Source organism: Streptomyces sp. a15 (assembly GCF_059026085.1).
In genome coordinates this window covers 169727-226175 of sequence record NZ_JBWLKM010000001.1, presented here as the reverse complement: position 1 = coordinate 226175, position 56449 = coordinate 169727, and the positions used below count along the sequence as shown (strand labels likewise).

Below are 56449 nucleotides of genomic sequence, written 5' to 3'. Positions count from 1 at the left end.
CCTCCAGGTTCACGTACCAGTTCTTGAACCGCCAGCCCGGATCCCAGAAAAGCCAGACCGACCAGGGTTCACCGGGTCGCGCCAGCTTCAGCACACCCGTCCCGAACCACCGGTCGCGCTGCACGGTCCGCGGTTTGGTGTAGCGGCTCTCCAACGGCTCGACGTGCACCGGCGTACCGTCCGCGAGCACCGGCTTCACACACTCGGTGCCGGGCGCCATCCACACGGCGAGCACCTCGCTGTCGTCCCGTACGACGGTGACGGGACGCGCGATGTGGAAGCGCGCGCCGCCGTTCTCCCGGTAACGCCACAGGATCTGACTCCCGGGCGCCCAGAACACCGCCGACCCGCCCGCGTCCGCTTCGGCTCTCACCGCTCCACCGTCTGCCATGCACAGATATTAGGTGCCACAGGCATACGACGCTGCGGCGCGCGTCACGGTTCACGCGCGGGGCGCGAGGCGTGCCCGATCGGTTACGGACGCGTCATCCGCAGGACATCCAACGCCTCGTCCAGCTGCTGTTCGGTGAGGTTCCCGCGCTCCACGTACCCGCCCTCGACGACGACCTGACGGATGGTCTTCTGCTCCGCCAGCGCCTTCTTGGCGACCTTCGCGGCCTCCTCGTACCCGATGTACTTGTTGAGCGGAGTCACCATGGACGGCGACGACTCGGCGTACTCCCGCGCCCGCTCCCGGTGGGCGACGATCCCGTCGACGGTCCGGTCGGCGAGCAGCCGCGAGACGTTGGCGAGCAGCCGGACGGACTCCAACACGTTCTTCGCGATGACCGGCAGCATCACGTTGAGCTCGAAGTTGCCGGCGGCACCGGCGGTGGCGACGGTCACGTCATTGCCGATGACCTGGGCGGAGACCATGAGCACGGCCTCCGGGATCACCGGGTTGACCTTGCCGGGCATGATCGACGACCCCGGCTGGAGATCGGGCAGCGAGATCTCCGCCAGCCCGGTGCGCGGCCCGGAGGCCATCCACCGCAGGTCATTGGCGATCTTCGTGAGCGACACGGCGACGGTCCGCAGCTGCCCGCTCGTCTCGACGATCCCGTCCCGGGCCCCCTGCGCCTCGAAGTGGTCGCGGGCCTCGGTGAGCGGCAGCCCGGTGGTGCGGGCGACTTCCTCGATGACGGCGGCGGAGAACCCGGGGGGTGTGTTGATCCCGGTCCCGACGGCGGTCCCCCCGAGGGGCAGCTCGGCAAGTCGCGGGAGGGAGGCCTGGAGCCGCTCGACGCCGTACCGCACCTGCGCCGCGTACCCCCCGAACTCCTGCCCCAGCGTCACCGGCGTGGCGTCCATGAGATGCGTCCGCCCCGACTTCACGACGTCGGCGAACTCCTCGGACTTACGGGCGAGGGAGTCGGCGAGGTGCTCCAGCGCCGGGACGAGATCCCGGGTGACGGCGGCGGTGGCGGCGATGTGAATGGACGACGGGAACACGTCGTTGGACGACTGGGACGCGTTGACGTGGTCGTTGGGATGTACGTCCCGCCCGAGCCGCTCGGTCGCGAGCGTGGCGATGACCTCGTTGGTGTTCATGTTGGACGACGTACCGGAGCCGGTCTGGAACACGTCCACCGGGAAGTGCGCGTCCCAGCGCCCTTCGGCGACCTCGTCCGCCGCCTCCTGGATCGCCGTGGCGACGTCCTTCTCGAGCACCCCCAACTCCGCGTTCACCTTGGCTGCGGCCGCCTTGATCCGGGCGAGGGCCTCGATATGGGCGCGTTCCAGATGCTGCCCGGAGATCGGGAAATTCTCCACGGCGCGCTGTGTCTGGGCCCGCCACTTGGCGTCCGCGGGGACGTGGACCTCGCCCATGGAGTCGTGCTCGATGCGGTAGTCGCTCATGCCGGATACAGCGATCGGAAGGCCACGGATGTTCCGGAGCCCCCAAGGTTCCACCATTCCGCCGCGCCCCCACCGACACCCGGTCACGCGTCGAACACACACCGCGAGAGACGGAGCATCCGACGACACCCTCGCCCTACGGACCGCGGGGGAGGCCGAAGGGGCCGCGGGGGACAGCTGCCTCAGGGGGTGCGGAGGTGGAGCCCCAGGGCGGGGTGCGGAGGTAGCGCTCCAGGGCGGGGTGTTGAGGCGGCAGCCGCAGGGGTGTGGCGGCGGAGTGCGGGGCGCTGCCCCAGGGGGAGGAGCTGCAGCCCCACGGGAGTGCGGGTCGTTGCCTCGGCGGGTTGCGGGGCTTCAGGGCGGGGTGTTGAGGCGGCAGCCGCAGGGGAGTGTGGCGGAGTCCGGCGGAGTGCGGGGCGCTGCCCCAGCGGGAGGATGCGCAGCCCTACGGGAGGCGGGTCGTTGCCAGGTTGTGGGGCCCCGGGCGGTGTTGAGGCGGCAGCCGCAAGGGAGTGCGGAGGCGGAGCCCCAGCGGTCTGCCGGACGTGAAGGCCGAGCCCCCGGCGGGGTGCAGGGGACGCAGTCCCCGTCGGGGTTGAAGGGGCGGAGCCCCTGGAGGATGGGACGGGTAGGGGCGGCGGGGGCGAAACCCGTTCCCGGCCGCCGCCCCGCAGGCACTACGCGAGCCCGGGCCCCCGCACCGGAATCGACGTGAACGTCGGCGCGGGCGCCGGGTCCTGGAAGAAGTCGTTGCCCTTGTCGTCCACGACGACGAACGCCGGGAAGTCCTCGACCTCGATCTTCCAGACGGCCTCCATGCCGAGCTCCTCGTACTCGACGACCTCGACCTTCTTGATGCAGTCCTGGGCGAGGCGGGCGGCGGGGCCGCCGATGGAACCGAGGTAGAAGCCGCCGTGCGCGTCGCACGCCTTGGTGACCTGTGCCGACCGGTTGCCCTTCGCCAGCATCACCTTCGAGCCGCCCGCCGCCTGGAACTGCTCGACGTAGGAGTCCATGCGGCCGGCCGTCGTCGGGCCGAAGGAACCGGACGCGTAGCCCTCCGGGGTCTTGGCGGGGCCCGCGTAGTACACCGGGTGGTCCTTCAGGTACTGCGGCATCTCCTCGCCCGCGTCCAGCCGCTCCTTGATCTTGGCGTGCGCGATGTCACGGGCGACGACCAGCGGCCCGGTCAGCGAAAGCCGCGTCTTGACCGGGTACTTGGTCAGCTCCGCCAGGATGTCGTCCATCGGCTGGTTCAGGTCGATCCTGACGACGTCGCCCGCCTCGTCCAGGTGCTCGTCCGTCGTCTCCGGCAGGAACCGCGCCGGGTCGGTCTCCAACTGCTCCAGGAAAACACCCTCGGCGGTGATCTTCGCGACGGCCTGACGGTCGGCGGAGCAGGACACGGCGATGGCGACCGGGCAGGAGGCCCCGTGCCGCGGCAGCCGCACGACACGCACGTCGTGACAGAAGTACTTGCCGCCGAACTGCGCGCCGATGCCGATCCTCTGCGTCAGCTCGAAGACCTTCTCCTCCAGCTCCTTGTCCCGGAAGCCGTGGCCCAGCTCCGAGCCCTCGGCCGGAATCTCGTCCAGGTAGTGCGCGGAGGCGTACTTCGCGGTCTTCAGCGCGTATTCGGCCGACGTACCGCCGACGACGATCGCCAGGTGGTACGGCGGGCAGGCGGCCGTACCGAGCGAACGGATCTTCTCCTCCAGGAACTTCATCATGGAGGCCTCGTTCAGGACGGCCTTCGTCTCCTGGTAGAGGAAGGACTTGTTGGCGGAGCCGCCGCCCTTCGCCATGAAGAGGAACTTGTAGGCGCCGCCGTCGGTGGCGTACAGCTCGATCTGCGCCGGCAGGTTCGAGCCGGTGTTCTTCTCCTCCCACATGGTGAGAGGGGCCATCTGCGAGTAGCGCAGGTTCAGGTTCAGGTACGCGTCGTAGATGCCGCGCGAAAGGGCTGCCTCGTCGCCGCCCTCCGTGAGCACGTTCTGCCCGCGCTTGCCCATGACGATCGCCGTACCGGTGTCCTGGCACATCGGCAGCACGCCCGCGGCCGCGATGTTCGCGTTCTTCAGCAGGTCGAGGGCCACGAACTTGTCGTTGCTCGACGCCTCGGGGTCGTCGATGATCCGGCGCAGCTGGGCCAGGTGGGCCGGGCGCAGGTAGTGCTGGATGTCATGGATGGCCTCCTCGGCGAGCTTGCGCAGCGCCTGGGGCTCGACCTTGAGGAACGTCCGCCCGTCGGCCTCGAAAGTGGAGACACCCTCGGAGGTCACCAGCCGGTACGGGGTGGTGTCCTCTCCCACAGGGAGCAGATCGGTGTACGCGAACTCAGGCATCTCGCCCATTCCTCACTCGACAGACGGCCGCTGGCCTCCATTGGCAGCGCCCACCAGCGTAGAACCTGCCACCGACAGCACTCTTGTGAGGTAATCCTCAGTTGGCCGGATCAAGCGGGATCAAGCCGGATCGAGCCCGGTCAAGGTTGTCCACAGCCCTAGTCGCGATCTATCGCGTTTGGGTACGCTGCTGCCGTGGACCTTCAGAAGCACACCGAACCGCAGGCGCAGTCCCCCGCCGGACTGCGCGCCTCGGACGCCGACCGCGACCGGATCGCCGACATACTGCGCGAGGCCCTCGCCGAGGGCCGCCTCACCGCCGACGAGCACGCGGAGCGCGTCGAGGGGGTGCTGAGCGCCAAGACGGTGGGCGAGCTGGAGGTCTTCATACGGGACCTGCCGGCCGCCCACGAGCGCCGGGCCGCCCCTGTCTACAACCCGGCCCCCAACCGCCCCACCGACGCCATCCCGCACGACCCGGACGACAACGTGGTCGCGGTCTTCAGCAGCGCCGTCCGCAAGGGCCGCTGGCGAGCGGGCCGCCGTATCCACGCGTACGCCGTCTTCGGCAGCGTGGAGATCGATCTCAGCGAGGCGATCTTCGAGTACCGACAGGTCGTCATCAAGGCGATCTCCGTCTTCGGCAACGTCGAGGTCCGTGTCCCGGAGAACGTGTCGCTGCGCGGCACCGGCGGCGGCGTCCTCGGCAACTTCGAGGTGGACACGCTCGATTCGGCCGACCCCGAGGCCCCCGTGGTCTACGTGGACGGCTGGGCCGTGCTCGGCAACATCGAGGGCAGGCCCAAGCGCGGCAAGCTCGTCGCGGACATCCTCGACCGCGTGCACCGCAAGGTCGACAAGAGTTTGCGCAAGCACCTGGATCATTGACGGTTGTGAATTCGGCCGGGATGTGAAGCGGAAGGGATCATCGCCTGTCGCGCCCGAAGCGCGCACATCCCCACGGAATCCAGCGGTTCGGAACTCAGTGCATAGGCGCGCGCACAGCGGGTAGGCCTTGCTGCATCGTCGCTCGCTCGCGAAGCCGTCGTCAGGAGTAGACCGTGCTGCAACCGCCGCATTCGTCCCTGCAGGTAGCTGCCGTTCCGGCCCAGCGGGTGCCAGTGCGGGACAGGGACCAAGACGCACCCTGGCACACCGAGGCGGTGTGCCGGCGCGACGAGGCCGGCCTGTTCTTCGCACCGTCCAAAGAGCCCACCGCCGCCCGGCTCTCCCGCGAGCAGGCCGCGAAACGCGTCTGTTCGGGCTGCCCGGTCATGGTCGAGTGCCGCGAGCACGCGCTCCTGCAACCGGAACCGTACGGCGTCTGGGGCGGACTGACCGCCGCCGAACGCCGAGTGGTCCTGGCGAGGCGCCGCCGCCGCGACCTGGAGCTGAAAAAGGCCGCGAGGCCGGCGGAGCGCATAGCCGCAGCGGGCTGACCGGCCCGCCCGACATACGCCGATGGGGCGCCCCCACCGCACCGGGGGCGCCCCACCGACGCTGGTCGGACGTGCTTGCTTCGCCCGGACGTGCTTGCTTCGCCCGGACGTGCCTACTTGGCCCGGTCGAAGTCGATCGCGCTGTAGGCCCGCAGCTTGCTCAGCCGGTGCTCCGAGTCGATCCGACGCACCGTCCCGGACTTCGACCGCATCACGATCGAGTCGGTGGTCGCGGTCTCCGACCGGTACCGCACGCCCCGCAGCAGCTCGCCGTCGGTGATGCCCGTCGCCACGAAGAAGACGTTCTCGCCGGACACCAGGTCGTCGGTCGTCAGCACCCGGTCCAGATCGTGCCCCGCGTCGATGGCCCGCTGCCGCTCCTCGTCGTCCTTCGGCCACAGCTTGCCCTGGATCGTGCCGCCCAGACACTTCACGGCACAGGCCGAGATGATGCCCTCCGGTGTGCCGCCGACGCCGAGCAGCAGGTCGACGCCGGTGCCTTCGCGCAGCGCCAGGATCGAGCCGGCCACGTCGCCGTCGGAGATCAGCCTGATGCGCGCGCCGGTCTCGCGGACCTCGTCGATGAGGCCCGCGTGCCGCGGCCGGTCCAGGATGACGACGGTGACGTCCTCGGGAGTGGACCGCTTGGCCTTGGCGACCCGGCGGATGTTCACGGACACGGGCGCGTTGATGTCGACGAAGTCGGCGGCCTCGGGCCCGGTGACCAGCTTGTCCATGTAGAAGACGGCGGACGGGTCGAACATCGACCCGCGGTCGGCGGCGGCCAGCACCGCGATCGCGTTCGTCATGCCCTTCGCGGTCAGCGTGGTGCCGTCGATCGGGTCGACGGCGATGTCGCACTCGGGCCCGGTCCCGTCGCCGACGCGCTCCCCGTTGAAGAGCATCGGGGCTTCGTCCTTCTCGCCCTCCCCGATGACGACGACGCCGTTCATCGAGACGGTGGACACGAGGGTCCGCATGGCCCGAACCGCGGCACCGTCGGCGCCGTTCTTGTCGCCGCGCCCGACCCAGCGGCCCGCGGCCATCGCCGCGGCTTCGGTCACCCGTACGAGTTCCAGGGCGAGGTTGCGGTCGGGAGCCTCGGAGGGAACCTCGAGCTCGGACGGCAGATGATGATGCTCGGTCATCGGAGCGCACCTTTCTGATACGGCGACGGCCGGATGAGGGTATGGGCCCGACTCTATCGTCAGGCAGACAAAATGAGCAGGGGGCCCCACGGATGAGCGGACCAGGGCACCTGCGACGATAGGGACGTGGCAGGTTCGAACGGTAAGCAGAAGACGGTCCGGGACATGATCCTCTCCTTGGGGCTGATCGGGCTCATGGCGGGTGTCATCTACCTCTTCATCCCGCACGACGACTCCGCTCCGGAGATCAAGACGGTCGACTACCGCGTCGAGCTGCTCACGGCGCGCCGCGCGGCCTCCTACCCGGTGGCCGCGCCCGAGGGCCTCTCCTCGGACTGGAAGGCCACCTCCGTCCGCTTCCAGGGCGACAACTTCGACGCCTGGCACCTGGGCTTCCACGCGCCCGACGGGGAGTACGTCCAGGTCGAGCAGTCGACTCAGAAGCCGTCGACGTTCATCGACGAGGCCAGCCAGGGCGCCGAGGCGACGAAGACCACCCAGGAGATCGACGGCCGCACCTGGACGCGCTACACGGGCGGCCGGTACGACGCGCTCGTGCACCAGGGCGACGGCGTGACGACGGTGGTGGCGGGCACCGGCACGATCGGCCGGCTGGCGGAGATGGCCGGGGCCCTGAAGATGGCGTGAGCCCCCAGGACGCGAAGAAGGCCCCCGGCGTCGCAGCCGGGGGCCTTCTTCTATCCGAACCGCTCAGACGGTGGTGATGACCTCGTCGTACGCGAGACGCGGGGAGCGCGGGAACCAGGCGTCCTCGCCCGGGGTGCCGATGTTGACGACCATCAGCGGGGTGTGGTCGTCGTCCAGGAACTCCTTGCGGACACCCTCGAAGTCCAGACCGGTCATCGGACCGGCGGCGAGGCCCGCGGCGCGGACGCCGATGATGAAGTACGCGGCCTGCAGGGCGGCGTTCAGCGTGGCGGCACCCTCACGGGCGGAGCGCTCGGCGAAGAAGACGTCCTTGGCCTGCGGGAAGTGCGGGAAGAGCTCCGGCAGCTCCTCGTGGAACTCGTTGTCCGCGGCGAGGATCGCGACCAGCGGGGCGGTGGCGGTCTTCGGCTGGTTGCCCTCGGCCATGTGCTGGACCAGGCGCTCACGGGCCTCGGCGGAGCGGACCAGGGTGACGCGCAGCGGGGACTGGTTGAAAGCGGTCGGACCGTACTTGACCAGGTCGTAGATCGCCTGTACCTGCTCGTCGGTCACCGGCTCGTCGGTGAAGGTGTTCGCGGTGCGGGCCTCACGGAACAGGAGGTCCTGGGCGGCGGGGTCAAGGACGAGTGACATGCGTGAACCTTCTCGGGGACGTACGTCGGATCCGGAGAAACCGGACCGGCTGACGTCATCGACCGTACGCCAGTGAAGTTCAACCTTCAACAAAAACCGGACCGTGGTGATCCGCCTCACAGGTTCGTCTCACAGGTTCGTCTCGCAGGCTCGGATGCCCGGCGCTACTCGGCCGCCTCGGCCTCTCCCCGGTCCGCCTGCTCTTCCTCCTCCGCAAGGGCCGCGTTCAGCCGCGCCCGCGCCCCCTCCAGCCAGCGCCGGCACACCTTCGCCAGTTCCTCGCCCCGCTCCCAGAGCGCCAGGGACTCCTCCAGCGTCGTACCGCCCGCCTCCAGCCGCCGTACGACGTCGATCAACTCGTCCCGCGCCTGCTCGTACCCGAGTGCCTCATCCGTCTTGCTGCTCATTCGCTCACCCTATGCATCGACTCGAACCACGAACTCACCCTCGGCGACCCGCGCGCGCAGGACCTCGTCCCCCGTGACCTCGTCCGGGTCCCGGACGACGTGCCCGTCGGTCTTCTGCAGCACGGCGTACCCCCGCTTGAGGGTGGCGGCGGGGGAGAGGCCCACCACGCGTGCGTGCGTGTGCGTCAGCTCGGAGTCGGCGCGGTCGAGGTGATGGCCGAGGGTGCGCCGGCCGCGGTCGAGCAGGGACGCGACCTGGTCGGCCCGTTCGTAGATCATCCGGTGCGGATCCTCTATCACCGGCCGGGCGAGCGCCTGGGCGAGCCCGCGTTCCTCCCGGTCCACGAACGCCTGCACACACCGCCGGGCCCGGTCCCGCAGCAGCCGTACCCGCTCGTACTCCTCGCCGACGTCCGGTACGACCTTCTTCGCGGCGTCGGTCGGGGTGGAGGCGCGCAGGTCGGCGACATAGTCGAGGAGCGGCGTGTCGGGTTCGTGCCCGATGGCGGACACGACGGGGGTGCGGCATTCCGCGACGGTCCTGATGAGCTGCTCGTCGGAGAAGGGCAGCAGGTCCTCCACGCTGCCGCCCCCGCGCGCGACGACGATCACGTCCACCTCGTCGTTCTCGTCGAGCTCCTTCACGGCCTGGACGACCTGCGGTACGGCGTGCACGCCCTGCACGGCCACGTTGCGCACCTCGAAGCGGACGGCCGGCCAGCGGTGCCGGGCGTTCTCCAGCACGTCCCGCTCCGCGGCGGAGGCCCGCCCGCAGACCAGCCCGACGAGCTGGGGCAGGAAGGGCAGCGGCTTCTTGCGCCCGGGTGCGAACAGTCCCTCGGCGGTGAGGGCCTTCTTCAACTGCTCGAGCCGCGCGAGCAGCTCGCCGACGCCGACGGGCCTGATCTCGGCGGCCCGCAACGACAGTTGCCCCCGTGGGGCGTACCACTCGGGCTTCGCGAGGACGACGACCCGCGCGCCCTCGCTGACGACATCGGCGACGGAGTCGAACACCTGGCGATAACAGGTGACGCCGACGGAGATGTCGTACGACGGATCACGCAACGTCAGAAAAACGACCCCCGCGCCCGGTCGCCGCGACAACTGGGTGATCTGCCCCTCCACCCACACGGCCCCGAGCCGGTCGATCCACCCCCCGATGAGCCGCGAGACCTCACCGACGGGCAGGGGCGTCTCGGGCGACGTGTTGACAGCCATGCCGCGAGGGTAACGGCCCGGTACGACAACGCCCCGTCACTGGGGGCAGAGCCCCCTGGTACGGGGTCGAAGGGGCAGCGCCCCTGGGGATGGGACGGGTAGGGGCGGCGGGGGCGAAACCGCCCGGGTTCACCACCCGTCTCGCCACCAACCCGACACACACGCGATCTTTGACCCGCCGTACGCGGCCTTACGATGGGGGGCATGACTGCTTCGCCTGGCCGCCGTGTCCTGCTCGCCGCCCCCCGTGGCTACTGCGCGGGTGTGGACCGCGCCGTGATCGCCGTCGAGAAAGCCCTGGAGCAGTACGGCGCTCCGGTCTACGTCCGGCACGAGATCGTCCACAACAAGTACGTCGTGCAGACCTTGGAGAAGAAGGGCGCCATCTTCGTCGAACAGACGGAAGAGGTGCCTCCGGGCAACATCGTCATGTTCTCCGCGCACGGCGTCGCACCGACCGTCCACGACGAGGCCAAGCAGGGCCGGCTCGCCACCATCGACGCGACCTGCCCGCTGGTCACCAAGGTCCACAAGGAGGCCGTCCGCTTCGCGGGCGAGGACTACGACATCCTCCTGATCGGGCACGAGGGTCACGAGGAGGTCATCGGCACCTCCGGCGAGGCCCCCGAGCACATCCAGCTCGTCGACGGCCCCGAGGACGTCGCCAAGGTCGAGGTCCGTGACGAGTCGAAGGTCGTCTGGCTGTCCCAGACCACCCTCTCCGTCGACGAGACCATGGAGACCGTCGACGCCCTGAAGGAGAAGTTCCCGCAGCTCATCTCCCCGCCCAGCGACGACATCTGCTACGCCACGCAGAACCGTCAGCTCGCGGTGAAGCAGATGGGCGCCGAGGCCGAGCTGGTGATCGTCGTCGGCTCCCGCAACTCCTCCAACTCCAAGCGGCTCGTCGAGGTCGCCAAGCTCGCCGGCTCGCGCGAGGCCTACCTCGTGGACTTCGCCGACGAGATCGAGGAGGCGTGGCTGGAGGGCGTGTCCACGGTCGGCGTCACCTCCGGCGCCTCCGTGCCGGAGATCCTGGTCGAGCAGGTCCTGGAGTGGCTGTCGCAGCGCGGGTTCGAGGACGTCGAGCTGGTCAGGGCGGCGGAGGAGTCCATCACCTTCTCGCTGCCGAAGGAGCTGCGCCGCGATCTGCGCGAGGAGGCGGCGGCGCTGATGAAGCAGCGTGCCGCAGCCGGTGGCGAAGGTGTGTGAGAGCTGGGTGAGAGCGGCTCGGCCGCGGTGTGAACGCACCTCGGCGGAGTGACTGTCAGTCGTCCGTCGTAACGTAGGGCCATGCAGATCTTCGGCGTGGACATCGGTGGATCCGGGATCAAGGGCGCCCCTGTGGACCTGGACAGGGGCGACCTGGCGGATGAGCGTTACAAGGTGCTGACTCCGCACCCGGCGACCCCGGAAGGAGTGGCCGACGGCGTCAAGCAGGTCGTCGACCACTTCGGCTGGACCGGGCCGGTCGGGCTCACCTTCCCGGGCGTGGTCACCGGCGGCGCCACGATCCGTACGGCGGCGAACGTCGACAAGAGCTGGATCGACAAGGACGCGGGCGCGCTGTTCAGCGGCCGCCTGGGCGGCCTGCCGGTGACGGTGGTCAACGACGCGGACGCGGCGGGCGTCGCGGAGATGAACTTCGGCGCCGGCCAGGGCCGCAAGGGCACCGTCGTCCTCCTCACCTTCGGCACCGGCATCGGCAGCGCCCTCTTCGTCGACGGCGTCCTCGTCCCCAACACCGAGCTCGGTCACCTGGAGCTGCACGGCCACGACGCGGAGAAGCGCGCCTCCAGCAAGGCCAAGGAGGACGAGGAACTGACGTGGGAGCACTGGGCCCACCGCGTCCAGAGGTACCTCGCCCACGTCGAGATGCTGTTTTCGCCGGAACTGTTCATCATCGGCGGCGGCGTCAGCCGTAAGTCACAGAAGTTCCTGCACTACATCGAGGACATCAAGGCGGAGATCGTCCCGGCGCAGCTGCAGAACAACGCGGGGATCGTGGGGGCGGCGATGCACGCGGTGAAGGGAAGCTAGACCTCTTCGAGGCCGGGCCGGGCCGGGTCAGACGGGCGGACGGTTTCTGGTGGACCGGCGGTTCATCAGGCGAATCTTCCGCACCGTCGCGATCGAGCCGGCGACCAGCGTGCCCCCGTACAGCCACCCGGCCTGGGTGGCGAGTGCGGTGAAGAGGCCCATCAGGCGACCGCTGACGCCCTGCCCGCTCTCGGCCACGGGGAGGAGCCCCACGGCGAAGGCGATCGGTACGACGATGGGCGCGGTCAGCAGATCGCCCCGCCGGATCCAGACGGCGGTCACGACGCACACCGGCAGGAACAGCACGCCGTACACCGTGAGCGACGCCCCGAACAGCAGCTGGTCGAGGCAACCGAGCGCGAACATCAGAGCCCCGCAGAACAGCCCGCCGCCGAGCCCGGTGAGCCGGGGGTTGGGCATCCGCCGCACGGCCCGGACGATCGGCGGCGGCCCGGTCGGCCGTACCGCCGCCACCGGCCGCCGCGGCGCCCCGCCTGCCCGCGCCGCCGACGACGAACCGGTTCTGCCGGCCCCGCCGCCGCCCCGAGCCGCCTGCGGAGGCAGGGGTGGCGGCACACCGCGTCGCGTTCCGTCGTGCGGGGTTCGTGTCCTGTGTTGCTCCACTGGACCAACTTAGGTCGGTTTATGTGCCGAATCGGCCCTCAGACACGCCGTCGACCGGACCTTGGCCAAGCGTTCGATACGTCGCCGGGGCGGGGGCGGGCACGCCGTAGACTGGTGGATCGGCCCCCTGGGCCCTGTCGTCACATTCCCGCCTGCCCCGCGGCGCCATTGCACGCACTCTCGCCGCACCGGGCGCAGACCCGCGTACCACCAGTACGAGGGCCCGCGCCCGGCACACCGAGACCACGCTCCCACAGCCACATCAGCCGCTACCGCGGCGGGCGCGGGGCCCGCCCTCCGGGCGGACGACGGGCATGTGACGACAGGGCCCAGGGCCCGCCGCCGGGGGCACGCCTCCGGTCCTCACGCCAGCCCTCTCACTCCGGGAAGTCGCACCGTGTCGCTCACGATCGGAATCGTCGGACTGCCGAATGTCGGCAAGTCGACCCTGTTCAACGCCCTGACCAAGAACGACGTGCTGGCGGCCAACTACCCGTTCGCCACGATCGAGCCGAACGTCGGTGTGGTCGGCGTCCCCGACACCCGTCTGGGCAAGCTGGCGGAGATCTTCGGCTCCCAGCGCATCCTCCCGGCGACGGTCGACTTCGTCGACATCGCGGGCATCGTGAAGGGCGCCTCCGAGGGCGAGGGCCTGGGCAACAAGTTCCTCGCGAACATCCGTGAGTCCGACGCGATCTGCCAGGTCATCCGCGCCTTCAAGGACGAGAACGTCGTCCACGTGGACGGCAAGGTCTCGCCCAAGGACGACATCGAGACGATCAACACCGAACTGATCCTCGCGGACCTCCAGACGATCGAGAAGGTCCTGCCGCGTCTCCAGAAGGAGTCGCGCATCAAGAAGGACGTCGCTCCGAAGGTCGCGGCGGTCGAGGAGGCGAAGGAAATCCTGGAGAGGGGCGACACCCTCTTCTCGCAGGGCATCGTTCAGGGCTCCGGCAACGAGGAGCTGCTGCACGACCTGCACCTCCTCACCACCAAGCCCTTCCTCTACGTCTTCAACGTCGACGAGGACGAACTGGTCGACGACGACTTCAAGGCCGAGCAGCGCGCCCTGGTCGCCCCCGCCGAGGCGATCTTCCTCAACGCCAAGCTGGAGGCGGACCTCGCCGAGCTCGACGAGGAGGACGCCATGGAGCTCCTCCAGTCCGTCGGCACCGAGGAGCCCGGCCTCACCACCCTCGCCCGCGTCGGCTTCAACACCCTCGGCCTCCAGACCTACCTGACGGCCGGCCCCAAGGAATCCCGCGCCTGGACCATCAAGAAGGGCGCCACCGCCCCCGAGGCCGCCGGAGTCATCCACACCGACTTCCAGAAGGGCTTCATCAAGGCGGAGGTCATCTCCTTCCACGACCTGGTGGAGACCGGTTCGGTGGCGGAGGCCCGCGCGAAGGGCAAGGCACGGATGGAGGGCAAGGACTACGTCATGCAGGACGGGGATGTCGTGGAGTTCCGGTTCAACGTGTGACAGGCGGCGCGCAGCCCAGAAAAGGGGCCGGACTCCTGTGAGTCCGGCTCCTTTCAGTTGCCTCAGTTGTTTCAGGTGTTTCGGGGCGGAGTCAGCTTCTCCAGGTCGAGAGTGATCTCGAAGGGCACCGGGCGGCGGAGCGAGCCCCGGAAGATGCCGGCGGGGGCGTAGGTGCGCGTCGGCTCGTCGAGTTCGTAGACGTGGACGACCGGGGCGCCTGCCTCGTCCTCGATGCACCAGTAGTGCGGGATGCCTGCCTCTGCGTACTTGCGGAGCTTGACCGTGCGGTCCCGGTGGGCGGACTCGGGGGAGACGACCTCGATGACGAGGCGTACTTCGTCCGGGGCGAACCACGTGCGGTCGGGATCGTAGGGGGCGGTCGTCAGGAGAAGATCCGGCTCGGGGCGGTTGCGCGAGTCGAGCCGGATCGTCATCTCCCGCTCGGCCTCGAAGCCTGCCGGTGCCTGAGCCGCGAGCGTGGTGGTGAGGGCGGTGACGAGGCGGCCATGCCAGGACCGTTGTGGCGACATCATGAAGACGAGAGCTCCGTCGATCAGCTCGGTGTGGCGAGGCGCCTCGGGGAGGCGGTCCAGGTCCTCCGCGAACCAGCCTTCCTCGCGCGGCGGGCGCATCCAGTCGGGCAGGGCGGTCATGGCACTACCGTAGCGAGTCGCGACAACCCGGGCCGCGAGATCGTCGACGGGACGACCACCCTGCACGGCGCTCGTCCCGGCCGAGGCCTACGCGGCGCTGCGCGGGGGTTCGGATCTCCTGCGCTCGCCTGCGAACGTGCGGCGGCCGCTCACGGTCCGGCGAGCATTCCGCAGGACCCGCAGCGTGCTCAGCAGCGGAGGGCTCGCGGAGCCGTGCAGGAGCGCCGCTCCGCGGGCCAGTGCCGCGTCGGCGGTCAGCAGCTCGATCTCGACGAATGCGTTCAGCAGGGACAGGCCGGAGGCCGGGACCTGGGTGGCAAGCTCTTGGGCCGCCTCGCGGGCTTCCTCCAGGGCGGCCCGGGCCGCGCCGACCTCGTGCTCCACCAACAGGCGCAGGCCCGGCGACTCGTGCCCCGCCGCGAGGTCCGCCGGCGTGACCGAGAAACGCGCCAGGGTCTGAGCCGGGATGCCCGGCCGCCCTTCCGTGACGTCCTCGGCGAGATCATTGACGAAGTCCAGTCGCTGGCTGCCGTCGATGAGTGTCCGGCACATCGCCCGGTACCGTCCGTCATCGTCCTCAGGGCCCAGCAGTACCGCAACCAGCATGAAGGCGGGCAGTGAGTAGGCGTCCACGTAGGCCTGGTAGTCGGCCTCGGAGTCGAAGCCGGTGAACTCCAACTCGGCGCCGGCGGTGGACAGGTACTCCTCCACCACCCCCCGAAGCCGTGGATACGCGGCGACGGTGTGCAGCAACGTGCGGATCAGCGGGTCGTCGGCCATCCCCGTTTCCAGCGCCTCGCGCACCCGACGCTCCCAGGACGCCCACGCGGCGATCCGCTGCGGCTTCGGGCCGGTGTCCAGCAGGTTGTCCCCGTGGTGCATCACGGCCGTCGCGGCCACCACGTGCGGCAGCACCGACGGCGGCAGCAGCAGACGGGCCGCCAGGTAGGAACTACGGCGGAACCGCGCCACCAGCCGACGCCCGTCGTCGTAGTCGCTGCGCAGCTCCGGTTCCCGGACACCGGCCGCGGTCAGGCTCCGCTTCCATGTGATCATCTTCGTCACCATCCCGGGCATTCGTAGCGCCCTCGCTCCAGCGGACTGCACTCCGCCATGCCGGTGACGGTGAACTCGTACACCTGCTTGGGGTGTTCCGCGATGCCGTGCACCGCGAAGTGCTTGCCGTTGTTCGTGATGTCCTGGGTGTGGGTTCCGTCCGAGTCGACGTAGGTGACCTCGAAGGCCTTCCAGGTGCAGTCCTTGGTCCCGGACGTGACCTGGATGCGCAGGCCTCCAGGCGTGGCGCCGTTGCCGAGGTCGATCTTCTTGTGCGCGAAGTACGGCTCGCCGTAGTGCTCTTCGTCGCTCCCGGTGATCAGGGGGATGCTGGTGGAGCGCGTCACGTCGAAGAGCATTCCGCTGTAGCTGCCCTCGCCCTCACCGTGGGTGATGATCACCGTGTTGGCCTTGGCCGGGGTGCACCGGACGCCCTTCATCCGCATGCCGTTGATCACGAGGGCGGCCTGCCGGTCGCTGATGAGGTCCGCCAGCCAGGCTTCGGAGTAGCCCCACCACTCCGAACGTGTCGAGGCGTTCCAGACGTCGGAGTAGAAGACGCTGCGGGCGTCGTGCGCCTTGTCGAACGGGCCCAGGTCCGGGCGCGGGCCGAGGATCTGCCGCTTCTCCTGATCGGAGAACGGGGCGTTGTAGAGCGAGGCCTCGGGGTATTCGGTGTCCTGCCGGACACTGGCGGAGAACGCGGGCCCCTCCCGGTCGACCTTGTCGTCGGCCTCGCTCGTCACCCTCGCGTCGTGCTCCGAGGTCAGCCAGTCGATGCTCTTCGTCAGCAGGAACAGCACGAGCGAGCTGACGACCACCCAGCCCACGCTGATGAGGACCTTCCGGTTCCGCCGGCGCCGGTCCGTGTCGGCCGCGTCGGGAAGGACACTCTCGATCACGTCGTCCGCGAATGACGAGGACGCGTCGTCATTCGCGGAGCCGGCGTCCGCCGTGTTTCTGTCTTGCATGCGAGCAGCCCTGGGGAGTAAGTGGCCAACTGAAAGGGGAGGTTGATGTTATGTCACGCCCCTGTGGCCGCCCGGGGCAAGCGACCAGTGGGGCGTTGCCGGCTTCGTTCGTGCAGGGCCCTTGTGCAATTCCTTCGCAAGCCCCAATCTTTCGGCTGACGCACAAGTGCGGCACGGGGATTGACATGTTCCTGTCGCCCGGCGTCGGGCTCTGTTGCGCGTGCACCACCATCCCCACCACCGCACCATCCCCACCAGCGCACCACCAATTGAGGAGGACCCCTCACATGGCAGTGATGCGTCAAACCCGGCGAAGACTGGCCACGATCAGCGCCATGGCCACCGCGGTACTCGTCGCGGGCCTCGTCTCCGCTCTCCCCGCAGGTGCCGCTCCCGGCGCTTCCGAGGGCCGTATCCAGTACGAGGGCGCCGCGAACGCGGTCGCCGACAGCTACATCGTGACCTTCAAGGCGGACAAGGCGCGTGCCGGTACCGCCGAGGGGCGGACCCTGGCCGAGAAGTACGGTGCCGACATCGAGCGGACGTACACCAAGGCTCTGAACGGCTACGCGGTCGAGGCCTCCGAGGCCGAGGCGAAGCAGCTGGCCGCGGACCCGGCCGTCGCCTCCGTCGTGCAGAACCGCACCTTCCACATCGCGGCGACCCAGCCCAGCCCGCCCTCCTGGGGCCTGGACCGGATCGACCAGCGCAACCTGCCGCTGAACAGCTCGTACACCTACCCGGACTCCGCCGGGCAGGGCGTGACCGCGTACATCGTCGACACCGGCGTCCGCATCACGCACGGCGACTTCGGCGGCCGCGCCTCCTACGGCTACGACGCGATCGACAACGACAACACCGCCCAGGACGGCAACGGCCACGGCACCCACGTCGCCGGCACGGTCGCCGGCAACGCCTACGGGGTGGCCAAGAAGGCGAAGATCGTCGGCGTGCGGGTGCTGAACAACTCCGGTTCCGGTACGACCGCCCAGGTCGTCGCCGGCATCGACTGGGTCGCCCGGAACGCGGTCAAGCCGGCCGTCGCCAACATGTCCCTCGGCGGCACCGTGGACACCGCCCTCGACACGGCCGTACGCAACGCCGTCGCCTCCGGCGTCACCTTCGCCGTCGCGGCCGGCAACGAGAACGTCAACGCCTCCACCAGGTCGCCCGCCCGCGTCACCGAGGCGATCACCGTCGGCGCCACCACCTCCGGCGACGCCCGCGCCAGTTACTCCAACTACGGCTCGGTCCTGGACCTGTTCGCGCCCGGCTCGTCCATCACCTCCGCCTGGAACACGAGCGACTCGGCCACCAACACCATCTCCGGTACGTCCATGGCGACCCCGCACGTCGCCGGAGCCGCCGCCCTCTATCTGGCCGACAACCCGGCCGCCACCCCCGCCCAGGTCTCCGCCGCGCTGACGGCCGCCGCCACCACCGGCGTCGTCACCAGCCCCGGCACCGGTTCACCCAACCGGCTCCTGTACGTCGGCGGCGGTACGACCACCCCGCCCGGCCCCCGCTTCGAGAACACCGGGGACTACGCGATCAGCGACAACTCCACCGTCGAGTCCCCGGTGACCGTCTCCGGAGTCACCGGCAACGCGCCCTCGGCCCTGGCCGTCGAGGTCCACATCGTCCACACCTACATCGGTGACCTCCAGGTCCAGCTGGTCGCCCCCGACGGCACGGCGTACACCCTCAAGGCGTACGGCGCCGGCGGCAGTTCGGACAACATCAACACCACGTACTCCGTGAACGCCTCCTCCGAGGTCGCGAACGGCACGTGGCGGCTGCGGGTCGGCGACAACGCGGCGCAGGACGTCGGGCGGATCGACGCCTGGGCGTTGCAGTTCTGACGGTTCACCCCTTCAGTACTCGTCTTCAGTACTCGTCCTCGCGGAAGGGCCTCGGGTCCGTGACCCAGCCCGCCGCGAGGACGAGCCGCGACGCGCGGTGCACGGCGAGGAAGCCGAAGGGGCGGTCGAAGGCGGCCCGGACGGTGGTCGTGGTCCAGCGAAGGACGGGCGGAGCGCTGCCCGGGAGCGCGGCGAAGGCCGTCACCGCCGCGGCACGGAAGCCCAGTCCGCCGAACGTCGCCGTCGCGCACTGCCGGGCCGAGCCGATGGCCAGGGGGAGAGCGCTGATGCCTGGGAAGTGGCCGGTCGAGGTGTCCATCGCCGTGGAGAGGCCGAACACCCGGGGCAGCTTCAGCAGATCGTGCCGCGCGTTCAGGTGGAAGGCCGGGGTCAGCACCTCCAGCGTCGGCGGTGCCGGCCGCGCCCGGCGCTCCCTCACCACGTGCACACCCGGTCCCACCTCCCCGTACGGGAGCCGAGGCCCCGGCACGACCGGACACCGGCGGGCCAGGACGTCCACGCCCGCCCCGAGCACCTGCCCGGGCGTCATCCCCTCCTCGCCGAGCAGCAGGTGGACGTCGACGGCGGTGTCGCCCAGCACCTTCAGCTCGGTGACATGACCGTGGGGCGTGTCCGCCACGCCGACCCGGTCCAGCAGCGCGCTGCTCCGGCGCAGACCCCGCAGCACTCGGCCCTGCCAGGGCCCGGTCCGCGGCATCAGCGGACCGTCCCGGAAGGGGCGCAGCCACTCCGTCCGCAGGGCCAGCGCGCTCGCCAGCACCATCTTCGTACGGTCCGTCAGCGCGACCGGCATGCGCTCGACCATGCCGTCCGTCCGCTTGGCCGCCCACGCGTCCAGCGCCTCCTGGTCGGCCGCCGTATCTCCCGTGAGCACCCCGCGCGTCCCCGCCGGCAGTCCCGCCTCCCACTCCTTCCGCGGCTCCAGCGTGCGCTCGGTCCACAGCCCGACGGCCGTGTCCAGACCGCGGATGTGCGCCATCGCGGCGAGCAACTCCCGGGCCGTGGCGGCCGCTTGACCGGCCGGCACCCCGAGCGCCTGCGCCATTTCCGCCCGCGCCGCTCCCGCCGCCCCGTCCGCGAGAAAGGCCAGCAGCGGCCAGACGCCCGGCGCCGAGAACACCGTCCCGCCCTCCGTCGACCCCGCCCACCTCGCGGTCAGTGCGTTCGCCGCCCGGATCGTCGTATTCGTGACCGGCATTCCGCCCCCATCAGCCCCGCGCTTACCATGCGGCCTGGCGTACGTCAGTTCTGTACGGCCTCGTCACGGTCTTCGTCCCGGCCCCGCCGCCCGAACCAGGAAGCACGGTACTCGTGTCCATACCCCCGCCCTCTGGGCCCTACCAGCCTCAGGAACCCCAAGGGCCGTACCCGCAGGGCCAGTACCCGCAGGGCCAGTACCCGCCGCCTCCGCCGTCCGCACAGGGACCGTACGGCGCTCCCTACGGTCCGTACCCCCAGGCGCCCTACCAGGGCTGGGGCCAGGGCTACAGCCCGTACAACCAGCCGGCGCCCGTCAACGGGCTCGCCATCGCCGCCCTCGTCCTCGGGGTCCTGTGCTGTCTGCCGGCCGTGGGGCTGGTCCTCGGTCTGATCGCGCTGCGGCAGATCAAGAAGCGGGGCGAGCGCGGGAAGGCCATGGCCGTCGTCGGGTCCGTGCTGTCGTCCCTCGGGCTGGCCCTGTGGGTGCTGGCGCTCGCCACGAACGGGGTGTCGCAGATGTGGGACGGGTTCAAGGACGCGGCGAACAGCAGCTCGCCGGCCAAGGGCGAGTGCTTCGACTCGCCGACCGGCCTGGAGGGCTCGACGTACGACCTCGACGAGGTGTCCTGCGCGGGCGCGCACGACGGCGAGGTGTTCGCGGTCGTCGTGCTGCCGAGCGGTGACTTCCCCGGCGACGCGTCGGTCACCGCCACCGCCGAGGACAAGTGCTACGCGCTCCGGTCCGCCTACGCCATGGACGCCTGGGCCGTCCCGGACGACGTGGACGTCTACTACGTCGTGCCGTCCGCGGAGAGCTGGGATCTGGGCGACCGCGAGATCACCTGCGCGTTCGGCAACACGGACAGTGACGTGGCCATGGAGGGCGGCTCGCTGCGCAACGACGAGACGACGCTCGACGCGGACCAACTCGCCTACCTGAAGGCGGTCAACGGCGCACAGGCCGCCATGGAGTCGGTGCCCGAGGTCCTGCCTGAGGACGATCTGAAGGCCAACAAGGAGTGGGCCGCGCAGGTGGCGGCCGCGCTCGACGACGAGGCCCGGCTGCTGCGCGGCCACACGTGGCCGGCCGATGCCCAGAAGCCCGTCGAGGCCGTCGCCAAGGAGGCGGAGGCCCTGGTGCTGCCGTGGGCGAAGGCGGCCGTGGCCACCGACGTGGACGCCTTCTACCTGCACTACGGCGAGGCCCTGGAACTGGAGGACTCCGACCTGTCGGTCACCGCACGCGAGGCTCTGGGGCTGGCCACCACCCCACCGGCCCAGGACGAGGGCGGCACCGGCGGGGACACCGGGGGATCGGGCGACGACCTGGAGGTGTGACGGCCGCCATAGCGGGGAGAAAGTGCCTGCGTAAAGCCCCGCCCCCACACATGTCATCACATCGAGTGATTCTCTGGCCTTTGCTTGCATGGCCCAACCTACGGTTGCCACGCTGTTGCTGTCTGTACAACCTGATGGGAGCGGCCAGTGACATTCGGTGAGCAGCCGGCGTACCTGCGTGTCGCGGGTGATCTCCGCAAGAAGATCGTCAATGGTTCGCTGCCACCGCACACCCGCCTCCCGTCCCAGGCCAGGATCCGCGAGGAGTACGGCGTCTCGGACACGGTCGCGCTCGAGGCCCGCAAGGTGCTGATGGCCGAGGGGCTGGTCGAGGGCCGCTCCGGCTCGGGCACGTATGTGCGCGAGCGGCCCGTGCCCCGGCCCATCGCCCGCTCCGGCTACCGCCCGGCAGGCGGGGCCACACCCTTCCGGCAGGAGCAGGCCGACGGCGAGGTGCGCGGCACCTGGGAGTCGAGCAGCGAACAGGCCGAGGCGAGCGGTGCCGTCGCCGAGCGGCTCGACATCCGGCCCGGCGACCGCGTGATGTGCACGAAGTACGTCTTCCGGGAGGCCGGCGAGGCGATGATGCTCTCCACCTCCTGGGAGCCCCTCGCCGTCACCGGCCGTACGCCCGTGATGCTGCCCGAGGAGGGCCCGCTCGGCGGCATGGGCGTCGTCGAGCGGATGGCCGCCATCGACGTGGTCGTGGACAACGTCACCGAGGAGGTCGGCGCCCGCCCCGGCCTCGCCGAGGAACTCCACGCGCTCGGCGGTGTCCCCGGTCATGTGGTCCTCGTCGTCCAGCGCACGTACTACGCCTCGGGCCGCCCGGTGGAGACGGCCGACGTGGTGATCCCGGCGGACCGCTACCGGGTCGCGTACCACCTTCCGGTGAAGTAGCGCGCCTCCCGGCCGACTTGGGTGTGCCCCGTGTGAAGTGGCGCACGCCCTCCTGGCAGTTGCCCCCGGCGATCGCCCAACCGACGCCTGTTCGTACGGCGTTCGAATTCGGCCGTTTTTGCAGGTCGGCGCAGATGTGCGGGGCATGTCGCTGACCGGATGCATCGATGCGTACAGGGGGCGCGTTCGATAGTGTGCGCCCCCCGGTGCGCCGGTCTGTCTTGGCTGGTTGCGTACCTCTTTGTGAAAAGGCGTGTTCGCTGCGTAAAGGTAGGGCGTAGGCTCGGGCATATGCGGATTGCGGTTTCCTTAGCGGGTGGGGCTCGGCGCAGGCTGTGGGTGGGAAGCGGGCGGGCCGGGGCGGGAAGGAGCAGTGGGGCGCGATGAACGACGGCACGATCACTCTTCCCTGGCTCGTCATACGGCAGGACGACAACGGCAATCGCTACCGAGTGGGCAGGTACGCGACCCGCGCCGAGGCCCAGAAGATCGCCGACAGTCTCGATTCCCGCGGCCACAAGCAGCTCTACTGGGTGGAGCGGATCGGGCAGAACGGCAGCAGCTCGGCCGACTGAGCCCTCCGACTCTTCTGGCCCTTCTGGCCCCCGCGCTCCCGTAGGCTCCGGCGCATGACGGAACGGATCGTGGTGGTGGGGGCCGCCCTGCTCGACGGCGGCCGCCTCCTCGCCGCGCGTCGCAGTGCGCCCCCCGAACTCGCCGGGCGCTGGGAACTGCCCGGCGGCAAGGTCGAGGCGGGCGAGACGCCCGAGGCGGCGCTCGTGCGGGAGTTGCGCGAGGAACTCGGCGTCGAGACCGAGCCCGTCGAGCGCATCCCGGGCGAGTGGCCCCTGAAGCCGCCGTACGTCCTCCAGGTGTGGACGGCCCGCATCCATTCCGGTTCCGGCGACCCCAAGCCCCTCCAGGACCATGACGAGCTCCGCTGGCTCGCCCCGGGCGAGATCTGGGACGTGCACTGGCTGGATCAGGACGTGCCGGCGGTCCGTGAGGCGGCGACGCGGCTGGAGGCCGGGCCGCGCTGATCGCCGTACGGCTGGCAAGTCCAGGGGTGTACGGGTTCCCGCAGGTCGTCCGTCACGGGGGCGCACCGTCTCACGCGCGTCGTCCATCACCGGCGTGCGCTGATCGCCCGTACGCCGTTCGTGCCACAGTGCGCCGTCGGGGGCGGTACTGCCCGCCCGATATCGGGTATGTGCCCATTAACCCCACGAAAGCGGACATGGGTGAGCTGGCCGGCTCGGGATGTGATCGGCGTGATCGACACCGAACGCGACTGCGTCGAGTGGACGTTTCCCGCGGACCCGGGTGCCGTCCGCAGCGCCCGTGCCGTCGTCCGGGGGCAGTTGCGCGACTGGGGTCTCGACAGCCTCGCCGACCTCGCGGCGCTGCTCGTCAGCGAGCTGGTGACCAACTCCCTGCGACACGCCACCGGCCCCATCGGAGTACGGCTGGTGCGCCCCGCGGACCTGGGTGGCGTCCTGCTCGTCGAGGTCTCCGACCCCCTCCCCGACCCGCCCCGCGAGCGCGTCGCCCGGCCCGAGGACGAGAGCGGCCGGGGCCTGCAACTCGTCGCCCACTCCTCACGCCGCTGGGGCAGCCGCCCCGGCGAGGCGGGCAAGACGGTGTGGTTCGAACTCGCCGTTCCGGGATGATCCGACGGTGTACGACCGCTCGCGCTCTGTCGAGCAACTGGTTCAGGCCAGTGGCGGTTGTCGACAGGCGGGATTCGAGGACGTGTCCGCTGGTTAGAAGACTGTAGGTGTTGTCACGGTCCGGACCGAAAACCATCGGGACCGTGCTGTGATCGTGAACACCGTGTTGTGCGGCGCCGTAGTGCTGGATACTGCGGGCAGCCGCCCCCGGTGACCGGTGCCGGACGCGGTGAGCTGGAGGGGACGGTTCGCGTGAGCGAGATACCAGCGAAGGCCACGGAGTCGGAAGACCCGTCGGACGGCGCGAGGACGGAGGCGGCGGGTGGTGCCGAGGCCGTGATCCGTCCGGAAGACGTGCCGCCCGGGGACGCCATGTGGCAGAGCAGTCCGCCCGGCTCGATCTACGACTACATCAAGGTCGCGTCCTTCTCCATCGGCCCCGACGGGCTGGTCGACCAGTGGAGCCTGCGGGCCGAGCAGCTCTTCGGTATCGCCGTCGAGCGGGCCGTCGGCATGGACCCCATCGAGGCGTTCATCGACCCCGACCTCCAGGAGCGGGGCCAGCGGAAGATGGCCGAGATCCTCGACGGGCGGGAGTGGACCGGAGTGGTCCCCTTCCGGATGCCGGACACGGCATCCGGGGAGCACGGCCTGCAGGGTCTCGCCGAGGTGTACGTCATGCCGACGCGGACCGAGGACGGCGAGAAGGCCGCCGTCTGCATCGTCGTCGATGTCCGCACCCTGCGCAGCATCGAGACCGACCTCGCCGCCTCGCAGGCGATTTTCGGTCAATCTCCGTTCGGCTTCCTGCTGATCGACCCCGATCTGCGGGTGCGCCGCGCCAACCAGCAGTTCGCCAACACCTTCGGCGGCACCCCCGACGACCACCGCGGCAAGGGTGTGTACGACTATCTGCAGCGCCCCGAGGCCGAGCGGGTCGCCGCGACCCTGCGCCGGGTGCTGGACACCGGCAACTCCATCACGGACATGCACGTCACGGGCTTGGTACCGGGCTCCGACGAGCGCCGCCACTGGTCCGTCAACCTCTATCGCGTGCACAGCGGCTCCGGCCGCCCCATCGGCATCGCGTGGCTCGGACTCGACATCACCGCCCGCCGCGCCGCCGCCCGCGAGGCCGCCGCCGCCCGGCGCAATCTCGCCCTTCTGAACGAGGCCGGCGCCCGCATCGGCAACTCCCTCGACCTGGAGACCACGGCGCGCGAACTCCTCGACGTCGTCGTCCCCGGCTTCTGCGACCTGGCCACGGTCGACCTCTACCAGGGCCTGCTGGCCGGCGACGAGACGCCGCCCGGTCTCGCCGACGGCAGCGCGGAACTGCGTCGCGTCGCCTTCGCCAGCGCCGTCTCCGACGCGCCCTTCGCGGGCTCGGGCGATCCGGTCGCGGTCGGCGCGGTCCACCACTACCCCTTCAACTCGCTGTGCGCGGACGCCCTGCGCACCGCACGGCCGCAGCGCATCCCGGCCGAGGAAGGCGGCCTCGTCCAGTCCACGCTCGCCGTGCCGATGGTCGCCCACGACACGGTCGTAGGACTCGTGCAGTTCGCCCGCACGAAGGGCAGCGAGCCGTTCGGCGACCGGGACCGGGACCTGGCGGTGGAGCTGGCGGCCCGCGCCGCCGTCTGCATCGACAACGCCCGCCTCTACCGGCGCGAGCACGAGCGGGCGTTGATGCTGCAACGGTCCCTGCTGCCCCCCGGCGACCCGGTCGCCTCCGGCCTGGACATCGCCTGCCGCTACCTGCCCGGCAACTCCTCCTCCGACCGGCCCAGCGAGGTCGGCGGTGACTGGTTCGACGTGATCGAACTGCCCGGGCACCGCACGGCGTTGGTGGTCGGGGACGTGATGGGCCGGGGCCTGCGGGCCGCGGTCGCGATGGGCGAACTCCGTTCGGCCGTACGCACACTGGCCCTGCTGGACCTCGAACCGGCCGAAGTCCTCTCCGCGTTGGACGAGATCGCGCGCGGACTCGGGGCACCGGGAGGCGTCCAGCAGGCCACCCGCGCCGCCCGTCGCCCCCGCGAGGCGGACCTCTCCGAGGTGTACCTGGCGACCTGCGTGTACGCGGTGTACGACTCGGTGACCCGCAGGTGCACCTTCGCGAACGCGGGCCACCTGCCCCCGGTCCTGGTCGAACCCGGCGAGGCGGCGCTGATGTTGGACGTGCCGCCGGGCATGCCGCTCGGCGTGGGGGGCGAACCCTTCGAGGAGGTCGAGGTCGAACTCCCCGAGGGCGCTCTGCTGGCGCTCTACACGGATGGACTGGTCGAATCGCGCGACCACCCGCTGGACGAGGGCCTCCAGGCCTTCGTCGGAGCCCTCACGGACCCCTCGGCTCCCCTGGAGGACGTCTGCGACCACGTCCTCAACACCCTCGACACCCACCACGGCGAGGACGACATCGCCCTGCTCATGGCCCGCGTCCAGGGCCTGCCCGCCGACTCGGTCGGCGACTGGACGCTGCCGCGCGAGCCGCGCAGCGTGGGCAAGGCCCGCGAGTACGCCCGCGGCCAGCTGCTCAGCTGGGACCTGGAACCCCTGGTCGACACGACGGAACTGCTGGTCAGCGAGCTGGTGACGAACGCCCTGCGGTACGGCGAGGGCGAGATCAGGTTGCGGCTGCTCCTCGACCGCACGCTGGTCTGCGAGGTCTGGGACTCCGGCCTGGTCCAGCCGCGCCGCCGCCGCGCCCGCGACACGGACGAGGGCGGACGCGGACTGCAGCTGGTCGGCCTCCTCAGCGCGGCCTGGGGCTCCCGCCGGACGCCGCGCGGCAAGACGGTGTGGTTCGAACTGCCGCTGCCGGACGGGGAGAACGGGCTGGCGGACCCGGCGGAGGCGTTGCTGAGCCTGTTCTGAGAGGGCTGCGTGTCTGAGCGGGCTACGCGGAGGTGAGTCCTCGTCCGGCCCGGGTGTGCGGTCCGCCGAAGCTCGGCGGCGGGCCGCCGTCCGCGTCGTCGCCCAGGAGGATCCCGCCGAGCACGGCCCCGGCGACCCCCCTCTCGTGCTCGGCCGCACCGGCGACCGGGTTGCCGTGCACGCGCACGTCCTGCTCGGCGAGCTCACGGGCCTGCCGGGCCAGGGTGTGGGCGCGCACCAGGTCGGTGAGGGACGCGGCGTCGAGCAGTTCCCGTGCCGCCGCGAGCAGGGTGCGGGCGTCGGCGCCCACCGAGCCCCGGTGCGTGGTGACGAAGGTGTCCGCGACGGCGGTGGCGCTGCCCGCGGCGAGCCGGGCGGCCGCCGGGAGCACCCCGGCCCGCCCGGTGGCGACCGGCGCCAGGACGCGCACGATCCGGCGCAGGACGTCCAGCGGGTCGTACGGCCGCCCGCCGGTCAGCTCCTGCCGTACGGAGGTCAGCACGGTGTCGGCGTGCAGAACCCGGGACCGCAGCTCGCCCACGGGGACGCCCAGCAGGGCGGCGTCCGGGAGCCGAGGCCGCCGTGTCGCTCTCCCGTCGTCCTCCGCCGTCCCGCCCCCGCCCGTCCTCGTACCCGCCCCGGTGTCCGGCATCGCGCTCGGCCCGGCGTCCGGCATCGCGCCCGCCCCCGCGTCCTCCGCCGTCCCGCCCCCGCCCGTCCTCGTACCCGCCCCGGTGTCCGGCATCGCGCTCGGCCCGGCGTCCGGCATCGCGCCCGCCCCCGCGTCCTCCGCCGTCCCGCCCCCGCCCGTCCTCGTACCCGCCCCAGTGTCCGGCACAGCGCCCGGCCCGGGGCCGGCCTCGGCGTCCGGCACCGCGCCCGCCATGGCGCCCGCGCCCGCGTCCGCCGGCTGCTCCCACTCCCCGGTGGCCGGCAGCACGCCCCGTACCCCCGAGAGCTCCGCCTCCGCTCCGGTCAGGGCGCTCGCCACCATCCCGGCGGCGGCGCTCAGCTCCGCGGCGAGTCGGTCGATGCCGTCGACGAAGACGGCGGCCTGAGCGACGGCTCCCTCGGCGGCGCGCAGCTGCCGGACCGCTCCCTCGGCCTCGCCCGAGTCGGCGGCCTGGCGGGACCGGTTGAGGTGGGTCGTGGCGAACACCAGGCGGTCCGTGGCCTGTTCGGCGTAGCCGGTGACCGGGGCGGTGGCGGAGGGCGCGTACCGCTCGGCGAGGTCCGCGAGGGTCGTCCCGGTCGTCGCCGCGCGGCCGGCGAGTTCCCGGAAGCGGGTCTCCGCGACGGTGAGCGCCTCGTCGATCTCCCCTTCCAGGGCGCGGAGTCGGTCAAAGGCCGCCGCCTCCTCGTCCAGGCGCCGGCCCGCCTCCTGGCACCGGCCCACGATCCCGGCGAGCGCGTGGCGCCGGGACGGTTCGTCCGGCGGGACGCCGGCGTCGTACTGCCGCCGTATGCGGAAGGCGGCCGACAGTTCGGACTCCGCGTCCCGTACGGCCCGGGTGAAGCGGGCGACGGCCGCCGGGCCGGAACGGGCCTCGGCGAATCCCAGTTCCTCGCGGCTGGTTCGGATCCAGTTGTCGGCCTCGGTGAGGAGGGTGCGGGACTCGTCGTCGAGTTCCGTGAGGGGCGGGGCGGGGGGTGTGGTGCGGGTGCCGCCGGGGGTGGTGCGGGTTCTGGCCCGTCGGGTGCGTCGTAGGTAGGCGTATCCGGCCAGTGCGCCCACCGCACCCACCACGACGAGCGGCAGGACCAGGTCCGCTCCCGAGGTCTCCTCGTCCTCCGGCGCGGCGGCGGCCACCGGGGCATCGGTGCTGATCGCAACCGGAACGTCCGTGCTGATCGTCATCCCTGGCAACACCAGCCACACGAGCCCGGCCGCACTGCCCAGTACGGCATGGGCCACCCGCACGGATATGTGAGAGCGGGTGCGCCGCGGCAGGCCCCGGATCAACGATGACGTCACATTTGGGAGCGTATGAGGAGGAATGCGGGCGCGCGACCGGGGTGGCGGGTGGCCGTGGGCCGATGGGGGAGGGGAACGCCGTGACGGAACGTTCTGGGGGGACGGGGATGGAAGCGGAGCACAAGCCCGAGGAGGGTGAGACACCCGCGGTCGCCGATGGTGAGCAGGCGCCACCGGAACCGAAGAGACGGCGGGCCTGGGTCCGCTGGGTCCGGCGTACCGCCCTCGGTCTCGTACTGGTCGTCGTCCTGCCGTTGCTCGCCGGGGAGATCGCCCTCCGTGTGAACTACACCGGCGATCCGGCGGACGGCACGTACACCCGCAACAAGGACGCGATCTGGCTCGGCCACGCCTGGGTCGACGGCCGGAAGAAGGACGCCGACGTCACGGCGCTCGCCCGCCGTCTGGAGAGCACCGGAATGCGTGATCTCTACGTCCATTCCGGGCCGCTGGAGCACGACGGCACACTGCCCGAGTCGGCCTACCCGAGGGCGCGTCGGTTCATCGACGCGATGCACCGCGCCGCACCCGGCGTCCGCGTGCAGGCCTGGCTCGGTGACGTGCTCGCCAGCGAGGGCCCGAACGGCATGCGGCTGGAGCTGCCAAAGACCCGGGCCGCCGTCGTCGGGTCCGCCCGGCAGATCCTCGCCGTCGGCTTCGACGGCGTGCACTTCGACCTGGAGCCGCTGCACTCGGGCGACCGGAACTACCTGACCCTCCTCGACTCGCTGCGGCCGGTCACCCGCGCGCAGGGCGCGCAGCTGTCGATCGCCGCGCACCAGATCGACCCGGTGCCGGCGTTCCACTCCTTCTGGAACGCGCTCACCGGGCACCCGAAGTGGTGGTCGCAGGAGTTCTTCGGACAGGTCGCGCGCCGAGTCGACCAGATCGCCGTGATGTCGTACGACACGATCCAGCCGTTGGAGAGCACATACGGTGGCTATGTCGCCCAGCAGACCGCGCTGGCCCTGGAGGTCACTCCGCACTCCACCGACCTGCTCATGGGGCTGCCCTTCTACCACGAGAACCGGTTCGGCCACTGGAATCACGCCGAGACCGCCGCCGCCGCGGTCCGGGGAGTCCGGCTCGGCCTGTCCCGCACGGACGCGGACCGCGCGGGCTTCGGCGTCGCCGCGTACGTGGACTTCGCGGCCACGGAGGAGGACTGGACGGCGTACCGGGAGGGCTGGGTGCGCTGAGGACCCGGCGGTCAGAACCCGGCGGTGAGGATCCGGCGGTGAGGACCCGGCCGCCCTGAAATCCGGCTGCGGCCGGGTCCGGCCGGTGCGAGCATCCGACGATGACCACCACCCGCAGGCCCCTCACCCGCGACGACCTCACCCCCCTCGCCCGGGCGGCGACCGGCCCCCACCGCACCCTCGCCGCCGTCGCCCGGCTGCGCGGCGGCTCCAAGAAGGGCGTCTACCGGCTGACCTTCGACGACGACTCGACGGCCGTCGCCTACGTCTGGTCGGCGGACGAGGACTACTGGGACGCCGGGCCCTCCGACCCGCGCGACCCCTTCTCCCACGGGACCGGCTTCGGCCTGTTCACCGCGGCGCACGACCGGCTCGCCGCCGCCGGCGTGCGCACGCCCCGGCTGCTGTACGCCGACGCCACGCACACGCACCTCCCGGCGGACGCGGCGGTCGTCGAGGACCTGCGGGGCGGGAGCCTGGACGAGGCGCTGGAGCGGGACCCGGCCGCGGGGCGCGCCTCCCTCCAGAGGCTGGCCGCACAGCTCACCGAGCTGCACGCGCACGAGGCGCCGGCCTTCGGCAAGGTCGCCCTCGTCGACAGCGGCGGGGAGTCGTCCGCGAGCTCCTGCGAGCAGCGCGTCACCGAGGGCGCCCTGCGGGACATCGCCGAAGTCGCTTCGAGAGACGCCCGGATCACCGCCGTACAGGAAGAACTGGCGGACACGGTACGAGAGCTGGCCTCCGCGGTCCGCCCCCGCTCCCGGTACTCCCTCATCCACGGCGAACTCGGCCCGGACCACGTCCTGTTGGACACGGACGGCAACCCCGCCCTGATCGACATCGAGGGCCTCATGTACTTCGACGCGGAGTGGGAGCACGTCTTCCTCCGGATCCGCTTCCGCCGTCACTACGACACTCTCCGCGCCCCCGGCCTGGACGAGGACCGCCTCCGCCTCTACCGCCTGGCCATGCACCTGTCCCTGGTGGCCGGACCCCTGCGACTCCTCGACGGCGACTTCCCGCACCCGGAGCCGATGCGGGGCATCGCCGAGCACAATCTGCTCCGGGCCCTGGAGCTGACCGGAGGCCGGGGCGGGACGAGGTGAACATCCGGTGACCGAGACGTCATGTGCGCTTTGCCCGCAGGGGCTCTTCCGTTGGTTGTGAGCGGACTGTGAGCGGCCCTACCGTCCACGGATGCGAGCGCTACTCACCAGCAAGGCTGCCCGGCGTGCCCTGCGGCCGATCGTCGAACTCATCGACCAGCGCATCGAGCGCCAGGTCCGCCGTGCCGTCACGAACACCGTCGGGAAACCCGCCGGGAACACCCTGGCGAGCACCACCGGAACCCCCGCGCCGGACGCTTGGCAGGAGGAACTGAAGAAGCTGCGCAGCCGCCAGCGCCCCCTGGAACTGTTCTTCGACGGGACCGGGCGCGGAGCGTCCCGGCTGCCGTCCGCGCCCCACCTCAACCGCACGATCGCGGAGCTGGCGCAGGTCACCGGGGACAAGGAGGGCGCCGAGCGCAATGTCGCCCAGGCGTTCCGGCTGCTCATCGCGATGGAGGCGCTGGGGGTCGGGCGGATCGCCGGCGGCACCATGAACATCGTCGGCAAGCTGTCCGCCGTACCGCTGCTGGACCCGCCGAACGACGAGGTGCTGGAGATCGGCACCCTGTACGGGATGTTCGGCGCGGCGCTGATCCGGATGATGGAGCGGGCGGGACGTGACCCGAAGCTGACGATCGTCGACCCGCTCGCGGGGTCGCAGTTGCAGCCCGGCACCACCATGGGGGACGACTCCTCGGGCACCCCCGTGCAGGGGGCCGCGGTGCGGATCAACCTGGCCCTGGCGGGCGCGGCCGGGACCGCGGCCCGGATCCAGCAGGGCTTCTCCGAGGACCCCGAGGTGCGCGCCCTGGTCTCCGACCGTTCCTACGGCGTGGTCATCGTCGACGGCGACCACTCCGCCACCGGTGTGGCGGCGGACCTGGAGTGGGCCGAGCAGATCGTCGCGCCCGGCGGCATCGTCGTGCTGGACGACTTCGGGCACCCCAAGTGGCCCGGCATCAAGGAGGCCTTCGAGAAGCACATGGCCACGGACACCCGGTTGGGATTCCTCGGCCAGGTGGCGCACTCGGGCTATCTGCGGGCAGAAGCCTGAGGCGGTTGTTCGTCCGGGACGGCGCGGCACGCGACCCTGGTGCGGCCACGGACCCCATGATCGTCATGCACATGTACCTGGTGGTCGCGGGCGCGCTGGCCGTGGCGCTGATGGCGGGGTTCGGCATCGCGGGCATCACGACCGGCTGGGTGCTGCCGCTGGGCCGGCACCGGATCCTGCGGCCGAAGCTGTGGGGGTACGGCCAGTTGCTCGGCGCGGTCGGCGCATCCCTGTGGATGTTCCTCGGCGTGTTCCCCGCCAGGTTCGACGCGCTCCCGCTCATCGGCTGGTTCTTGTTCATGGGGAGCATCGGCATTCAGATGCTGGCCCAGCGCCCCGGCCGTACCCCCGTACTGCCCCCTACGAACTCCGCCTCCTGATCTTCGACCCCAGCCACACCAGCGGGTCGTACTTGCGGTCGACGGCCCGTTCCTTCAAGGGGATCAGCGCGTTGTCCGTGATCTTGATGCCCTCGGGGCAGACCTCCGTGCAGCACTTGGTGATGTTGCAGTAGCCGAGGCCGTGCTCGTCCTGGGCCGTCTGCTTGCGGTCGAGCCCGGCCTCCGCCGCCGCGTCCAGCGGGTGCATGTCCAGTTCCGCGACCCGCATCAGGAAGCGCGGGCCCGCGAAGGCCGTCTTGTTCTCCTCGTGGTCGCGGACCACATGGCACGTGTCCTGGCACAGGAAGCACTCGATGCACTTGCGGAACTCCTGCGACCGGTCCACGTCCTCCTGCATCATCCGGTACTCGCCGGCGGCGAGCTTCTCCGGCGGCACGAAGGCCGGGACCTCGCGCGCCTTCGTGTAGTTGAAGCCGACGTCCGTGACGAGATCCCGTACGACCGGGAAGGCGCGCAGCGGAGTGACGGTGATCGTCTCCTCGGGCGTGAACACGGACATCCGGGTCATGCACAGCAGCCGGGGACGCCCGTTGATCTCCGCCGAGCACGAACCGCACTTGCCCGCCTTGCAGTTCCAGCGCACGGCGAGGTCGGGGGCCTGGGTCGCCTGGATGCGGTGGATGATGTCGAGGACGACCTCGCCCTCGTTCACCTCGACCTTGAAGTCCTCGAGCCCGCCGCCCTGCACGTCACCCCGCCACACCTTGAACTGGGCCGTGTAGCCGCTCATTCGTACAGCTCCTCTTCGGCGAGGTACTTGACCAGCTCCTCCTTGTCGAAGAGGGCGAGCAGGTCGGGGCGGATGGGGTCGGTGGACTCACGGGTGAGGTCGATCTGGCCGCGCACCGGGTCGGTGGCCGCCAGGCCCTCGGTGGGATCGGTGAGCCGGCACAGGAGGTTGACGGGGCGCCACTTGCGGTCCATCGCCGGATGGTCCTCGCGGGTGTGGCCGCCGCGCGACTCCGTGCGCTCCAGCGCGGCCCGCGCCACGCACTCGCTGACCAGGAGCATGTTCCTGAGGTCCAGGGCGAGATGCCAGCCCGGGTTGAACTGGCGGTGGCCCTCGACACCGGCCCGGCGGGCCCGTACGCGCAGCTCGGCCAGCTTCTCCAGGGCCTGCCGCATCTCCGCCTCGCGGCGGATGATGCCGACGAGGTCGTTCATGGTCTGCTGGAGCTCCTGGTGGAGCGTGTACGGGTTCTCCGGCGGCCCCCCGGCGGGCTCCAGGCCCTCCGCGGAGAACGGCCGCAATGCTTCCGCCGCCGCCGTGTCGACCTGGGTGTCGTCCACGGGCGGGCGGTCCGGCCCGAGCCCGGTCGCGTAGTCCGCCGCGTGCCGGCCCGCTCGTCGGCCGAACACCAGCAGGTCGGACAGGGAGTTGCCGCCGAGGCGGTTGGAGCCGTGCATGCCGCCCGCGACCTCACCGGCCGCGAACAGGCCCGGCACCCCGCGCGCGGCCGCCGTGTCCGACTCGACGGCGATGCCGCCCATCACGTAGTGACAGGTGGGCCCGACCTCCATCGGCTCCGCCGTGATGTCGACGTCGGCGAGCTCCTTGAACTGGTGGTACATGGACGGCAGCCGGCGCCGGATGACCTCGGCGGGCATCCGCGTCGACACGTCGAGGAACACGCCTCCGTGCGGGGAGCCGCGGCCCGCCTTCACCTCGGAGTTGATCGCGCGGGCCACCTCGTCACGGGGGAGCAGTTCCGGCGGGCGCCGGTTGTGGTCCGGGTCCTCGTACCAGCGGTCGCCCTCGTCCTCCGACTGCGCGTACTTCTCCTTGAAGACGTCCGGGATGTAGTCGAACATGAACCGCTTGCCCTCGGAGTTCCTGAGCACCCCACCGTCCCCGCGCACCGACTCGGTGACGAGGATGCCCTTCACCGACGGCGGCCAGACCATGCCCGTCGGGTGGAACTGCACGAACTCCATGTTCAGCAGGGGCGCGCCCGCGAGCAGCGCCAGCGCGTGGCCGTCGCCCGTGTACTCCCACGAGTTCGACGTCACCTTGAAGGACTTGCCGATGCCGCCGGTCGCGATCACCACGGCGGGCGCTTCGAGGACGAAGAAACGGCCGGTCTCCCGGTCGTAGGCGAAGGCGCCTGACACCCGCGAGCCGTCCTTGAGGATTCGGGTGACCGTGCACTCCTGGTACACCTTCAGGCGCGACTCGTAGTCGCCGGTCTCCCGGTGGTCCTCCTGCTGGAGCGCGACGATCTTCTGCTGGAGCGTGCGGATCAGCTCGAGACCCGTACGGTCGCCGACATGCGCCAGGCGCGGGTACTCGTGACCGCCGAAGTTGCGCTGCGAGATCCGGCCGTCCTTCGTACGGTCGAAGAGGGCGCCCCAGGTCTCCAGCTCCCACACCCGCTGCGGGGCCTCCTGCGCGTGCAGTTCGGCCATCCGCCACTGGTTGAGGAACTTCCCGCCGCGCATGGTGTCGCGGAAGTGGACCTGCCAGTTGTCGCCGGAGTTGACGTTCCCCATCGCCGCCGCGATGCCGCCCTCGGCCATCACCGTGTGCGCCTTGCCGAACAGCGACTTGCAGATCACGGCCGTACGGGCACCGCGCTCGCGTGCCTCGATGGCGGCGCGCAGCCCGGCTCCGCCGGCGCCGACCACGACGACGTCCCATTCCTGCCGGTCGACCACGGACATCAGAAGGCCCCACTCATCTAGAAGAAGCGCGGATCGTCAAAGGCACCGGACGCGACCAGGTACACGTAGAAGTCGGCGAGCGCCACGCTCACCAACGACGCCCAGGCGAGCAGCATGTGCCGGGCGTTGAGCTTCCCCACCCACTGCCACATCCGGTAGCGCACGGGGTGCCTGGAGAAGTGCTTGAGCTTGCCGCCGACGATGTGCCGGCAGGAGTGGCAGGAGATCGTGTACGCCCAGATCAGCACGATGTTGATCAGGAAGACGAGGGTGCCGAGACCCATGTGGCCCCACTCGTAGTGCTCGTCGCGGAAGGCGAGCACGGTGTCGTAGGTCAGGATCCCGGCGACGACGATCGCGGCGTAGAAGAAGTACCGGTGGATGTTCTGCAGCACCAGCGGGAAGCGGGTCTCGCCGGTGTACTTCTTGTGCGGCTCGGCCACCGCGCAGGCCGGCGGGGACGCCCAGAAGCCCCGGTAGTAGGCCTTGCGGTAGTAGTAGCAGGTCAGGCGGAAGCCGAGCGGGAAGATCAGGATGATGATCGCGGGGGAGATGCCCCACCAGCCGCCGAAGAGATCCCAGTTGGGACCTGCGCGCATCGCGTCGCAGTTCTCCGCCAGACACGGCGAGTAGAACGGCGAGACGTACGGCGCCGCGTAGTAGTCGGCGTTCGCGAACGCCCGCCAGGTCGAGTACACGATGAACGCGAGCAGGCCGGCGGCCGTGACGGCGGGCGCCAGCCACCAGCGGTCGGTGCGCAGGTGCGGGGCGTCGATCGCGGCGCGCGTACGGGTGCGTACGCCGCCGCTCGGGGGATGGGGGTCTTCGGTGGCTGGAGGTTCCGTACCAGTGGCCAATTCATGACTCCGGTCGGGTCAGGGGGCGTGCCGGTCCCGGGCGCCGAGTCCCTCGTCGTCCGAGTCGATCCACAGTGAGTCGTCGTACGGGGTGTCGGGGATGGTGACGAGGTCGGGGCGCCTGGGTGCGGCCGGTGCCGAGGCCGCCGCGCGCAGCAGCGCGACGCTCTCGCGCAGGTGGTCGGCGTCGGCGCGGACGCGGCGCATGTCGAGCCCGCCGCTGCCGAGCTGCTGCTCCAGGCGTCCGACCGACCGGGTCAGATCGTCCAGGCAGCGCTGGACCGATGTCAGTTCGTCGTGCACGGACATGACGTGACCTCACTTCCGTGGGCGGTGGTGCCCTGGGCGGCAACGTTCATGCGCCTGCGAGTGTTGCGCGTCACACCGGTCGGTGGGAAGGGACGTGCACCGATTGGCCGAGGCGTATGGGTGCACTCCGTGGTGCGTTGCGCCGCACGGGTGACCTTCCCAGCCGTGCTCGCCGTGTCGCCGTCTGTTGCCGAACCCTTTCCTCTTCAGTGGCCGCATACATGTGATCAGCTCCATATACCGCCAAAAGTGATCATAACGCCCGCGGCACCCGGAGGTAAGCAGAGATGTCCAAAGACGGCGTCGGACTGCGCGAGGTCATGCGCTCGGTCTCCTTCCTCACCGCGGGTGCGCTCGCGGTGTCCGTGCTCGCCGGATGCAGCTCCGAGGACCAGGCGGGCAAGCCGCTCGCCGGACAGGACATCGCGCCCGCCGTCCGGGCCCGGGTCGCCGACGGCGGCACCCTGCGCTGGGCCGTGGACGCCGTGCCGGAGACGCTGAACACGTTCCAGTCGGACGCGGACGCGGCCACCGGCCGGATCGCGCAGGCCGTCCTGCCGTCGATGTACCGGCTGGACGAGAACGGGCGGCCGGAGCGCAACCCGGACTACCTGGAGTCGGCGAAGGTCGTCGAGACCGAGCCGAAGCAGGTCGTGCTGTACAAGCTGAACCAGCAGGCCGTGTGGAGCGACGGCCGGGAGATCGGCGCCGCCGACTTCGCCGCCCAGTGGCGGGCCCTGTCCGGCAAGGACACCGCGTACTGGACCGCCCGCAACGCCGGGTACGAGCGCATCGAGAAGGTCGAGCGCGGGGCGAACGACCTGGAGGTGCGGGTCACCTTCGGGCGGCCGTACGCCGACTGGCGGTCGCTGTTCTCGCCGCTGTACCCGAAGGACGTCATGGGCGCGCCGGACGCCTTCAACGACGGGGCGAGGAAAAAGCTCAAGGTCACCGCCGGTCCCTTCGCCCTGAAGAAGGTCGACCGCAAGGACGAGGAGGTCACCCTCGTCCGCAGTCCGCGCTGGTGGGGGGAGCCCGCCAAGCTCTCCGAGATCGTGCTGCGGGCCGTACCGCGCGACAAGCGGGCCGCCGCGCTGGCCGCCGGTACCGTCGACCTCGCCGAGCTCGACCCCGAGTCCGCCGGACGCGTCACCCTCGCCGCACGCGCCGGCGGCAAGGGCACGAGCACCCCCCTCCAGGGCCCCGGCGACCAAAGGGCGAACGCCAGGGACGAGAGCCGGACGGAGCCCCTCCAGGGGCCGCTTCAAGGCTTCGAGCTCCGCAAGTCGCTGGAGCCCGCCTACACCCAGCTCGCCCTCAACGGCGCCGGTGGCCCGCTCGCCGACGAGCGGGTCCGCCGGGCCGTCGCCCGCGCCCTCGACCGGGGGGCGCTCGCGAAGGCCGTCCTCAAGCCGCTCGGACTGCCCGCCGAGCCGGTCGGCAGCCACCTCGCGCTGTCCGGGCAGGCCCACTACGCCGACAACAGCGGCGCCCTCGGCGGGCAGGACACCGCGGAGGCGCGGGCGCTGCTCGCGGACGCCGGGTGGGTGCCCGGCGGGCCAGTCAAGGAGCAGAAGAAGGGCGAGAAGGCGGCCGGCGCCGAGGGGGAGGAGGCCGAGAAGGAGTCGGCGGAGGGCGACGACGGGACGTACATCGTCGGCGAGGACGACAAGGCTCCTCACGAGGCCGACCGGGAGAAGAAGCACCCGGAGAGCGGGACGAAGAACAGCGAGGAGCTCGGCAAGCACCTCGCCCAGGACGGCAGGCAGTACGCGAACCAGCTGAAGCAGGGCGGCGCGCCCGGCGCCTACGCCCCCCTGGGCACCGCCGCCCCGGCGGGCGCCGCGGCCGGGGCGCTCGCCAAGGACGGCAAGCCGCTCACCCTGCGCTTCGTGCTCCCCTCGGGGCCGGGCTCGCAGACGCTCCGCACGGTCGCCGACCGGATCAGCAGCATGCTGCGCAAGGTCGGCATCAGCACCGAGATCTCCAAGGTCGCCGACGAGAGCTACTTCAAGGACCACATCGCGTCCGGCCAGTACGACCTCGCCCTGTACTCCTGGCCCGCCTCCGCCTTCCCCGCGACCGACGCCCGCCCGATCTTCGCCAAGCCGGTGCCGGCCGCCGACGGCTCCCTGAACGTCGAGCAGAACTACACCCGCGTCGGAACCGACCAGGTCGACCAGCTCTTCGACCAGGCCATCGCCACTCTCGACGAGAGCGAGAGCCGCGGCCTCCTGCGCAAGGCGGATTCCCGGATCTGGGCGGCGGCCGGATCCATCCCCCTCTACCAGCGCCCCCAGCTCACGGCCGCACGGAAGAACCTGGTCAACGCCGGTTCCTTCGGCTTCCAGACCCCGGTGTACGAGGACATGGGCTTCCTGAAGAAGGGCGCGAATCCGGCCCCGGGCCCTTCGCGGAAGTGATCCGCGTGGCCCTGTGGAGGCCGTCTCTGCCAGGGCCACGTACCATGGGGTGAGGCCGTGGCGTGTCCAGCCCGGCAGGGTCCCGCGTAACACAGATGTACGCGCAGGCCTTCCTCACACTCCGGGAGATCGCCGCAATATGGCCACGCGCCACGACATCCGTAACGTCGCCATCGTCGCCCACGTCGACCACGGCAAGACGACCCTCGTCGACGCCATGCTCAAGCAGGCCGGGGCCTTTGCCGCGCACGCTGCCGAATCGCTCGACGACCGCATGATGGACTCGAACGACCTGGAACGTGAGAAGGGCATCACGATCCTGGCCAAGAACACGGCCGTCAAGTACCACCCCAAGGATGGCAGCGATGTCATCACCATCAACATCATCGACACCCCCGGCCACGCCGACTTCGGCGGCGAGGTCGAGCGCGGGCTGTCGATGGTCGACGCGGTGGTGCTGCTGGTCGACGCCTCCGAGGGCCCGCTCCCGCAGACCCGCTTCGTGCTGCGCAAGGCGCTCCAGCAGCGCCTGCCGGTCATCCTGTGCATCAACAAGACCGACCGCGCGGACTCCCGGATCGACGAGGTCGTCAACGAGACCTACGACCTCTTCCTGGACCTGGACGCCGACGAGGAGCAGATCGAGTTCCCGATCGTCTACGCCTGTGCGCGTGACGGCGTGGCCTCGCTGACCAAGCCGGAGGACGGCACCGTCCCCAAGGACAGCGACAGCCTGGAGCCGTTCTTCTCCACGATCCTGTCGCACGTCCCGGCTCCCGAGTACGACGAGGAGGCTCCGCTCCAGGCGCACGTCACCAACCTGGACGCGGACAACTTCCTCGGCCGTATCGCGCTGCTCCGCGTCGAGCAGGGCGAGCTGCGCAAGGGCCAGACGGTCACGTGGATCAAGCGTGACGGCACGATGTCCAACGTCCGCATCACCGAGCTGATGATGACCGAGGCGCTCACCCGCAAGCCCGCCGAGAAGGCGGGCCCCGGTGACATCTGTGCCGTGGCCGGTATCCCGGACATCATGATCGGCGAGACGCTCGCCGACCCCGAGAACCCGATCGCGCTGCCGCTGATCACGGTCGACGAGCCGGCGATCTCGATGACCATCGGTACGAACACCTCGCCGCTGGTCGGCCGTGGCGGCACCGGCAAGGGCGCCTCGGCCAAGGCCGCCGTCAAGGACCGCAAGGTCACCGCCCGCCAGGTCAAGGACCGCCTCGACCGCGAGCTGGTCGGCAACGTCTCGCTCCGCGTGCTCGACACCGAGCGTCCGGACGCCTGGGAGGTCCAGGGCCGTGGTGAGCTCGCGCTCGCCATCCTGGTCGAGCAGATGCGCCGCGAGGGCTTCGAGCTGACCATCGGCAAGCCTCAGGTGGTCACCCAGGAGATCGACGGCAAGGTCCACGAGCCGGTCGAGCGCATGACGATCGACGTGCCCGAGGAGCACATGGGCGCGGTCACGCAGCTCATGGGCGTCCGCAAGGGCCGCATGGACAACATGTCGAACCACGGCTCTGGCTGGGTCCGTCTGGAGTTCGTCGTCCCCTCCCGCGGTCTCATCGGCTTCCGTACCGAGTTCCTGACCGGCACGCGCGGCACGGGCATCGCCCACTCCATCCACGAGGGCCACGAGCCGTGGTTCGGCCCGCTGACGACCCGTAACAACGGTTCGCTGGTCGCCGACCGCGCGGGCGCCGTCACCGCCTTCGCGATGACGAACCTTCAGGAGCGCGGCGTGCTGTTCACCGACCCCGGCACCGAGGTGTACGAGGGCATGATCGTCGGTGAGAACTCGCGCGCCGACGACATGGACGTGAACATCACCAAGGAGAAGAAGCTCACCAACATGCGGTCGGCCGCGGCCGACTCCTTCGAGGCGATCGTCCCGCCGCGCAAGCTGTCGCTCGAGCAGTCGCTGGAGTTCTGCCGCGACGACGAGTGCGTGGAGGTCACCCCGGAGGCGGTTCGCATCCGCAAGGTGAACCTGGACGCCCGCGAGCGCGCCCGCTCCGCGAGCCGCGCCAAGCACGGCTGACGCCCGGCCGATGCACAGCCCGAGACCCGGTTGCCCCCATTCGTGGGGGCGGCCGGGTTTTTTGCAACCGGTTTTGGCCGCATCCGCAGAGACCCCGTGTCCGGATTGCGGTGATCCTCGCCCGGTACACATGTAACACGTCCGTTTCGCACCCATCTCGTGCCGAACAGTTTGTCCAAGTTTTGGAAGATGTACGCGTCAGCTGTGACTGAATTGAGATTTAAAGACGGTGGTCGGTGGTTGGCGCATGGCAGATAGTTAGCCGCGTAACGCTCGGGTCAATGGGTCTCGCGCCGTGGGGACGGCGCCGACTCACGAGCACCAGGGGGTGCCTGACCCTCCGTCAGGGGTGTCGGAGGTCAGACATGTGCCCCCTCCTGTTGGTGAACACGTGGAGTCATGAGGAGGAGTCCCATGCGCGGTGTCACAAGCACCAGGTGGGTCACAGCGTCAGCCGTAGCCGTCGAGTGCCCGCCACTGTACGGCGATTGCCACTGAGCGCAGGCGGCCGGCGGCTCAGCACGCCCTGGCGCCTACGCGCGTCCGGCTGCGCCTTTCCCGCCTGCTTCGCGGTGTCCTGACGCTTCTTCATGATCCGGTCCGCGACCGCGCACATCTGTGCCGGTCGCCGGCTCGGCACACCCACATCTGTGAAATGGGCGAACTGTGACAAGTCCTATCGACATCGAGGGCGGCGGGACGTCGGTCGTCGTCGACGGCGAACCGGAGCCGAAGAAGAAACCCGAGGAGCAGCAGCTGGTCGGCCGCTCACCCGGCCAGCTGATGTGGATCCGCTTCCGGCGGGACCGCGCCGGCGTGATCTCGGCCTGCGTCGTGCTCTTCTTCTTCGCGGTCGGCCTCGCGGCTCCGCTGATCTCCAAGCTGTACGGCAAGAATCCGTACACGGTGTACGCGGACGAACGTCCTGAGCTCTTCGACAGCGCGGGTGTGCCCCTGCAGCCCAACGGCGGCATCAGCGGCGAGTTCTGGTTCGGCCTGGAGCCGGGCAACGGCTACGACGTGTTCACCAAGCTGCTCTACGGCATCCGCAACTCCCTGATGATCTCCCTGGCGGTGACGGTCGCCACGGTCCTCACCGGCATCCTCCTCGGTGTCGCCGCGGGCTACCTCGGCGGCAAGCCAGACTTCTGGATCAGCCGGCTGATCGACTTCCTGCTCGCCTTCCCGTCGCAGCTCTTCTTCATCGCGAGCATGCCGGTCGTGGTGTCGCTCTTCGTGAGCCCGCGGGACGAGACGCCGGTGTACGTCCGGGTGGTCGCGCTCATCACGGTGATGTGGTTCCTGGGCTGGATGAGTCTGGCCCGTATCCTGCGCGGTACCGCCCTGGCCCTGCGAGAACGGGAGTTCATCGAGGCGGCGAAGGTGAGCGGGGCGCCGCCCGGCCGCATCATCCGCAAAGAGGTCCTGCCCAACGTGGTCACGCCGATCCTGGTGCAGGCGACCTACATGCTTCCCAACTTCGTGACCGCCGAGGCCGGTCTGTCCTTCCTCGGCGTGGGAATCGTCGAACCGACGCCGGACTGGGGACAGATGTTCTCCAAGGCGTCCACCGAACTCGTGATGCAGAACGACATCACCTACATGTTCTTCCCGGGCATCTCGATGATCATCTTCATCGTGGCGTTCAACCTGCTCGGGGACTCGGTCAGGGACGCCTTCGACCCCAAGTCGGAGCGCTGACCGCGAGATCGTGGGCATCCCGCCCGACGCGTACCGGATGGCACTTGTACCGGTTGGCAATTCATTAGCACTGGTGACACAAGATGGGTGGAATCTGTGATGGGTAAGGGTGGACGCCCCGCGTACGCCGCACTGTCACTGCTCGCGGCGGGGGCTCTCGTGCTCACCGGCTGCAGCGAAGGTGGCAGCAAGGGCAGCAGCAACGACAAGGAGAACGAGGAGAACGCCGCGCGGCAGCAGGCCGGCATCGACTTCGGCGACGCCAAGGCCTCGACCGGTCCGGCGGCCGAGATCGCCGGCGCCAAGCCGGGCGGCACAGTAACGGTTCTCCAGCGCGACAGCTTCGCGCACCTCGACCCGGGACAGATCTACGTCTCGGACGAGATGGCGCTCTCGCAGCTGATCCACCGTGGTCTGACCTCCTACAAGGCCACCAGCGACGACGGCAAGGAGCACGAGGTCGTCGGAGACCTGGCCACCGACAGCGGCAAGACCACCGACGGCGGCAAGACCTGGACGTACACGCTGAAGGACGGGATCAAGTGGGCCGACGGCTCCGCGATCACCGCCGCTGACGTACGGCACACCTTCGAGCGGATGTTCGCGCCGTTCGTCTCCAACGGCCCGACGTACATCCAGCAGTGGCTGGCCGACACCCCGGGCGCGGAGTACCGCAAGCTCCTCCCGGACGGCCCGTACAAGGGCAAGCACCTGCCGGACAGCGTCCTGTCGACGCCCGACGACAAGACCATCGTCTTCAAATTCAAGCAGGCCAAGCCCGACCTGCCGTACGCGCTGGCCATGGCCGGCTACTCCTTGGTGTCGGAGAAGAAGGACACCAAGGAGAAGTACGACAAGGCCCCGATGGCCGCGGGCCCGTACAAGATCCAGGAGTTCAAGTCCGGCAAGTCGATGAAGCTGGTCAAGAACACCAACTGGGACCCGAAGACCGACGCGGTCCGCCACCAGTACGTCGACCAGTTCAACTTCGAGTTCAACAAGCAGTACGAGGACTCGACCAAGGCCATCCTGGACGACAGCGGCGCGAACGCCACCGCGATCAGCTTCAGCAACCAGGTCGACGCGGGCAACCTGTCGAAGGTCCTCGCCGACGCGGCGCTGAAGCCGCGTACGGTCTCCGGCTACCAGCCGTACGTCGGGCAGATGAACATCAACCTGTCGCAGCCCGAGATGCAGGACAAGGCGGTCCGTGAGGCCATCGCCTACGCCCTGCCCGTCACCCCGTTCGTGCGTGCCTACGGCGGGAACCAGGCGATGGAGGTCGCCGGCGGTCTGATCAGCCCGACCGTCTCCGGCTACGACCCGACCTTCGACCCGTTCGGCAAGAAGAAGAAGCCCGGCGGTGACGCGGCCAAGGCCAAGGAACTGCTGGAGAAGGCCGGCAAGACGGGCCTGAAGCTGACCTTCGGCTACATCAACACCCCTGAGGGCCAGCAGTACTCCACCGCCATGGCGGCGGGCCTGGAGAAGGCCGGCTTCGACGTCCAGCGCCAGGAGATCCCGGCCGAGACGTACTACGACCAGGTCAGCAAGGTCAAGAACAACTACGACATCTACCACACCGCGTGGGGTGCCGACTGGCCGAGCGCGTCGACCGTGATCCCGCCGCTGTACGACGGCCGCCAGATCCAGGACGGTGCCTCCAACTACTCGCACATCAACGACGAGAAGGTCAACGCGGACATCGACCGGGTCTCGGCCATCACCGACCCCGTCAAGGCCGCGGAGGAGTGGAACAAGATCAACGAGTACATCGTGAAGGATGTCGTCTCCAACATCCCGACGGCGTACTACAAGCAGACCCAGATCGCCGGGTCCAAGATCGGCGGCCTTGTGTACGACGACGTCATCGGCGGCGTCGACCCGCGCAGGCTGTTCGTGAAGTAACCGCCCGTCCAAGCGGCGTGCAGGTGCGTCCCGTCTCGTCCCGTGACGTGATGGGGCGCACCGCGCCGCCCAGGCTTCCGACGCCCGAAAGCTGCCCTGAGATGCTGCGCTTCCTCTTCCGCCGGATCCTCGGCTCACTCGTGATCCTGGTCCTGCTGACCGTGGTCGCCTTCCTGCTCTTCTTCGGCATGCCCCGTGATCCGGCGCTGCTGATGTGCGGCAAGACGTGCACTCCCGACGCCCTGGCGAACATCCACCAGACCCTCGGGCTCGACAAGTCGATTCCGGAGCAGTTCTGGATCTTCCTGCAGGGGCTCGTCATGGGCCGCGACAACTTCCCGCAGGGGCCCTGCCCCGCCCCGTGCTTCGGCTACTCGTACCACACCAACGAGGCGGTCTGGTCGACCCTGATCGACAGGCTGCCGCTGACGCTGTCGCTGGCCTTCGGCGCCACCGTCCTGTTCCTGCTCGTCGGGCTCGGCACCGGCCTGCTGGCCGCATGGAAGCGCGGCACCCTCATCGACAAGACGTTCACCGCGGGCTCCATGGTGATCAGCTCGATGCAGATCTACTTCCTGGGCCCCCTGGCGCTGGCGCTCCTGGTGTACCAGGCGCACCTCTTCGACGAGCCCAAGTACACCAGCATCACCGAGAATCCGGCCGCCTGGTTCACCGGGCTGCTGATCCCCTGGGCCGTCCTGTCGACGATCTTCGCCGCGCAGTACACCCGTATGGCGCGCTCCGCGATGATCGAGCAGCTCCAGGAGGAACACGTCCGCACGGCCCGCGCCAAGGGCATGAGCGGTCGCTATGTCTTCTTCCGGTATGCCTGGCGGGGCTCCCTCATCCCCATCATCACCATCCTCGGCATCGACCTCAGCTCCCTGCTCGGCGGCGCGATCATCACCGAGTACACCTTCGGACTGCCCGGCCTCGGGCGGCTCGCGGTGGACTCGGTGCAGTTCAGCGATCTGCCGCTGCTGCTCGGCGTGATGCTGTTCTCCGCCGCCGTGATCCTGCTGTGCAACATCATTGTCGACGCCTGCTACGCCCTCATCGACCCGCGCGTGCGGCTGTCCTAGGAGCACTGTCGTGACCACTCTGACCAAGGAAGCCGTATCCCCGGACCCGGCGGACGCGGGCGCCTTCCTGTCGGTGCGGGACCTGCACGTGAGGTTCAGGACCGAGGACGGCATTGTCAAGGCCGTGGACGGGCTCTCCTTCGACCTGCAACGCGGCAGGACGCTGGGCATCGTCGGGGAGTCGGGTTCCGGCAAGTCCGTCACCAACCTGACCATCCTGGGGCTGCACAACCCGAAGTTCACCACCGTCGAGGGCGAGATCCTCCTGGAGGGACAGGAGCTGACCACCGCCCGGGAGTCCGAGCTGGAGAAGCTGCGCGGCAACAAGGTCGCCATGATCTTCCAGGACCCCCTCACGGCCCTGTCGCCGTACTACACGGTGGGCCGGCAGATCGCCGAGCCCTTCATGAAGCACACCGGCGCCTCCAAGAAGGCGGCCTGGGAACGCACGGTGGAGATGCTCGGCAAGGTCGGCATCCCCAACCCGAAGGAGCGGGCGAAGGACTATCCGCACCAGTTCTCCGGCGGTATGCGCCAGCGCGCGATGATCGCGATGGCGCTGGTGTGCGACCCCGACCTGCTGATCGCCGACGAACCGACCACCGCCCTGGACGTGACGGTCCAGGCGCAGATCCTGGACCTGCTGAAGGACCTGCAGAGCGAGTTCGGCACGGCGATCGTCTTCATCACGCACGACCTCGGGGTCATCGCCGACATGGCCGACGACATCATGGTGATGTACGCGGGCGGCGCGGTCGAACGCGGCACGGTGAACGAGGTGCTGCGCTCGCCCCAGCACCCGTACACCTGGGGCCTGTTGAACTCGATGCCCCGTCTGAACTCCGACCTGGACGCCCCGCTCGCGCCGATCCCCGGCGCCCCGCCGTCGCTGCTGACGCCTCCGTCCGGCTGCCGTTTCCATCCCCGCTGCACCTTCCGGGACCGGGTCGGCGGCACGCGCTGTGTGGACGAACGCCCGCTGCTGGGTCCGGACCGCGACTCGGCCTGCCACCTCACGGCGGAACAGAAGCGGACCATCTTCATCGAAGAGATCAAACCCCGCATGGGGTAGGACGACATCGTCGTGACGGACATGGTCGTGACGGACACGGCAGTGCCGGACACGGCCGTGGCAGACACGGTCGTGACGGACATGAAAGAGGAGTCATGAAAGAGGATCTCGTCCTCCCCGCCCCGCGCGAGGCCGCCACCGGCGGCGCCGGGGAGCCGCTGCTCGTGGTGGAGGGGCTCACCAAGCACTTCCCGGTCAAGGGCGGCTTCCCGATCCGGCGGACCGTCGGCGCCGTACAGGCCGTCGACGGCATCGACCTGACCGTGAACGTCGGCGAGAGCTTCGGCCTGGTCGGCGAGTCGGGCTGCGGCAAGTCGACGACCGGACGCCTGATCACCCGGCTCCTGGAGCCGACGGCCGGCACGATCTCGTACCGCGGCCAGGACATCAGCCATGCCGGCCGCAAGCAGCTCGCGCCGATCAGGTCCGAGATCCAGATGATCTTCCAGGACCCCTACTCCTCGCTGAACCCGCGGCAGACCGTCGGCAAGATCATCTCCGGTCCGATGGAGATCAACGGGATCGAGCCGGACGGCGGCCGGGAGAAGCGCGTCCGCGAACTCCTGGAGATCGTGGGCCTGAACCCCGAGCACTACAACCGCTTCCCGCACGAGTTCTCCGGCGGCCAGCGGCAACGCATCGGGGTGGCACGGGCGTTGGCCCTGGAGCCGAAGCTGATCGTGGCCGACGAGCCGGTGTCCGCGCTGGACGTGTCGATCCAGGCACAGGTCGTGAACCTGCTCAAGAAGGTCCAGCAGGAACTCGGCATCGCGTTCCTGTTCATCGCCCACGACCTGGCGGTGGTACGGCACTTCTCGCACCGCGTGGCGGTGATGTACCTCGGCAAGATCATCGAGGTCGGCGACCGCAACTCCATCTACACCCGCCCCCGGCACCCCTACACCCACGCCCTGCTGTCCGCCGTACCCGAGGTGGACCTCACGGACGCCGGGGCCGGCCGGCGCGAGCGCATCCGCCTGGCCGGCGACGTCCCCTCACCCATCGCCCCGCCCTCCGGCTGCCGCTTCCGCACCCGGTGCTGGAAGGCACAGGACAAGTGCGCGACCGAGGAGCCGCCCCTGATCCAGATCTCCGGCAACACCGGCGGCCACCTGACGGCCTGCCACTTCCCGGAGGACCCGACGATCGAGGGGCGGGACGAGGACATCGTGCTGGATCCGGCGTTGGCGGCGCTGGAGGAGGACGCGGAGCGGTAGTAGGCGGCGGTCAGTGGGCGGCTTTCGCGGCCCGGGCTCGCGGAGCCGTCACACGCCCTCAGCCCGCTCGCCCTCGCCCTCGCCCTCGGCTTCCGCGCACGCCGCGCACGCGGCATCGAGGATTCGGCCGATCTCGGCCGCGATGCTCCGGGCTTCCTCAAGGGTCTCCGTGGTAGCGGCGCGCGCTTCCAGGGAGCGCAGCCGGGCGGCTCGGTCAGGATGCCGTTCCAGTGCCACGTACACCGCCCACTGCCTCACGAAGCGGCGTGTCGGAGCGGCACTGACCTGCTCGCGTGCCTGCTGGAGTGCCGTGGACCGTTCGGCGTCGAACGTGTGCAGGGCGTCGGGCGCCAGCTGCGCGAGGGCGGTCCGCAGGTCTTCCGGGGTGCTGGTCGGCTGGGGGATGACGGCGCCGGAACCGGACTGTGCGGCGGTGCTCATGCGCGGTCTCCTTGGGGCGGTGGGGCGGTCTGCCCACTGCTCGCAGCAGTTCGGGCCGCGTCTGTCCGGATGCAGTCTCAGGGATCAGCGGTTCAGGTCGACGACACGGGAGAAGCGCTTCTCGTAGAGGTCCGGTCGGACCGTTGCGACGAACGGGTCCTCGTACTCCTCGCCCACACGGAGGGCGGCCTCGATCGCCGCCGCCGTTCCGAACGGCAATCCGTCCGTGTGCAGTTGGCAGCAGGAGACAGTTGCCGTGTAGTCGAGGTCGACCGTTGCGATGCCGAGTTGACCGATGTGGAGGGCGAGGCCGGCGCGCTCACGTTCGGCTTCGATGATCGAGAGCACCGGCGCGTGGAGGAATACGTTGGGCTCGAGCCGGGCGGCGTGGATCAGCCCGGAGACCTGACGGTGCCCACCCAGAGCCAGCAGTGTGTCGGAGTCGAGAACGTAGTGCTCTCGGATCACGCGGCGCCCTGCTCTTCCGCGTGCTGTGCGATGACCTGGCTGCGTACCTTTCGCAGCACCTCGGTGCTGCTCTCGTCCGTGACGGTGACGCCGAAGTGCTCGGCGAGGTAGTCCGCGGTGCGAGCGGCACGTTCCCTGAGCTCGGCCGGCGTGAGCGTGCTCTCGGCGAACTCCTCGATAAGGGCCCGCATGGTCGTACCACGGGCTTCCGCCAGGACGGCGAGACGGTCGCGGGTCTTCGAGTCGACCTTGATCGTGGTGTCCATGGCGCGAGTATACCGAGGGGAATACCGTCGAGTGGTGGTGTGTTCCTTGGCCTTGACGGGGAGGGGAGCCTGTCCCGGATAGCTCACGACGGCTCCTTCGGCGCGACGCTGAACCACACGGCCTTGCCGTGCGGGTAGCTGCGCACGCCCCACTGGTCGGCGCACGCCTCGACGATGCCGAGCCCACGGCCGCGCTCGTCGCGGTCGGAGGGGTTGTGGGGAGTCGGCGTACCGGGGCCGTGGTCCCACACCGTGACGCGGAAGTCGTCAGGCATGCGGTCCATGCTGACGTAGGTCTCCATGGCGGAGCCGCGGTAGGCGTTGGTGACGACCTCGGAGACGAGTAGTTCCACGGTGTCCGCGATGCAGTTGAGCTTGGCGGCGGCGAGGATGCTCCGGATCGTCGCCCGGACCACTCGGACGGCTCGGGGGTCGTGGGGGATGGACAGGCCGTAGGTCCAGAGGGGTTGGGGGGTTTCGGGCGTGCGCATGTGCAGCCTCCAGTTGAGTGCCTGCTGTGACTGACTCAACACGTAAGGTAGCGAAAAAAGTCGTAGTCCTACAACCTCCTTGTGGAAGCTGGCGATTGGGGAATACTGCTCCGGTGTAGAGCGAGGAGGGGCGAGTGGGACTGAGGGCCAATCCGACCTACCGGCAACGGCGGTTCGGTGCCGAGGTGCGGGCGATTCGTGAGCGTGCTGAGCTGACGGCGGGTGGGGCGGCTGCGGCTATGCGGATGCGAGCGCCCCACATCAGCAATGTGGAGTCGGGGCGAACGTCCCTGTCTCCGGAACGGCTGCGCCTGTTGGCTGAGGCGGCGGGCTGTAAAGATACAACCTACCTTGATGCGCTTGTGGAGCTGGGGCAGGCCTCAGGCAAGGGCTGGTGGACGGCGTACCGGGACCGTGTACGTTCCTCGTTGCTCGATCTGGCGGAGCTGGAGGACGCGGCGGTCGAAGTCATCAACTACGAGCCGATGTTCGTGCCGGGGCTGCTGCAGACCCGGGCGTACGCCGACGCCATTCACCAGCGCGGATACGCGCGTGCCACACGCCAGGAGCATGAACTCGCCGTCGAGTTCCGCATGCGACGTCAGCGTGTCCTCACGGGCGAACGACCGCCGCGTCTTCATGCGATCGTGCACGAGGCCGCTCTGCATCCGTCCCTGGGCGATCCGGGCATCATGCGAGAGCAGCTCCAGCGGTTGATCGAGCTGTCCCGTCTGCCTCATGTGACGGTCCAGGTACTGCCGTTCGACGGGCCGGTGCCGTTCGGTACGTCGTTCACCCTCGTCGTCCCCTCCGTACGACGGCTCGGCACGGTGATCGTGTCGCACATCGAGAAGTCGCTGTATCTGGGGGAGGCCGAGGCCCTTGCCAGATACGAAGAACTGTTCGCTAGCCTTCGGACGGTGGCGCTTCCTCCCGTGGACGCGGAGGTCCCTCCTGAGGAGCACGCCGCCAGGGACTCGCTGGGACTGATCCAGCGGCTTCTGTATCCGCTGCTGTAGGAAGGCCCGCATGGCTCAGCTCAGGTGGCAGAAGTCCAGTTTCAGCGAAGGGGGAGCCGACACCTGTGTCGAAGTCGCGCTTGACCTCACCGGACACCTTCACCTCCGCGAGAGCGACACCCCCGTCACCGTCATCACCGCGGAGCCGTCCGCTCTTGCCGCGCTGATCACCAGGGTCAAGGGCGATATACCTCCGGTCGGCTGAAACGGGCTTCGTGAGCCTCAGGCGGGCTGAGCCACGATGATGATCTCGGGGCTCGCGGGCGTCCACGGCCCCCGCCCCCAGTCGCCGTACTGCTCGACGATCCTGAGGCCCGCCTCGCCGAGGAAGCGGGACAGGGCGTCGGTGTCGAGGAACCGCAGGGTGGTCCTGCTGATCGCGGTCCGCCGCCAGGGGCCGCCCTCGAACGTCTCGGTGAACGTCACCCGGTCCCCGAGGACGGGCTGATCGACCTCGTGCCACACGCGTACGGGGGCGCCGTCCGGTCCGGTGATCTCGTACACCCGCTCCGGTGTCCATCGCTCCCAGGCGCGGGCGGCGGGGTTCCGTGTCTCGAACACGAACCGCCCCCCGTCCGCGAGCGCGGCCCGTACGGCCCGCAGCGCGAGCCGGATCTCTTCGTCGCTGACGAGCACCTGGAAGGCGTGCCCGGTCATCACGACGAGATCGAACTCCCCGTGCCAGTCCCGCGTCAGCAGATCGCCGAGCACCCATTCCATCCGCGGTGCACTGCGCCGCGCGAGCACCAGCATGGCGGCCGCCGGATCGAGCCCCACGAGCCGCCCCTGGTGTCCCGCCTGCCGGGCCTGCCTGAGCAGCCGGCCGGTGCCGCATCCGACGTCCAGCACGGACCCGGCGGACATCACGAACCCGAGGCAGAAGTCGTCCCCCGCCCGCCACGGATTGAGCGTCTCGTACAACGCGGCGAGCTCGGGATCCCCGAACGACCGATCGACCATCGCGGCAGTCTGCCACAGCGGGGTGCCTCGGGTGACAGGATCGGGGGTTCGTACGGCCTTGCCGGTTCGGCCTTGGTCGTACGGCCTTGAAGGGGGCGGGAGTTGCTGCATCACGTGGAGCTGTGGGTGCCGGATCTGGAGCGCGCGGTCGGCTCCTGGAGATGGCTGCTGGAGCGGCTGGGCTACGAGGAGTACCAGAGCTGGGCCGACGGGCGCAGCTGGCGGATGGCGGACACGTACATCGTCCTCGAACAGTCACCGGCGCTGCGGGCCGGCGAGCCGTACGACCGCATGCGGCCGGGGCTGAACCACCTGGCCTTCCATGTGCCGAGCCGCGAGGACCTCGACGCGTTGGTCGAGTCCGCGCCGGAACACGGCTGGACCCTGATGTTCCCGGACCGGCATCCGTACGCGGGCGGGCCGGAGCACTACGCGGGCTACCTGGAGGACGGGGACGGGTTCGAGGTGGAGCTGGTGGCGCGGAAGGACTGAGTGAACTCACCGGGCGGCCCGCAACGCAAGCACGAGGTCGCTTAATGGTTCGACACGCGGCCGCCGGTCCAGGAGCATCCTCCTCGATGACGAGAACCGACACTCCCCCCGCGTGGGACGAGCGCACCCAGCTGACCACCTTCCTCGACTACGCCCGCGACACCGCCCGCGCCAAGTGCGAGGACGTGTCGGCGGAGAACGCCCGCAAGGCCCCGCTGCCGGGTTCGCCGCTGATGACCGTGAGCGGACTGGTCAATCACCTGCGCTGGGTCGAGTACTTCTGGTTCCAGGTGGTCTTCCTCGGTGAGGAGGACGAGGGGCCCTGGACCGACGAGGACCCCGACCGCGAGATGCGCATCGCCGTCGACTTCCCGCTCCCGGACCTCCTGAAGGAGTACGCCGAACAGGCGTCCCGCTACCGCGAGTTGGTCGCCGCCCACGACCTGGACACCAAGGCCAAGCGCTCGAACAGCGACGGCCGCCAGGTCGACCTCCGCTGGATCCTCCTCCACCTGACCGAGGAGACGGCCCGGCACAACGGGCACCTGGACATCCTGCGGGAACTGGTCGACGGTACGACGGGCGTGTAGGCGACGAACGGCCGTAAAGGTGAAGGCCCGCGCCTGGGTGGGCGCGGGCCTTCGTCCCCTGGAGCGGACGTTCGTGGGCTCGGGTCAATGGGCCGGAAGGTCCGTTCCGATGTGGAGGCGGCTGACGGTAAAGGGGTGTTGTCAGACCGCCGCCTGGGGGTCCTTGGAGAGGCGGGGGGCCGGAACGGATCCCTCCGACTCGGGGTAGTGGCAGGCGGTGAGGTGGCCGGGCTTGTTGCCCTCGACCTGGACCAGCGGCGGGGCCTCGCTCGCGCACTTGTCCGTCGCCTTCCAGCAGCGGGTGCGGAAGCGGCAGCCGGAGGGCGGGTTGATCGGGGACGGCACGTCGCCCTTGAGGAGGATGCGCTCACGGGCCGGGACGTCGTCCGCGGTGGCCTCGGGTACGGCGGACAGCAGGGCCCGCGTGTAGGGGTGGCGCGGATTGCCGTAGAGGTCGTCGCGGTCGGCGATCTCCACGATCTTGCCGAGGTACATGACCGCCACGCGCTGCGAGAAGTGGCGGACGATCGCGAGGTCGTGGGCGATGAAGACGAAGGCGATGCCCAGGTCCTTCTGGACCTGCTGGAGCAGGTTCACGACCTGCGCCTGGATGGAGACGTCCAAGGCCGAGACCGGCTCGTCGGCCACGATCAGCTTCGGTTGCAGTGCCAACGCGCGGGCCACACCGATGCGCTGGCGCTGGCCGCCGGAGAACTCGTGCGGGAAGCGGTTGTAGTGCTCGGGGTTGAGGCCGACGATCTCCAGCAGCTCACGGACGCGTTTCTCGCGGCCGCCCGCCGGGTTGATGTCGTTGATCTCCATCGGACCGGCGATGATCTTGCCGACCGTCTGCCGGGGGTTCAGGGACGCGTACGGGTCCTGGAAGATCATCTGGATCTCGGACCTGATCGGCGCCAGCTCCTTGCGGCCGGCGTGCGTGATGTCCTGGCCGCGGTACGAGACCTTGCCGCCCGTCGGCTCCAGCAGCCGCGTGATCAGGCGTCCGGTCGTCGACTTGCCGCAGCCGGACTCGCCGACCAGGCCCAGGCTCTCGCCCTCGGCGACCGAGAAGTCCAGCCCGTCCACGGCCTGCACGGCACCGACCGTGCGCCGGATCGGGAAGCCGCCCTTGATCGGGAAGTGCTTGGTCAGACCGCTGACGTCCAGGAGGGGGTTCGCGTTGCTCATGATCTTGAAGTCCCGTCTCGTGTCCGTCAGTTGTGCCGGGCTACGGCGAAGTCGGCGAAGAATTCCCGGCGCTGGTCCGGCGTGAGGTGGCAGGCGGAACCCCGGCCCGCCACGACCTCCAGGGCCGGCTGCTCGGTCGAGCACAGCCCGCCCGCGACCTTCTCGGCGAAGGTGCACCGCGGGTGGAAGCGGCACCCCGACGGCGGGTTGAGCAGCGAGGGCGGCGAGCCCGGGATCGGCGACAGCGGCACGTCCACCGGACCGTCCAGGCTCGGCATCGAGTTCATCAGGCCCAGCGTGTAGGGGTGCTGCGGGCTGCGCAGCACCTCCTTCTTGGTGCCGCGCTCCACGCACCGGCCGCCGTACATCACCAGCACGTCGTCCGCGATGTCGGCGATGACACCGAGGTCGTGCGTGATGAAGACGATCGCCGTCCCGAACTCCTGCTGGAGATCCTTGAGCAGATCCATGATCTGCGCCTGGACCGTCACGTCCAGGGCCGTCGTCGGCTCGTCCGCGATCAGCAGCTCGGGGTCGCAGACCAGCGCCATGGCGATCATCGCGCGCTGGCGCATGCCGCCGGAGAACTGGTGCGGGTAGTCGTCCACCCGCATGTCCGGCTGCGGGATCCCGACCCGCTTCAGCATCTCGATCGCCCGCGCCCGCGCCTCCTTCTTGGAGGCACCCGTGTGCTTGCGGTACGTCTCGCCGATCTGCTTGCCGATGGTGTGGTACGGCGACAGCGAGGCCAGGGCGTCCTGGAAGATCATCGCCATCTTGTTGCCGCGCAGCCGCTCCAGCTCCCGCTCGGAGGCGGTGAGCAGCTCCTTGCCGTCGAGCAGGATCTCCCCGTCGATCGCGGTGCGGGCACGGTCGTGCAGGCCCAGGATCGTCAGGTTGGTGACGGACTTGCCGGAACCCGACTCGCCCACGATGCCGAGCGTCTTGCCCTTGGCGACGTCGAAGCTGAGGCCGTCGACGGCCTTGACGATGCCGTCCTCGGTGGAGAAGTGGACTTTCAGGTCCCTGACGGAGAGGAAAGGCTGCTGATCGGTGCTCGTCACGGGGACGCTCCTGAGGGGGTGATGCGAGGTCGCCGGGTGGGGCGGTGGGAGGAATATGGCTGGGGCGGAGGTCAGGCGAGCCGGATCCGCGGGTCGATGAGGGCGTAGACGGCGTCCACGATGATGTTGGCGAAGACGATGCCGGCGGCCGCGACGACCGTGACGCCGAGCAGCATGGGCAGGTCGCTGTCGGTGACCGCGCGGACAGCTAGCGTGCCGATGCCCTGGAGACTGAACGTCGACTCGGTGATGATCGCGCCGCCGATCAGCGTGCCCATGTCGATGCCGAAGATGGTCACGATCGGCCCCATGGCACCGCGCCAGGCGAAGCGGAAGAAGACCGAGCGCCGCGACAGGCCCTTGGCGCGGGCCGTGCGCACGTAGTCCTCGCTCAGCTGCTCCACCAGCTGCGAGCGGGTCATTCGGGTGTAGTTGGCGGTGAAGATGATGGACAGCACGATCCACGGCAGCAGGAGGCCGGAGACCCAGGCGCCCGGGTTCTCGGTGAACGGCGTGTACGAGGGCTGGCTCAGGATGCCGGCCTGCTGCACCAGGAAGAACATCGCGATGTAGCCGACGAAGTAGATCTGCATCGACGAGCCGAGCAGCGAGAACGAGCTGGCGATCTTGTCCAGGGCCTTGCCCTGCTTGACCGCGGCCACCATGCCCGCGCCGATACCGACGATCAGGAAGAAGAAGGCCGCACCGAAGGCGAGGGACAGCGTCGTCGGGAAGCGGTCCATGATCGTGCCGAAGACCGGCTCGCTGTTGGTGAACGAGTAGCCGAGGCACGGCGCGTCGCAGTGCCCGACGCCCGTGTAGTCACGGCCCACGAAGATGCCCTGCAGCCAGTGCCAGTACTGGACCGGCATCGGGTCGGCGATCCCGAGGTTCTGCCGTACCTGCGCGAGCAGTTGGTCGTCACAGACCTTGCCGCAGGCCATCCGTGCCGGGTCACGCGGGATGGCGTAGAAGAGGAAGAAGGTGACGGCGCTGATGATCAGCAGAATGACGAGTGCGCCGAGCACTCGGCGGACCAGGAAACGGAACATGGGGTGAGACTTTCCGGACGGGGCGCCGTCGCCGGGGGTGTGGGGAGCGTGGACGGGGCCGGGGCGGCGGTCGCTAGAACCGCCGCCCCGAGGAGACGTCAGGCCTTGGCGAAGACCTTGCCGATGGCGACGCAGGTGTCGCCGGCGTTGTAGACGACGCCGCCGACCTTGGAGCCGTAGAAGTAGTTGCGGACCGGGTTGTAGTCCGGGACGCAGGCCGCGAGCTCCATGATCTGCTTGTCGATCGCGCCCCAGGCGGCGTTGGCCTTGTCCGGGTCGGTGATGGCGGTGGCCTCGGTGATGGCCTTGTTCACGCTGGTGTTGTTCAGCTGCGACCAGTTGACGCCGCCGTCGGAGATCTGGCTGCCGTCCCAGCAGGGCTGGATGACCGCGTAACCGGCCGGCCAGTCCGGGCCCCAGCCGGCGGCGAACATGTCGAACTTGTTGTCCAGCTGGCCGATCTGGCTGTAGAAGGTCGTCTTGTCGACCTGCTGGGTCACCACGTCGAAGCCGGCCTTGGTGAGGGCGGTCTTGATGGTGACGGCCGACTTGACGGCCTGGTCGGACTGCTGGAAGGCGATGACGATCTTCTGGCCCTCGGCACCGGCCTCCTTCAGGAGCGCCTTGGCCTTCTCCGGGTCACCCATCGGCTTGGTCTTCTTGCCGTACAGGTCGAAGTCCGTGTGGCCCGGGGTGAGCGGGGAGATGATCGTGGTCGCGGTCGCGGTCACGGCCGAACCACCGCGCAGCTGCTTGAGCTGAGCCGCGGGCCACGCCCAGTTGAGGGCCTGGCGGACCTTGACGTCCTTGACGCGGGTCAGGTTGATCGGGAAGTAGTAGCAGGTCGTGTCGACCTGGGTCAGCACGCGCTTCTTCAGCGTGGCGTCGCCGAGCACCTTCGAGATGCGCTCGGGAGCGACCTCGTTGAGCAGGGAGAGCGAGAACTGGTCGTTGCCCGAGTCCGCGATGTAGCGGTCCGTGGAGGC

54 protein-coding genes (2 of these 54 cut by a window edge) are annotated in these 56449 nt (G+C 69.8%); 28 read left to right on the top strand and 26 right to left on the bottom strand.

Annotated features, from left to right (window positions below):
- The 3 genes from fomD to AC5P09_RS01030 form a co-directional block, all read right to left on the bottom strand.
- Positions 1-391 carry the 5' portion of a cytidylyl-2-hydroxypropylphosphonate hydrolase gene (fomD, locus tag AC5P09_RS01040; protein ID WP_493871963.1) on the bottom strand. Its footprint begins 305 nt before the window's first position, so only the first 391 of its 696 coding nucleotides appear in the window; the start codon lies at positions 389-391; the stop codon falls past the left edge of the window.
- An 83-nt stretch (positions 392-474) separates the two neighbouring features.
- Positions 475-1860 carry a class II fumarate hydratase gene (locus tag AC5P09_RS01035; RefSeq protein WP_493871962.1) on the bottom strand — a complete coding sequence of 462 codons (1386 nt, stop codon included), beginning with the start codon at positions 1858-1860 and terminating at the stop codon, positions 475-477.
- A gap of 677 nt (positions 1861-2537) precedes the next feature.
- Entirely contained in the window at positions 2538-4205 is a 1668-nt protein-coding gene (locus tag AC5P09_RS01030; protein WP_493871961.1) for a fumarate hydratase, read from the bottom strand.
- Between the two features lie 195 nt (positions 4206-4400).
- On the opposite strand from AC5P09_RS01030, the gene AC5P09_RS01025 reads away from it, so the two are divergent.
- Both AC5P09_RS01025 and AC5P09_RS01020 read left to right on the top strand, forming a co-directional pair.
- Complete coding sequence (locus AC5P09_RS01025) at positions 4401-5093, top strand: DUF1707 SHOCT-like domain-containing protein (protein ID WP_493871960.1); 693 nt, start codon at positions 4401-4403, stop codon at positions 5091-5093.
- 173 nt (positions 5094-5266) lie between these two features.
- Entirely contained in the window at positions 5267-5644 is a 378-nt protein-coding gene (locus tag AC5P09_RS01020) for a WhiB family transcriptional regulator (RefSeq protein ID WP_493871959.1), read from the top strand.
- 113 nt (positions 5645-5757) lie between these two features.
- Here AC5P09_RS01020 and glpX read toward each other — a convergent pair whose 3' ends face one another.
- Entirely contained in the window at positions 5758-6792 is a 1035-nt protein-coding gene (glpX, locus tag AC5P09_RS01015; RefSeq protein WP_493871958.1) for a class II fructose-bisphosphatase, read from the bottom strand.
- 126 nt (positions 6793-6918) lie between these two features.
- Between glpX and AC5P09_RS01010 the strand changes: the two genes are divergently transcribed.
- Complete coding sequence (locus tag AC5P09_RS01010; protein WP_266434258.1) at positions 6919-7440, top strand: DUF4245 domain-containing protein; 522 nt, start codon at positions 6919-6921, stop codon at positions 7438-7440.
- Between the two features lie 63 nt (positions 7441-7503).
- Here AC5P09_RS01010 and AC5P09_RS01005 read toward each other — a convergent pair whose 3' ends face one another.
- The 3 genes from AC5P09_RS01005 to xseA form a co-directional block, all read right to left on the bottom strand.
- Positions 7504-8094 carry a malonic semialdehyde reductase gene (locus tag AC5P09_RS01005; protein WP_493871957.1) on the bottom strand — a complete coding sequence of 197 codons (591 nt, stop codon included), beginning with the start codon at positions 8092-8094 and terminating at the stop codon, positions 7504-7506.
- Between the two features lie 164 nt (positions 8095-8258).
- Positions 8259-8501: an exodeoxyribonuclease VII small subunit gene (locus AC5P09_RS01000; protein ID WP_329337538.1), complete on the bottom strand. Its 243-nt coding sequence runs from the start codon at positions 8499-8501 to the stop codon at positions 8259-8261.
- A gap of 9 nt (positions 8502-8510) precedes the next feature.
- Positions 8511-9719: an exodeoxyribonuclease VII large subunit gene (gene xseA / locus AC5P09_RS00995; RefSeq protein ID WP_493871956.1), complete on the bottom strand. Its 1209-nt coding sequence runs from the start codon at positions 9717-9719 to the stop codon at positions 8511-8513.
- Positions 9720-9914: 195 nt separating this feature from the next.
- On the opposite strand from xseA, the gene AC5P09_RS00990 reads away from it, so the two are divergent.
- A complete protein-coding gene (locus AC5P09_RS00990; RefSeq protein WP_307677077.1) occupies positions 9915-10931 on the top strand; it encodes a 4-hydroxy-3-methylbut-2-enyl diphosphate reductase in 1017 nt (338 codons plus the stop codon).
- Positions 10932-11012: 81 nt separating this feature from the next.
- On the top strand, positions 11013-11759 hold the full coding sequence (gene ppgK, locus AC5P09_RS00985; RefSeq protein WP_329337534.1) for a polyphosphate--glucose phosphotransferase: 747 nt from the start codon (positions 11013-11015) through the stop codon (positions 11757-11759).
- Positions 11760-11786: 27 nt separating this feature from the next.
- Here the strand turns inward: ppgK and AC5P09_RS00980 are convergent, their stop codons facing one another.
- Entirely contained in the window at positions 11787-12383 is a 597-nt protein-coding gene (locus tag AC5P09_RS00980) for a DUF6542 domain-containing protein (RefSeq protein WP_493871955.1), read from the bottom strand.
- 397 nt (positions 12384-12780) lie between these two features.
- Here AC5P09_RS00980 and ychF point away from each other — a divergent pair, with 397 nt between their 5' ends.
- Positions 12781-13869 carry a redox-regulated ATPase YchF gene (ychF, locus tag AC5P09_RS00975; protein ID WP_493871954.1) on the top strand — a complete coding sequence of 363 codons (1089 nt, stop codon included), beginning with the start codon at positions 12781-12783 and terminating at the stop codon, positions 13867-13869.
- Positions 13870-13940: 71 nt separating this feature from the next.
- On the opposite strand, the gene AC5P09_RS00970 is transcribed toward ychF, so the two are convergent.
- From AC5P09_RS00970 to AC5P09_RS00960, 3 genes are all read right to left on the bottom strand, one after another.
- Entirely contained in the window at positions 13941-14522 is a 582-nt protein-coding gene (locus tag AC5P09_RS00970; protein WP_493871953.1) for a Uma2 family endonuclease, read from the bottom strand.
- Between the two features lie 87 nt (positions 14523-14609).
- Positions 14610-15578 (bottom strand): squalene/phytoene synthase family protein, encoded by a 969-nt coding sequence (locus AC5P09_RS00965; RefSeq protein WP_493871952.1) that lies wholly within the window; start codon positions 15576-15578, stop codon positions 14610-14612.
- A 5-nt stretch (positions 15579-15583) separates the two neighbouring features.
- The gene (locus AC5P09_RS00960; protein ID WP_493871951.1) at positions 15584-16549 is read right to left on the bottom strand and encodes a hypothetical protein; all 966 of its coding nucleotides are present in this window, start codon (positions 16547-16549) and stop codon (positions 15584-15586) included.
- Between the two features lie 287 nt (positions 16550-16836).
- Between AC5P09_RS00960 and AC5P09_RS00955 the strand changes: the two genes are divergently transcribed.
- Positions 16837-18411, top strand: coding sequence for a S8 family peptidase (locus AC5P09_RS00955; protein WP_493871950.1), 1575 nt, complete (start codon positions 16837-16839; stop codon positions 18409-18411).
- Between the two features lie 25 nt (positions 18412-18436).
- On the opposite strand, the gene AC5P09_RS00950 is transcribed toward AC5P09_RS00955, so the two are convergent.
- Positions 18437-19630, bottom strand: a complete 1194-nt coding sequence (locus AC5P09_RS00950; RefSeq protein WP_493871949.1) for a serpin family protein — start codon at positions 19628-19630, stop codon at positions 18437-18439.
- Between the two features lie 113 nt (positions 19631-19743).
- On the opposite strand from AC5P09_RS00950, the gene AC5P09_RS00945 reads away from it, so the two are divergent.
- From AC5P09_RS00945 to AC5P09_RS00920, 6 genes are all read left to right on the top strand, one after another.
- Entirely contained in the window at positions 19744-20970 is a 1227-nt protein-coding gene (locus tag AC5P09_RS00945; RefSeq protein ID WP_493871948.1) for a DUF4190 domain-containing protein, read from the top strand.
- 147 nt (positions 20971-21117) lie between these two features.
- The gene (locus tag AC5P09_RS00940) at positions 21118-21870 is read left to right on the top strand and encodes a GntR family transcriptional regulator (protein ID WP_329337453.1); all 753 of its coding nucleotides are present in this window, start codon (positions 21118-21120) and stop codon (positions 21868-21870) included.
- Positions 21871-22253: 383 nt separating this feature from the next.
- The gene (locus AC5P09_RS00935; protein WP_053749454.1) at positions 22254-22445 is read left to right on the top strand and encodes an SPOR domain-containing protein; all 192 of its coding nucleotides are present in this window, start codon (positions 22254-22256) and stop codon (positions 22443-22445) included.
- A gap of 54 nt (positions 22446-22499) precedes the next feature.
- Positions 22500-22910, top strand: coding sequence for a (deoxy)nucleoside triphosphate pyrophosphohydrolase (locus AC5P09_RS00930; protein ID WP_493871947.1), 411 nt, complete (start codon positions 22500-22502; stop codon positions 22908-22910).
- 168 nt (positions 22911-23078) lie between these two features.
- Positions 23079-23540 carry an ATP-binding protein gene (locus AC5P09_RS00925; RefSeq protein ID WP_493871946.1) on the top strand — a complete coding sequence of 154 codons (462 nt, stop codon included), beginning with the start codon at positions 23079-23081 and terminating at the stop codon, positions 23538-23540.
- 252 nt (positions 23541-23792) lie between these two features.
- A complete protein-coding gene (locus AC5P09_RS00920; RefSeq protein ID WP_493871945.1) occupies positions 23793-26417 on the top strand; it encodes a SpoIIE family protein phosphatase in 2625 nt (874 codons plus the stop codon).
- Between the two features lie 22 nt (positions 26418-26439).
- Here AC5P09_RS00920 and AC5P09_RS00915 read toward each other — a convergent pair whose 3' ends face one another.
- Entirely contained in the window at positions 26440-28392 is a 1953-nt protein-coding gene (locus AC5P09_RS00915; protein WP_493871944.1) for a hypothetical protein, read from the bottom strand.
- Between the two features lie 107 nt (positions 28393-28499).
- Between AC5P09_RS00915 and AC5P09_RS00910 the strand changes: the two genes are divergently transcribed.
- From AC5P09_RS00910 to AC5P09_RS00895, 4 genes are all read left to right on the top strand, one after another.
- Positions 28500-29591 carry a glycoside hydrolase family 18 protein gene (locus tag AC5P09_RS00910; protein WP_493871943.1) on the top strand — a complete coding sequence of 364 codons (1092 nt, stop codon included), beginning with the start codon at positions 28500-28502 and terminating at the stop codon, positions 29589-29591.
- 101 nt (positions 29592-29692) lie between these two features.
- Positions 29693-30697 (top strand): phosphotransferase family protein, encoded by a 1005-nt coding sequence (locus AC5P09_RS00905; protein WP_493871942.1) that lies wholly within the window; start codon positions 29693-29695, stop codon positions 30695-30697.
- Between the two features lie 91 nt (positions 30698-30788).
- Positions 30789-31754: a class I SAM-dependent methyltransferase gene (locus AC5P09_RS00900; protein WP_493871941.1), complete on the top strand. Its 966-nt coding sequence runs from the start codon at positions 30789-30791 to the stop codon at positions 31752-31754.
- Between the two features lie 56 nt (positions 31755-31810).
- Positions 31811-32134: a hypothetical protein gene (locus AC5P09_RS00895; protein WP_493871940.1), complete on the top strand. Its 324-nt coding sequence runs from the start codon at positions 31811-31813 to the stop codon at positions 32132-32134.
- Here AC5P09_RS00895 and AC5P09_RS00890 read toward each other — a convergent pair.
- The 4 genes from AC5P09_RS00890 to AC5P09_RS00875 are packed head-to-tail and all read right to left on the bottom strand — an operon-like array spanning position 32115 to position 35982.
- The gene (locus AC5P09_RS00890) at positions 32115-32885 is read right to left on the bottom strand and encodes a succinate dehydrogenase/fumarate reductase iron-sulfur subunit (protein ID WP_307677121.1); all 771 of its coding nucleotides are present in this window, start codon (positions 32883-32885) and stop codon (positions 32115-32117) included. The two genes, AC5P09_RS00895 and AC5P09_RS00890, sit on opposite strands and share 20 nt — an antisense overlap.
- Positions 32882-34816, bottom strand: coding sequence for a fumarate reductase/succinate dehydrogenase flavoprotein subunit (locus tag AC5P09_RS00885; RefSeq protein WP_493871939.1), 1935 nt, complete (start codon positions 34814-34816; stop codon positions 32882-32884). The genes AC5P09_RS00890 and AC5P09_RS00885 overlap by 4 nt, the downstream gene beginning before the upstream one ends.
- Positions 34817-34833: 17 nt before the next feature.
- Positions 34834-35673 carry a succinate dehydrogenase subunit SdhC gene (sdhC, locus tag AC5P09_RS00880; protein ID WP_493871938.1) on the bottom strand — a complete coding sequence of 280 codons (840 nt, stop codon included), beginning with the start codon at positions 35671-35673 and terminating at the stop codon, positions 34834-34836.
- An 18-nt stretch (positions 35674-35691) separates the two neighbouring features.
- Positions 35692-35982 (bottom strand): Rv0250c family protein, encoded by a 291-nt coding sequence (locus tag AC5P09_RS00875; protein WP_266434201.1) that lies wholly within the window; start codon positions 35980-35982, stop codon positions 35692-35694.
- Between the two features lie 287 nt (positions 35983-36269).
- Between AC5P09_RS00875 and AC5P09_RS00870 the strand changes: the two genes are divergently transcribed.
- The 7 genes from AC5P09_RS00870 (at position 36270) to AC5P09_RS00840 (ending at position 47432) form a co-directional block, all read left to right on the top strand.
- Entirely contained in the window at positions 36270-38405 is a 2136-nt protein-coding gene (locus AC5P09_RS00870; protein ID WP_493871937.1) for an ABC transporter family substrate-binding protein, read from the top strand.
- Between the two features lie 139 nt (positions 38406-38544).
- Complete coding sequence (gene typA / locus AC5P09_RS00865; RefSeq protein ID WP_493871936.1) at positions 38545-40452, top strand: translational GTPase TypA; 1908 nt, start codon at positions 38545-38547, stop codon at positions 40450-40452.
- Positions 40453-41118: 666 nt separating this feature from the next.
- Positions 41119-42153: an ABC transporter permease gene (locus AC5P09_RS00860; protein ID WP_493871935.1), complete on the top strand. Its 1035-nt coding sequence runs from the start codon at positions 41119-41121 to the stop codon at positions 42151-42153.
- Positions 42154-42252: 99 nt separating this feature from the next.
- Positions 42253-44061, top strand: a complete 1809-nt coding sequence (locus tag AC5P09_RS00855; protein ID WP_493871934.1) for an ABC transporter substrate-binding protein — start codon at positions 42253-42255, stop codon at positions 44059-44061.
- 101 nt (positions 44062-44162) lie between these two features.
- A complete protein-coding gene (locus tag AC5P09_RS00850; RefSeq protein ID WP_493871933.1) occupies positions 44163-45143 on the top strand; it encodes an ABC transporter permease in 981 nt (326 codons plus the stop codon).
- 10 nt (positions 45144-45153) lie between these two features.
- Positions 45154-46215 carry an ABC transporter ATP-binding protein gene (locus AC5P09_RS00845; protein ID WP_493871932.1) on the top strand — a complete coding sequence of 354 codons (1062 nt, stop codon included), beginning with the start codon at positions 45154-45156 and terminating at the stop codon, positions 46213-46215.
- A 95-nt stretch (positions 46216-46310) separates the two neighbouring features.
- Positions 46311-47432 carry an ABC transporter ATP-binding protein gene (locus tag AC5P09_RS00840; protein WP_493871931.1) on the top strand — a complete coding sequence of 374 codons (1122 nt, stop codon included), beginning with the start codon at positions 46311-46313 and terminating at the stop codon, positions 47430-47432.
- A 48-nt stretch (positions 47433-47480) separates the two neighbouring features.
- Here AC5P09_RS00840 and AC5P09_RS00835 read toward each other — a convergent pair whose 3' ends face one another.
- The 4 genes from AC5P09_RS00835 to AC5P09_RS00820 all read right to left on the bottom strand — a co-directional run bounded on the left by AC5P09_RS00835 (position 47481) and on the right by AC5P09_RS00820 (position 49098).
- The gene (locus AC5P09_RS00835) at positions 47481-47873 is read right to left on the bottom strand and encodes a DUF6247 family protein (RefSeq protein ID WP_493871930.1); all 393 of its coding nucleotides are present in this window, start codon (positions 47871-47873) and stop codon (positions 47481-47483) included.
- 84 nt (positions 47874-47957) lie between these two features.
- On the bottom strand, positions 47958-48341 hold the full coding sequence (locus tag AC5P09_RS00830) for a PIN domain-containing protein (protein ID WP_493871929.1): 384 nt from the start codon (positions 48339-48341) through the stop codon (positions 47958-47960).
- The gene (locus AC5P09_RS00825) at positions 48338-48607 is read right to left on the bottom strand and encodes a hypothetical protein (RefSeq protein WP_493871928.1); all 270 of its coding nucleotides are present in this window, start codon (positions 48605-48607) and stop codon (positions 48338-48340) included. Before AC5P09_RS00825 ends, AC5P09_RS00830 begins: the two co-directional genes overlap by 4 nt.
- A gap of 83 nt (positions 48608-48690) precedes the next feature.
- Positions 48691-49098 (bottom strand): ATP-binding protein, encoded by a 408-nt coding sequence (locus tag AC5P09_RS00820; protein WP_493871927.1) that lies wholly within the window; start codon positions 49096-49098, stop codon positions 48691-48693.
- Between the two features lie 134 nt (positions 49099-49232).
- Between AC5P09_RS00820 and AC5P09_RS00815 the strand changes: the two genes are divergently transcribed.
- Complete coding sequence (locus AC5P09_RS00815; protein WP_493871926.1) at positions 49233-50117, top strand: Scr1 family TA system antitoxin-like transcriptional regulator; 885 nt, start codon at positions 49233-49235, stop codon at positions 50115-50117.
- A gap of 10 nt (positions 50118-50127) precedes the next feature.
- Positions 50128-50322: a DUF397 domain-containing protein gene (locus AC5P09_RS00810; RefSeq protein ID WP_493871925.1), complete on the top strand. Its 195-nt coding sequence runs from the start codon at positions 50128-50130 to the stop codon at positions 50320-50322.
- A gap of 17 nt (positions 50323-50339) precedes the next feature.
- Here the strand turns inward: AC5P09_RS00810 and AC5P09_RS00805 are convergent, their stop codons facing one another.
- A complete protein-coding gene (locus AC5P09_RS00805; RefSeq protein WP_493871924.1) occupies positions 50340-51077 on the bottom strand; it encodes a class I SAM-dependent methyltransferase in 738 nt (245 codons plus the stop codon).
- A 102-nt stretch (positions 51078-51179) separates the two neighbouring features.
- Here AC5P09_RS00805 and AC5P09_RS00800 point away from each other — a divergent pair, with 102 nt between their 5' ends.
- Both AC5P09_RS00800 and AC5P09_RS00795 read left to right on the top strand, forming a co-directional pair.
- Complete coding sequence (locus AC5P09_RS00800) at positions 51180-51569, top strand: VOC family protein (protein WP_493871923.1); 390 nt, start codon at positions 51180-51182, stop codon at positions 51567-51569.
- Positions 51570-51655: 86 nt separating this feature from the next.
- A complete protein-coding gene (locus tag AC5P09_RS00795) occupies positions 51656-52159 on the top strand; it encodes a DinB family protein (protein ID WP_493871922.1) in 504 nt (167 codons plus the stop codon).
- Positions 52160-52300: 141 nt separating this feature from the next.
- Here AC5P09_RS00795 and AC5P09_RS00790 read toward each other — a convergent pair whose 3' ends face one another.
- The 4 genes from AC5P09_RS00790 to AC5P09_RS00775 all read right to left on the bottom strand — a co-directional run.
- On the bottom strand, positions 52301-53347 hold the full coding sequence (locus AC5P09_RS00790; protein WP_493871921.1) for an ABC transporter ATP-binding protein: 1047 nt from the start codon (positions 53345-53347) through the stop codon (positions 52301-52303).
- Positions 53348-53373: 26 nt separating this feature from the next.
- Positions 53374-54411 (bottom strand): ABC transporter ATP-binding protein, encoded by a 1038-nt coding sequence (locus AC5P09_RS00785; protein ID WP_493871920.1) that lies wholly within the window; start codon positions 54409-54411, stop codon positions 53374-53376.
- A gap of 71 nt (positions 54412-54482) precedes the next feature.
- On the bottom strand, positions 54483-55463 hold the full coding sequence (locus tag AC5P09_RS00780; RefSeq protein ID WP_307677136.1) for an ABC transporter permease: 981 nt from the start codon (positions 55461-55463) through the stop codon (positions 54483-54485).
- A 98-nt stretch (positions 55464-55561) separates the two neighbouring features.
- Positions 55562-56449 carry the 3' portion of an ABC transporter substrate-binding protein gene (locus AC5P09_RS00775; RefSeq protein ID WP_493871919.1) on the bottom strand. It continues 870 nt past the right edge of the window, so the window shows 888 of its 1758 coding nt (coding positions 871-1758); its start codon lies beyond the right edge, outside the window; its stop codon occupies positions 55562-55564.

Bases quoted from the DNA above. Each gene is read 5' to 3' on its own strand.
- AC5P09_RS01035 (WP_493871962.1), bottom strand. From the start codon at position 1,860: ATGAGCGACTACCGCATCGAGCACGACTCCATGGGCGAGGTCCACGTC.
- AC5P09_RS01030 (WP_493871961.1), bottom strand. From the start codon at position 4,205: ATGCCTGAGTTCGCGTACACCGATCTGCTCCCTGTGGGAGAGGACACC.
- glpX (WP_493871958.1), bottom strand. From the start codon at position 6,792: ATGACCGAGCATCATCATCTGCCGTCCGAGCTCGAGGTTCCCTCCGAG.
- AC5P09_RS01005 (WP_493871957.1), bottom strand. From the start codon at position 8,094: ATGTCACTCGTCCTTGACCCCGCCGCCCAGGACCTCCTGTTCCGTGAG.
- AC5P09_RS01000 (WP_329337538.1), bottom strand. From the start codon at position 8,501: ATGAGCAGCAAGACGGATGAGGCACTCGGGTACGAGCAGGCGCGGGAC.
- xseA (WP_493871956.1), bottom strand. From the start codon at position 9,719: ATGGCTGTCAACACGTCGCCCGAGACGCCCCTGCCCGTCGGTGAGGTC.
- AC5P09_RS00990 (WP_307677077.1), top strand. From the start codon at position 9,915: ATGGGGGGCATGACTGCTTCGCCTGGCCGCCGTGTCCTGCTCGCCGCC.
- ppgK (WP_329337534.1), top strand. From the start codon at position 11,013: ATGCAGATCTTCGGCGTGGACATCGGTGGATCCGGGATCAAGGGCGCC.
- AC5P09_RS00970 (WP_493871953.1), bottom strand. From the start codon at position 14,522: ATGACCGCCCTGCCCGACTGGATGCGCCCGCCGCGCGAGGAAGGCTGG.
- AC5P09_RS00965 (WP_493871952.1), bottom strand. From the start codon at position 15,578: ATGATCACATGGAAGCGGAGCCTGACCGCGGCCGGTGTCCGGGAACCG.
- AC5P09_RS00960 (WP_493871951.1), bottom strand. From the start codon at position 16,549: ATGCAAGACAGAAACACGGCGGACGCCGGCTCCGCGAATGACGACGCG.
- AC5P09_RS00955 (WP_493871950.1), top strand. From the start codon at position 16,837: ATGGCAGTGATGCGTCAAACCCGGCGAAGACTGGCCACGATCAGCGCC.
- AC5P09_RS00950 (WP_493871949.1), bottom strand. From the start codon at position 19,630: ATGCCGGTCACGAATACGACGATCCGGGCGGCGAACGCACTGACCGCG.
- AC5P09_RS00935 (WP_053749454.1), top strand. From the start codon at position 22,254: ATGAACGACGGCACGATCACTCTTCCCTGGCTCGTCATACGGCAGGAC.
- AC5P09_RS00930 (WP_493871947.1), top strand. From the start codon at position 22,500: ATGACGGAACGGATCGTGGTGGTGGGGGCCGCCCTGCTCGACGGCGGC.
- AC5P09_RS00925 (WP_493871946.1), top strand. From the start codon at position 23,079: ATGTGCCCATTAACCCCACGAAAGCGGACATGGGTGAGCTGGCCGGCT.
- AC5P09_RS00910 (WP_493871943.1), top strand. From the start codon at position 28,500: ATGGAAGCGGAGCACAAGCCCGAGGAGGGTGAGACACCCGCGGTCGCC.
- AC5P09_RS00905 (WP_493871942.1), top strand. From the start codon at position 29,693: ATGACCACCACCCGCAGGCCCCTCACCCGCGACGACCTCACCCCCCTC.
- AC5P09_RS00900 (WP_493871941.1), top strand. From the start codon at position 30,789: ATGCGAGCGCTACTCACCAGCAAGGCTGCCCGGCGTGCCCTGCGGCCG.
- AC5P09_RS00895 (WP_493871940.1), top strand. From the start codon at position 31,811: ATGATCGTCATGCACATGTACCTGGTGGTCGCGGGCGCGCTGGCCGTG.
- AC5P09_RS00890 (WP_307677121.1), bottom strand. From the start codon at position 32,885: ATGAGCGGCTACACGGCCCAGTTCAAGGTGTGGCGGGGTGACGTGCAG.
- AC5P09_RS00885 (WP_493871939.1), bottom strand. From the start codon at position 34,816: ATGTCCGTGGTCGACCGGCAGGAATGGGACGTCGTCGTGGTCGGCGCC.
- AC5P09_RS00875 (WP_266434201.1), bottom strand. From the start codon at position 35,982: ATGTCCGTGCACGACGAACTGACATCGGTCCAGCGCTGCCTGGACGAT.
- AC5P09_RS00870 (WP_493871937.1), top strand. From the start codon at position 36,270: ATGTCCAAAGACGGCGTCGGACTGCGCGAGGTCATGCGCTCGGTCTCC.
- typA (WP_493871936.1), top strand. From the start codon at position 38,545: ATGGCCACGCGCCACGACATCCGTAACGTCGCCATCGTCGCCCACGTC.
- AC5P09_RS00855 (WP_493871934.1), top strand. From the start codon at position 42,253: ATGGGTAAGGGTGGACGCCCCGCGTACGCCGCACTGTCACTGCTCGCG.
- AC5P09_RS00850 (WP_493871933.1), top strand. From the start codon at position 44,163: ATGCTGCGCTTCCTCTTCCGCCGGATCCTCGGCTCACTCGTGATCCTG.
- AC5P09_RS00840 (WP_493871931.1), top strand. From the start codon at position 46,311: ATGAAAGAGGATCTCGTCCTCCCCGCCCCGCGCGAGGCCGCCACCGGC.
- AC5P09_RS00835 (WP_493871930.1), bottom strand. From the start codon at position 47,873: ATGAGCACCGCCGCACAGTCCGGTTCCGGCGCCGTCATCCCCCAGCCG.
- AC5P09_RS00825 (WP_493871928.1), bottom strand. From the start codon at position 48,607: ATGGACACCACGATCAAGGTCGACTCGAAGACCCGCGACCGTCTCGCC.
- AC5P09_RS00820 (WP_493871927.1), bottom strand. From the start codon at position 49,098: ATGCGCACGCCCGAAACCCCCCAACCCCTCTGGACCTACGGCCTGTCC.
- AC5P09_RS00810 (WP_493871925.1), top strand. From the start codon at position 50,128: ATGGCTCAGCTCAGGTGGCAGAAGTCCAGTTTCAGCGAAGGGGGAGCC.
- AC5P09_RS00805 (WP_493871924.1), bottom strand. From the start codon at position 51,077: ATGGTCGATCGGTCGTTCGGGGATCCCGAGCTCGCCGCGTTGTACGAG.
- AC5P09_RS00795 (WP_493871922.1), top strand. From the start codon at position 51,656: ATGACGAGAACCGACACTCCCCCCGCGTGGGACGAGCGCACCCAGCTG.
- AC5P09_RS00790 (WP_493871921.1), bottom strand. From the start codon at position 53,347: ATGAGCAACGCGAACCCCCTCCTGGACGTCAGCGGTCTGACCAAGCAC.
- AC5P09_RS00780 (WP_307677136.1), bottom strand. From the start codon at position 55,463: ATGTTCCGTTTCCTGGTCCGCCGAGTGCTCGGCGCACTCGTCATTCTG.